Annotated in this window: 33 protein-coding genes and 1 pseudogene; 9 read left to right on the forward strand and 25 right to left on the reverse strand. The window is 40.4% G+C overall.

Annotated elements, in window-relative coordinates:
* Positions 1 to 500 precede the first annotated feature (500 nt).
* Positions 501 to 872, reverse strand: a complete 372-nt coding sequence (locus H6A61_RS08580; RefSeq protein WP_204392872.1) for a helix-turn-helix domain-containing protein — start codon at positions 870 to 872, stop codon at positions 501 to 503.
* Positions 873 to 1,130: 258 nt separating this feature from the next.
* Positions 1,131 to 2,357, reverse strand: coding sequence for a M16 family metallopeptidase (locus H6A61_RS08585; protein WP_204392874.1), 1,227 nt, complete (start codon positions 2,355 to 2,357; stop codon positions 1,131 to 1,133).
* 202 nt (positions 2,358 to 2,559) lie between these two features.
* Between H6A61_RS08585 and H6A61_RS08590 the strand changes: the two genes are divergently transcribed.
* Positions 2,560 to 3,093 carry a TIGR00730 family Rossman fold protein gene (locus H6A61_RS08590; protein ID WP_204392876.1) on the forward strand — a complete coding sequence of 178 codons (534 nt, stop codon included), beginning with the start codon at positions 2,560 to 2,562 and terminating at the stop codon, positions 3,091 to 3,093.
* A gap of 68 nt (positions 3,094 to 3,161) precedes the next feature.
* Positions 3,162 to 4,082, forward strand: a complete 921-nt coding sequence (locus H6A61_RS08595) for a carbohydrate kinase family protein (RefSeq protein WP_204392878.1) — start codon at positions 3,162 to 3,164, stop codon at positions 4,080 to 4,082.
* On the opposite strand, the gene mnmA is transcribed toward H6A61_RS08595, so the two are convergent.
* From mnmA to polA, 5 genes are all read right to left on the reverse strand, one after another.
* The gene (mnmA, locus tag H6A61_RS08600) at positions 4,054 to 5,184 is read right to left on the reverse strand and encodes a tRNA 2-thiouridine(34) synthase MnmA (RefSeq protein ID WP_204392880.1); all 1,131 of its coding nucleotides are present in this window, start codon (positions 5,182 to 5,184) and stop codon (positions 4,054 to 4,056) included. The genes H6A61_RS08595 and mnmA overlap by 29 nt on opposite strands.
* Before the next feature lie 119 nt (positions 5,185 to 5,303).
* The gene (locus H6A61_RS08605) at positions 5,304 to 6,218 is read right to left on the reverse strand and encodes a ketopantoate reductase family protein (RefSeq protein WP_204392882.1); all 915 of its coding nucleotides are present in this window, start codon (positions 6,216 to 6,218) and stop codon (positions 5,304 to 5,306) included.
* A gap of 12 nt (positions 6,219 to 6,230) precedes the next feature.
* The gene (gene ychF, locus H6A61_RS08610; RefSeq protein ID WP_204392884.1) at positions 6,231 to 7,334 is read right to left on the reverse strand and encodes a redox-regulated ATPase YchF; all 1,104 of its coding nucleotides are present in this window, start codon (positions 7,332 to 7,334) and stop codon (positions 6,231 to 6,233) included.
* A 168-nt stretch (positions 7,335 to 7,502) separates the two neighbouring features.
* Positions 7,503 to 7,889, reverse strand: a complete 387-nt coding sequence (locus H6A61_RS08615) for a DUF3836 domain-containing protein (RefSeq protein WP_204392886.1) — start codon at positions 7,887 to 7,889, stop codon at positions 7,503 to 7,505.
* A gap of 152 nt (positions 7,890 to 8,041) precedes the next feature.
* On the reverse strand, positions 8,042 to 10,825 hold the full coding sequence (gene polA, locus H6A61_RS08620; RefSeq protein WP_204392888.1) for a DNA polymerase I: 2,784 nt from the start codon (positions 10,823 to 10,825) through the stop codon (positions 8,042 to 8,044).
* Between the two features lie 94 nt (positions 10,826 to 10,919).
* On the opposite strand from polA, the gene H6A61_RS08625 reads away from it, so the two are divergent.
* Positions 10,920 to 11,894 carry a polyprenyl synthetase family protein gene (locus tag H6A61_RS08625; protein ID WP_204392890.1) on the forward strand — a complete coding sequence of 325 codons (975 nt, stop codon included), beginning with the start codon at positions 10,920 to 10,922 and terminating at the stop codon, positions 11,892 to 11,894.
* A gap of 40 nt (positions 11,895 to 11,934) precedes the next feature.
* Here H6A61_RS08625 and deoC read toward each other — a convergent pair whose 3' ends face one another.
* The 8 genes from deoC to H6A61_RS08665 form a co-directional block, all read right to left on the reverse strand.
* On the reverse strand, positions 11,935 to 12,825 hold the full coding sequence (gene deoC / locus H6A61_RS08630; protein WP_239469162.1) for a deoxyribose-phosphate aldolase: 891 nt from the start codon (positions 12,823 to 12,825) through the stop codon (positions 11,935 to 11,937).
* 71 nt (positions 12,826 to 12,896) lie between these two features.
* Entirely contained in the window at positions 12,897 to 13,217 is a 321-nt protein-coding gene (locus H6A61_RS08635; RefSeq protein WP_154044736.1) for a nucleotide pyrophosphohydrolase, read from the reverse strand.
* A gap of 101 nt (positions 13,218 to 13,318) precedes the next feature.
* Positions 13,319 to 13,771 carry a D-aminoacyl-tRNA deacylase gene (dtd, locus tag H6A61_RS08640; protein WP_204392894.1) on the reverse strand — a complete coding sequence of 151 codons (453 nt, stop codon included), beginning with the start codon at positions 13,769 to 13,771 and terminating at the stop codon, positions 13,319 to 13,321.
* A gap of 12 nt (positions 13,772 to 13,783) precedes the next feature.
* Positions 13,784 to 15,610 (reverse strand): excinuclease ABC subunit UvrC, encoded by a 1,827-nt coding sequence (gene uvrC / locus H6A61_RS08645; protein WP_204392896.1) that lies wholly within the window; start codon positions 15,608 to 15,610, stop codon positions 13,784 to 13,786.
* 17 nt (positions 15,611 to 15,627) lie between these two features.
* The gene (locus H6A61_RS08650; protein ID WP_204392898.1) at positions 15,628 to 16,152 is read right to left on the reverse strand and encodes an adenine phosphoribosyltransferase; all 525 of its coding nucleotides are present in this window, start codon (positions 16,150 to 16,152) and stop codon (positions 15,628 to 15,630) included.
* 130 nt (positions 16,153 to 16,282) lie between these two features.
* Positions 16,283 to 18,154 carry a tRNA uridine-5-carboxymethylaminomethyl(34) synthesis enzyme MnmG gene (mnmG, locus tag H6A61_RS08655; protein WP_204392900.1) on the reverse strand — a complete coding sequence of 624 codons (1,872 nt, stop codon included), beginning with the start codon at positions 18,152 to 18,154 and terminating at the stop codon, positions 16,283 to 16,285.
* 120 nt (positions 18,155 to 18,274) lie between these two features.
* Positions 18,275 to 18,697, reverse strand: a complete 423-nt coding sequence (ybeY, locus tag H6A61_RS08660; protein WP_204392902.1) for an rRNA maturation RNase YbeY — start codon at positions 18,695 to 18,697, stop codon at positions 18,275 to 18,277.
* A 22-nt stretch (positions 18,698 to 18,719) separates the two neighbouring features.
* On the reverse strand, positions 18,720 to 19,952 hold the full coding sequence (locus tag H6A61_RS08665) for a nucleoside recognition domain-containing protein (protein ID WP_154044730.1): 1,233 nt from the start codon (positions 19,950 to 19,952) through the stop codon (positions 18,720 to 18,722).
* Positions 19,953 to 20,166: 214 nt separating this feature from the next.
* Between H6A61_RS08665 and H6A61_RS08670 the strand changes: the two genes are divergently transcribed.
* Complete coding sequence (locus H6A61_RS08670) at positions 20,167 to 21,228, forward strand: DUF3810 domain-containing protein (RefSeq protein ID WP_204392904.1); 1,062 nt, start codon at positions 20,167 to 20,169, stop codon at positions 21,226 to 21,228.
* Positions 21,229 to 21,414: 186 nt separating this feature from the next.
* Here the strand turns inward: H6A61_RS08670 and H6A61_RS08675 are convergent, their stop codons facing one another.
* From H6A61_RS08675 to H6A61_RS08685, 3 genes are all read right to left on the reverse strand, one after another.
* Entirely contained in the window at positions 21,415 to 22,719 is a 1,305-nt protein-coding gene (locus H6A61_RS08675) for a TolC family protein (RefSeq protein WP_204392906.1), read from the reverse strand.
* Between the two features lie 182 nt (positions 22,720 to 22,901).
* Positions 22,902 to 26,018 carry an efflux RND transporter permease subunit gene (locus tag H6A61_RS08680; RefSeq protein ID WP_239469161.1) on the reverse strand — a complete coding sequence of 1,039 codons (3,117 nt, stop codon included), beginning with the start codon at positions 26,016 to 26,018 and terminating at the stop codon, positions 22,902 to 22,904.
* Between the two features lie 20 nt (positions 26,019 to 26,038).
* The gene (locus H6A61_RS08685; RefSeq protein ID WP_204392908.1) at positions 26,039 to 27,112 is read right to left on the reverse strand and encodes an efflux RND transporter periplasmic adaptor subunit; all 1,074 of its coding nucleotides are present in this window, start codon (positions 27,110 to 27,112) and stop codon (positions 26,039 to 26,041) included.
* Between the two features lie 171 nt (positions 27,113 to 27,283).
* Here H6A61_RS08685 and H6A61_RS08690 point away from each other — a divergent pair, with 171 nt between their 5' ends.
* Positions 27,284 to 28,198 carry a helix-turn-helix domain-containing protein gene (locus H6A61_RS08690; RefSeq protein ID WP_204392910.1) on the forward strand — a complete coding sequence of 305 codons (915 nt, stop codon included), beginning with the start codon at positions 27,284 to 27,286 and terminating at the stop codon, positions 28,196 to 28,198.
* A gap of 64 nt (positions 28,199 to 28,262) precedes the next feature.
* Here the strand turns inward: H6A61_RS08690 and H6A61_RS15945 are convergent, their stop codons facing one another.
* From H6A61_RS15945 to H6A61_RS08720, 7 genes and pseudogenes are all read right to left on the reverse strand, one after another.
* Entirely contained in the window at positions 28,263 to 29,372 is a 1,110-nt protein-coding gene (locus H6A61_RS15945; protein WP_262897247.1) for a glycoside hydrolase family 53 protein, read from the reverse strand.
* A pseudogene (locus H6A61_RS08695) lies at positions 29,349 to 31,781 on the reverse strand (glycoside hydrolase family 2 TIM barrel-domain containing protein); the annotation flags it as partial. The gene H6A61_RS15945 and the pseudogene H6A61_RS08695, both read right to left, overlap by 24 nt.
* 79 nt (positions 31,782 to 31,860) lie before the next feature.
* Entirely contained in the window at positions 31,861 to 32,940 is a 1,080-nt protein-coding gene (locus H6A61_RS08700; RefSeq protein ID WP_204392913.1) for a glycoside hydrolase family 53 protein, read from the reverse strand.
* A 13-nt stretch (positions 32,941 to 32,953) separates the two neighbouring features.
* Entirely contained in the window at positions 32,954 to 34,714 is a 1,761-nt protein-coding gene (locus H6A61_RS08705; protein ID WP_204392915.1) for a DUF5114 domain-containing protein, read from the reverse strand.
* Positions 34,715 to 34,735: 21 nt separating this feature from the next.
* Positions 34,736 to 36,313: a RagB/SusD family nutrient uptake outer membrane protein gene (locus H6A61_RS08710; RefSeq protein WP_204392916.1), complete on the reverse strand. Its 1,578-nt coding sequence runs from the start codon at positions 36,311 to 36,313 to the stop codon at positions 34,736 to 34,738.
* An 18-nt stretch (positions 36,314 to 36,331) separates the two neighbouring features.
* Positions 36,332 to 39,292, reverse strand: coding sequence for a SusC/RagA family TonB-linked outer membrane protein (locus H6A61_RS08715; RefSeq protein WP_204392918.1), 2,961 nt, complete (start codon positions 39,290 to 39,292; stop codon positions 36,332 to 36,334).
* Between the two features lie 150 nt (positions 39,293 to 39,442).
* Positions 39,443 to 43,327 carry a hybrid sensor histidine kinase/response regulator transcription factor gene (locus H6A61_RS08720; protein ID WP_204392919.1) on the reverse strand — a complete coding sequence of 1,295 codons (3,885 nt, stop codon included), beginning with the start codon at positions 43,325 to 43,327 and terminating at the stop codon, positions 39,443 to 39,445.
* A gap of 223 nt (positions 43,328 to 43,550) precedes the next feature.
* Between H6A61_RS08720 and H6A61_RS08725 the strand changes: the two genes are divergently transcribed.
* The 4 genes from H6A61_RS08725 to H6A61_RS08740 all read left to right on the forward strand — a co-directional run.
* Positions 43,551 to 44,084, forward strand: coding sequence for a hypothetical protein (locus H6A61_RS08725; RefSeq protein ID WP_204392921.1), 534 nt, complete (start codon positions 43,551 to 43,553; stop codon positions 44,082 to 44,084).
* A 149-nt stretch (positions 44,085 to 44,233) separates the two neighbouring features.
* On the forward strand, positions 44,234 to 45,676 hold the full coding sequence (locus tag H6A61_RS08730) for a glycosyl hydrolase family 28 protein (protein ID WP_204392923.1): 1,443 nt from the start codon (positions 44,234 to 44,236) through the stop codon (positions 45,674 to 45,676).
* Between the two features lie 93 nt (positions 45,677 to 45,769).
* Positions 45,770 to 48,505 (forward strand): heparinase II/III domain-containing protein, encoded by a 2,736-nt coding sequence (locus H6A61_RS08735; protein WP_204392924.1) that lies wholly within the window; start codon positions 45,770 to 45,772, stop codon positions 48,503 to 48,505.
* 10 nt (positions 48,506 to 48,515) lie between these two features.
* Positions 48,516 to 49,807, forward strand: a 1,292-nt coding sequence (locus H6A61_RS08740; protein WP_430746800.1) for a ligand-binding sensor domain-containing protein, incomplete at its 3' end; no start/stop codon positions are given.

Genomic DNA, 49,807 nt, shown 5'->3' on the forward strand with positions numbered 1-49,807 from the left:
CCGCTCATGAGTAGAGCAGCCACGAGATAAGTCCATTTTCTCATACTGTTTCCTTTTTTAGGTTAATTAATAAGGTTATTAGTTTAAAGTTTTATCTTTAAGTTCGTTTTCTAGCAATAGGCAAAGTTGCGGGGGAACTTTGTATCTTAAATTAATTTTTTATTGTTTTTGGTCTTTCTCGCTTTTTATCATCGTGTTTCCCAAAATTATTAAATAATAATACAAATTGTTTGTCTATTAGTAAAATTTTATTGATTGATGTTTCATAACATATTTTCGTTGCAATAAATAATTAATTTAAATATTTTAGTATAAAAGTGTAATTTTTACGCTATATATTCAGATCTTTTTGTTTATGTGTTTTATGCAAGTATAGTTAAATGGTATTCCTTATTATGTCGAATTTTATGATTTGTATAATAATAAATATTAAAGAGTTGATGTAGCATGATGTCTTTAATATCATTATTTCTTTCTTGTTAGTATTAATAACAGTTTATTTATTTTTCGATGTTTTCCTTTCTCCATTTTGTAGGAGATGTACCTGTAACGACTCTGAATTGCTTACAGAAGTGTGCCTGGTCAGTATAGCCTGTCATTGAAGCTATTTGTCCGAGTGATGTATGAGGATTTTCCATGATAAGTCGTTGTGCTTCGGCAATCCTCATCTTGTGAATCCATGTATTGAAGTTTGTCTGATAAGTATCGTTGATATAGTTTGATATATAAGTACGGTTTATCCCCAATACTTTACCCAGTTTCTCTACTCCTATGTCGTGCATAAGGTATTCTTTATTTCTGACCCATTGATCTACAAGATTCTTTATTTTTTCCGAATCTTTCGCCTTGCGTACTTTGTTAACCTCACCCATAAATCTTTGATTTCGCTTTGTTTTCCCTTTGTTAAATTACTCCAAAATTAGTTTTTACTTTACTCTTTTACAAACGCGCTTTTGTCGATTTGTTACTATCCGGTCGTATCTGTGTACTATTGTGTAAAAATTTGCGACTATGTGGTAAAAACTTTTTTGAGGCGTGTTTTTCCGGTGCGAAAATTAATGATTTATTAACAAGAAAAAACCACCGAAAACCGTGATTTTGGGTGGTTTGTAATTTAAAGTGATATTTTTTTATTCATAAATCAGCGTAGATAGGCGTTCTTCGCTGAATATTTCATTGGATATTTCGAGAAGTTCTTTCGAAGTGATGCTTTCTATTCGCTTATAGACTTCTTCTTTTTCTTCGTAGCGGTTATAGTGAAGGAAGCATTTTCCCATGTCGAGGGCACAGTTCTCAAAATTGTCTGATGCCACTCCCAACTGTCCTATAATCTGCTTCTTTGCTGCCGAGAGTTGGCTCTCTTTCATCAGATTGTCTCTCAGTTTCTTGAGTTCCTTCCTTGTCAGCTCTATACAGCGGTCTCTGTCTTCCTGATCGCAACCGAAGTATATGCTGAACACTCCGGTGTCGGTGTATGATGTGAGGTTCGATTCTACGTTATATACAAGGGCGTTTTTCTCTCTGAGTACTACATTCAGACGGCTGTTCATTCCCGGACCGCCAAGTATATTGTTAAGCAGATAGAGGCCTGTCCGCCTGTTGTTATGTGCATCGTAGGCTCTTGTGCCTATCATGACGTGCGACTGATGGGTGTCTCGGCTCATAATGAGGTCGCGTGGAACGTAAGGCAGGGGAGAGGTACGTTCGCCTACAGGAGATGTATATGGTGTGATGTCGCGGGTAAGTTTTCCGATTGTATCTGTAACTTTCCTGAACGGGATATTTCCCAAGATGAAAAATACCATGTTGCCGGTCTTGTATCTGTTGCCTGTAAAGCGTAGTGCGTCTTCCGGCCCGAATCCTCTGAGGAGCTCCGGTTTTCCGAGAATATTTCTTCCCAGCGGATGGTCGGGAAATATCAGTTCCTCGAAATCGTCGAATATAAGTTCGGCAGGGCTGTCTTCGTAACTCTGTATTTCGTCTATTATGACTTCCACTTCTTTCTCAATTTGGTTCTCCGGAAATGTGCTGTGGAATACGATGTCTGTAAGAAGTTCGGCGGCACGCATGAAATGCTGTCGCAGGAAAGCACTATAGACAACTGTCTCTTCCTTGTTGGTATAGGCATTGAGGTCGCCCCCTACGTTTTCCATACGGTTGAGTATGTGCCATGCGCGGCGGTGTGTGGTGCCCTTGAACAGGAGATGTTCCACAAAGTGAGCTATTCCTTGTTCGTTGTCTTTTTCATCGCGTGTGCCTGCGTTTATGGCGTATCCGCAATAGACTACGTCGGTTGGGCTAGGACAGTGTATTATCCTCAGTCCGTTAGCAAGTGTATATGTAGATATTGTGTTCATTTTTAAGTTATTGTATGGTGCAAATTTAAGAAAGGTTTTTGTTATAAAAAAACGTGGGCACGTTTAAGGTAAAATGGACGCACGTTTTGATCAAAATGGACGCACGTTTAAGGTGAAATGGACGCACGTTTAAAAAAAATGTATCGGGCATGCGAAAAGTGTCGTTTTTTATCTCCATATTTGTAAATAAAATTCATCTGAAATGGAACATATAGCAGTATTCTGTTCTGCATCGCAGGACATTGATAATATCTATGCCGAAAAGGCACGCGAGCTTGGTGCCTGGATGGGTGATAACAGTAAAACTCTGGTTTATGGCGGTACAAGTTCGGGACTGATGGAGGAGATTGCCGCCGAAGCTAAGGCACACGGAGCTATGGTGATGGGAGTGGTGCCTACCATAGTGGAGGAACGCGGGAAGACCAGTGACCTTTGCGACGTGGTTTTCCGTACTGACAATCTGAGTGAAAGGAAAGACGTGATGTTGCGCGAGTCGGATGTGTCGATAGCATTGCCCGGAGGAGTTGGAACATTGGACGAGGTGTTCAGCGCAATGGCATCGGCTACTATAGGATACCACAGAAAGCAGGTGATTTTCTACAATATAAACGGATTCTGGGACGGAGTCATTGCATTCCTTGATGGACTGGAGAGGCAGCACTTTGCGCACTCGCCGCTGAAGAACTTTTATAAGGTGGCAAATTCGTTCGAAGAACTTGTGGAATTGATAAAATAAGATACTAGGGGACTTCGTCAACTAGTCTCTAGTCAACTAGTAACTATTTAACTTGTAAACTAAAAAAGATGCGAAAGATTATAGGTATAGGAGAGACGATACTAGATATACTTTTCAGAGACGGACAGCCACAGGCAGCTGTGCCGGGAGGTTCGGTGTATAACGGTATTGTGTCGTTGGGAAGAATGGGCATGGACGTAACGTTCATCAGCGAGACAGGTAACGACAGGGTAGGACAGATTATCCTTGAGAATATGCGTGAAAACGGTGTGAAAACTGACAGTGTGAATGTTTTTCCAGACGGGAAATCGCCCGTATCTCTGGCTTTCCTGAATGAAAGGAACGATGCGGAATATATTTTCTATAAGGATTATCCTAAGTTGAGGCTGGATGTAACGATGCCGGAAATAGGTAAGGACGATATACTTATGATAGGTTCGTATTATGCTATATCGCCTTTGCTTCGTGACAAGATTAAGGAAGTAATGGACAAGGCCAAGGATAATGGTGCCATAATATATTATGACGTGAATTTCAGAAGTAATCATCTGTCGGAGGCTATTAAGCTTATGCCTACAGTGCTTGAGAACTTTGAGTATGCGGATATTCTGCGCGGCTCTACTGAGGACTTCCAGAACTTGTTCAAAATAAATGATCCGGATAAGGTTTATAAGAATAACGTTGGTTTCTATTGCAAGAACTTTATCTGTACTGATGCCGATAAGGATATACACCTCTATACGGGTAATTTCAGGAAGGAATACGGAATTGAGCCAGTTGAAACGGTAAGTACCGTAGGTGCTGGCGATAATTTTAATGCCGGAGTGGTATATGGGCTTATAAAGAACAATATCGGGAAAGATGATTTGTCCGGTCTTTCTGAAAGCGATTGGGACAAGATAATACGCTGCGGCATTGACTTCAGTGCTGAAGTGTGCCGCAGTGTACATAATTCTGTTTCTAAAGAGTTTGCTGCGTCATACCGCTGACAATCTTCTTCACTTCGTTCTGGAAGGCAATGAAACCGCCTCCCAGAACGCGGTTGCCGTCGTAGAACACGGCAGACTGTCCCGGTGTGATGGCCGATGCCTCGACGCTGAAATGCACCATCAAGCGTCCGTCCTCCAATAGGGTAGCGGTGCATGGAATAGGCTTGCTTCTGTAGCGTATTCTTACCGATAGTTCTGGACATGTAAGAATCTCGTTTATGTCGGCAGCGTTGATATCCTCCACCAGCATGTATTCAGTCTTTAGCTGCTCGGTGTCGCCCAGCATTACAGTATTCTTTGCAGGGTTTATTTTCAGTACGTAGGCAGGTTTTCCCAGTGCTATTTCCAGGCCTTTGCGCTGTCCTATGGTGTAATAGGCAAAACCTTTGTGCTGACCTAATTTCAGCCCCTTGCTGTCAACAAACCACCCCGGACCTATCTTCTCGTCAATGTCAGGACAATGTTCTTTCAGGAAGTCTCTGTAGTCCTTGTCGATAAAGCATATTTCCATGCTTTCTCCTCCCTTGGCCTTGGCTTCGAAGCCTTTCGATGCAAGGTATTCCCTTACTTCTACCTTAGTCATTCCACCTAGCGGGAACATCATTCTGCGGAGTATCTCCTGAGGGAGTTTCCAAAGGAAATACGACTGGTCTTTTGTACTGTCATCGCCCGTGAGTATATATCTGTTGCCGTTTCTTTCCTCCATACGGCAGTAATGACCTGTTGCTATGTAGGCACAATTGGTCTTGTCAGCCCATTCGCACAATATCCTTTCCTTGAAAAGCGGATTGCACATAACGCATGGGTTAGGGGTGCGGCCACGCATGTATTCATCGATGAAATACTTCACTATCACCTGCCTGAATTCCTCGCGAACGTCTGCCACATGATGTTCTATACCCAGCTTGGCTGCCAGTGCTCTTGCTTCGAGCACAAAGTTAGGCTCTTCCTGGCCTGGGGTGGTGAACTGCGACGCTATGTCCCATGTGCGCATGGTTACGCCCACTACTTCATATCCTTTTTCCTGAAGCATGATGCACGTGGCAGAACTGTCTATTCCGCCGCTCATGCCTACCAGTACTCTCTTTTCTCTGTCTTTCATTCTTAGTGTCGTTTTTTTAAGTTGACGAGGTTTCAGTTACGAGTTGACAAGGTTCTCCATCCGGATGGTAACCTTGTCAACTCGTTAACTTGTTAACTTGTCAACTTGTCAACTCATAACTATTTTATGAACTTTTTTGCAACCTTATGATATGTATCGAGGTTTACTCCAAGCTTTTCGCCAAGGTCTATCATATCGAACAGCATTCCCTGTATCTCGGACTGATGTCCTCTGGCAATATCCTTCTGCATTGATGCCGTGCTGTGAGGATCGAGCTTGTCTATAACCTTCAGATTATATTCTACAGGGTCTTCAGGGAATACTACTCCAAGGCGACGGCCTATCTCAGCACTTTCGGTTGACAGGCCTTTAAAGGTGTCGCGCACTTCGCCTTCGTGCTGTACTTCGCCCATCGGCACATCGTGATATGCTCCTGTACAGGCCATGGCAGAAATGAATGCCCATTTGATGAATGTATCACGGTTTATATCGTCGGACACATCTACCTTAATACCGCATTTACGCAGCGTATCAGCTATTTCTTCCAGTCTTTCATGGGAAACACCCTGCTCCGGACGTGCCCCGAATACGAGGCGGAAAATCGTTCCCATCTGGGTTATTTCGCCTTCGCCGGATACGAAACCTACTATGTAGATACATCCGTCAAGAACTTTCACCGATGGGGCAAGACGACCTATTCTAGGACCTGTGCCATAGACATTAAGTATCGGAATAACCAGTGTGTCGGGTGTTGAGGCGCGCTCGAGTACATCTTTTATGGAATCGATGGAATATCCTTTCACGCATACAAAAATAACGTCAGCCTTGTCGTTGTATTCTTCAGATGTACAGGCTTTTACGCTCAGAAAATGTTCTCCTTTAAGATCGGATTTCAGGTGCAGTCCTTTGTCTCGGATTGCCTCTAGGTGTGCGCCGCGTGCTATGCAGGTGACGTCCTCACCGTTTAATGCCAAAAAACCGGCGATGCTGCCTCCAACGCCGCCGGTTCCTATGATTAGATATTTCTTTTGCATATATAATTGAGATTATACATTGAATCTGAAGTGCATGATGTCGCCGTCCTGAACTATATAGTCCTTACCTTCGACATTCATCTTGCCTGCTTCTTTTACAGCTGCTTCAGAACCGTATTTGATGTAATCGTCGTATTTGATTACTTCGGCACGGATAAAGCCTTTTTCGAAGTCAGTGTGGATTACGCCGGCGCATTGTGGAGCCTTCCAGCCTTTGCGGTATGTCCATGCTCTTACTTCCTGTACTCCGGCTGTGAGGAATGTCTCAAGGTCAAGCAGCTTGTAGGCAGCCTTGATGAGTCGTGTAACGCCTGATTCTTCCAGACCTACTTCCTGAAGGAACATCTGGCGGTCTTCGTATGTCTCAAGTTCGGCAATGTCTGCTTCTGTCTTTGCCGCGACGATAAGGATTTCCGCGTTTTCGTCTTTTACGGCTTCACGAACCTGTTCGACGTATTTGTTTCCGTTTACAGCGCTTGCTTCATCCACATTGCATACATAAAGTACAGGTTTGCTGGTGATGAGGAACAGTTCTCTTGCTATCTTCTGTTCGTCTTTTGTCTCGAACTGTACTGTACGTGCCGATTTTCCCTGTTCAAGGGCTTCCTTGTACTGTACAAGTACCTCGTATGTCTGTTTTGCAACCTTGTCGCCACCTGTCTGTGCCTGTTTCTGCACTTTCTGTATGCGGCTTTCAATAGTTTCAAGGTCTTTCAACTGAAGTTCGGTATCGATAATCTCCTTGTCGCGTACAGGGTCAACGCTTCCGTCAACGTGAGTTACGTTATCATCGTCGAAGCAACGCAAAACGTGGATGATTGCATCTGTTTCGCGGATATTTGCAAGGAATTTGTTACCAAGACCTTCGCCCTTGCTAGCTCCTTTTACCAGACCGGCGATATCAACGATTTCTACTGTTGTAGGAACGATTCGGTTAGGATTTATAAGTTCTGCCAGTTTGTTAAGACGTTCGTCAGGTACAGTGATTACACCTACGTTAGGTTCGATTGTACAGAATGGGAAATTGGCTGCCTGAGCCTTTGCATTAGATAAGCAATTGAAAAGTGTCGATTTGCCTACGTTAGGTAGGCCGACAATACCACATTGTAGAGCCATAAATATATTTAAGTTTTTTATTTTTAGATCTAAAACTCTGCAAAGGTACTTATTTCTAATAATATAACCAAAGAATGGTAGTCATATAGCAAAAAAAGGAGGTATCTTCCAAAGATACCTCCTAAAATTTAGAGAGATTTATGTTTACTGATTTTATCTGCTTGTTTTTTATTTATCCATTGTAACTGTCATGTCAGGAATAAGGATGAATGTACCCTTCTTGCTGTTCCATTTGTAGTATTCTGTTGTAACGCTCTTGTTGTCATAAGTATAACAGATTTTCAAGTCGTTTACCCAACTGTTGCTTTCAGCATTCCATTTCTGTGACAAATTTTCAGTCATCTGGTTATTTTCATCATATTTATAGTTGTACTTCATGTATTTAGTTAGCAGATTGTTATCCATCTTATAGACTGTTTCTGCAACTTTCACTCCGTCAACTTCTTCTGCGTTGTAAATCAGGTTGTTATTCAACTTTGCAGCTGAAATAGTAGCATTAGCGATAAAAACTGTTACAATTACTAACAAGGTTTTGATAAAATTCATAGCTTTCATATTTTTATTGTTTTAGGTTTAACTTACATTTTGTTCTTGATTGCGGTGCAAATATAGATGTTATTTTGATATGTTGTATAGTTTATCCCTAAAAAATAGCTATAAATTAGCAAAATGTTAGTTATTTAACTTTTATTTACAATTTAGATGAATTAGTGCGCTTCAAGCCAATTTTGACCCCAACCACAGTCTGCAAGCAAAGGTACTTTCATTTTGTAAGCAGCCTCCATTTCGGATATCACAATTTGCTGCACTTTTTCCTTTTCTTCTCTCAACACGCTGAAATTGAGTTCGTCGTGTACCTGTAGTATCATTTTAGACTTGATGCCTTCGTCCATGAAGCGTTTGTATATTCTTATCATGGCTACTTTGATAATATCGGCTGCACTACCCTGAATAGGGGCGTTAATTGCATTTCGTTCGGCATACCCTCTAACAACGGCATTTCTTGAGTTTATGTCAGGAAGATACCTTTTGCGCTTGAAAATTGTCTCAATGTAACCTTTGTCCCTTGCAGAACGTATGCTTTCGTCCATATAGGCTTTTACTTTCGGATAGTTTTCGAAATATCCGTCAATAAGTTCCTTGGCTTCTTTGCGATCTACATTCAGACGTTCCGCAAGCCCGAAGACAGAAATACCGTATATAATTCCGAAGTTCGCAGTCTTAGCCTTGCTTCTTTGCTCTCTGGTCACTTCGTCTATATTTATCTTATATATTTTGGCTGCGGTTGCCGCATGAATATCCTGCTCCTCTCTGAATGCTTCAATCATATTGTCGTCTTCACTCAGGTGTGCCATTATTCTAAGCTCTATCTGAGAATAGTCGGCAGAAAAGAATTCGCATCCGTCATCTGGGATAAATGCTTTTCTGATTTCTTTTCCGTCATCGTCTCTGACAGGAATGTTCTGCAGGTTAGGATTGCTTGAGCTTAATCGTCCTGTAGCAGTTACTGTTTGGTTGAAAGATGTATGTATCCTTCCTGTCTTCGGGTTGATAAGTTCAGGCAGTGCATCTACATATGTACTGAGCAGTTTTTTCAATCCTCTGTAGTCAAGAATTTTTTCTACTATCTGATGTTTGCCTTTCAGACTTTCCAGAACCTCTTCCGATGTTACGTATTGTCCTGTCTTGGTTTTCTTGGCTTTTTCTACAATCTTAAGTCTGTCGAAAAGAACTTCGCCTACCTGTTTAGGGGAAGATACATTGAATTCCATTCCTGCTAGCTTGTAGATTTCTTCTTCTATTTCGCGCATTCTTATGGTGAAATGTCTGGAAGTTTCTTTCAGGGCCTCGGTATCAATTCTCACTCCGTTTCTTTCGATGTATGCAAGCACAGGAACAAGTGGCATCTCTATTTCTTCAAACAGTTCTTTCACACCGTTAGTCTCAAGTTCCTTTTCAAGAATGTTTTTAAGTTTGAGCGTTACGTCTGCATCCTCGCATGCATATTTATATATATCGGTAGGGGAGAGGTCGCGCATGTTCCGTTGGTTCTTTCCTTTTGCACCTATCAGCTCTTCTATCTTTATGGTGTCATATTTAAGATATACTTCAGCCAGGTAGTCCATGCCATGATGCAGTTCTGGCTGCAACACGTAATGAGCAATCATGGTGTCGAACATCTGTCCTTTAATGCTGACTCCATAATTGCCAAGGACAATCATATCATATTTTATATTTTGTCCTACCTTTATGGATTTTTCATTTTCGAATACAGGTTTGAACTTATCGACGATTTTTTGAGCTTCTTCCCTGTCTTGCGGAACAGGAACATAAAAAGCCTGGTTTTCTTTGTAACTGAAGCTCATTCCTACCAGTTCTGCGCTCATTGCGTCGGTGCCTGTAGTCTCAGTATCTAGACTGATAATTTCCTTTGTAAGGATTATTCTTAAAAAATCGTTTATTTTATCCTCTGTATCAATGAGTTGATAGTCATAATCGGTGTCTTCAAGCCTTTTGAGACTTGAATTTTTCTGTTCTTCCGTATTGTCGTCGGCAAAAAATCCAAAGAGATCGCCTTGGAGTGCCTGTTTTTCGGGTGCCGGTTTTGCTGCCGGCTTTTTGTCGGATTTGAATACCCTTTCCAATAGGGTACGGAATTCCAGCTCCTCGAAAATGCTTCTGAGTTTTTCCTCATCCGGAGTTTCACGTTTCAGCGAATCCATGTCAAGTTCGATAGGAACGTCAGTTTTTATAGTGGCGAGGAACTTAGAGAATTTTATCTTTTCGACATTCGATTCTACCTTTGTCTTTATAGCCCCTTTCAACTGGTCTGTATGTTCAAGCAGGTTTTCTATGCTTCCGAATTCCGAGATAAGTTTCTGGGCGGTTTTCTCGCCAACGCCAGGACACCCCGGTATATTGTCTGACGAGTCACCCATAAGTCCAAGCATATCGATTACCTGACTGGTAGATTCTATATTGAATTTTGCTTTTACTTCTTCGATACCCATTATGTCGAATTCCTTGTCGCCATACTTAGGTCTGTACATGAATACGTTCTCGCTTACCAGCTGACCGTAGTCTTTATCGGGAGTCATCATATAAGTTGTGATACCTCTTTTGCCGGCCTCGGTGGCAAGTGTGCCGATAACGTCGTCAGCTTCGTATCCCGGAACTTCCAGTATAGGAATCTTGTAAGCTCTGATTATATCCTTTATAATAGGAACTGACAATCGTATTGCTTCAGGAGTTTCTTCTCTCTGTGCTTTGTATTCCTTGTATGCTTCGTGTCTGAATGTCGGACCTGATGGGTCGAAAGCTACACCGATATGGGTAGGCGATTCTTTTTTCAATACATCTTCAAGTGTATTTACAAAACCCAGGATAGCCGATGTGTTGAAACCTTTCGAGTTTATTCTGGGACTTTTGATTAATGCGTAATATGCACGGTAGATTAATGCGTAGGCATCGAGTAGAAAAAGTTTATCCATATAGTGTGAATTAATAATGAAATTTCATGTAAAAGTACAAAAAAATACCGTATTCCCCGTTTTATTATTACTTTTGTACGCTAATTTATTCCCGATGAACACAGTAGATATAATAAAACAACCTATTACAAATGAGTTGGAGGCTTTCAGAGAGCTATTCGTTTCGTCATTAAAGAGTGATAATCCGCTTCTTGACAATGTGCTTGCATATATCAAGAATAGGAGTGGCAAGATGATGAGACCGATATTGGTTATGCTTGTTGCCAAAGCTTATGGCGTTATAGATGATTCGGTAAGGCATGTAGCTCTGTCGCTTGAATTGCTTCATACGGCAAGTCTTGTTCATGATGATGTGGTGGATGAGAGTAGTGAACGTAGGGGACAGCAGTCTGTAAATGCTGTTTATAATAACAAACTTTCGGTTCTGGTTGGCGATTATATCCTGGCTACTTGTTTGAAACATGCCTCATTGACCAAAAACATCAAGCTGGTTGAACTGGTGTCCGATCTTGGTCAGGATCTTTCTTTGGGTGAAGTGATACAGTTGGCCAATCTTTCGAACAAGGAATTCTCAGAAGAAGATTATTTCAATGTAATACGCAGAAAAACTGCAGCGTTGTTTGCTGCTGCTGCAGAGTGTGGAGCAGTTGCTGTAGGAGCATCGGAAAAAGAGGTTGAATGTGCAGCATCATTTGGAGAGATGCTTGGTATTGCATTTCAGATAAAGGATGATATCTTTGATTATTTTGAAGATGAAAACATAGGAAAGCCTACCGGAAACGATATGGTTGAAGGTAAACTTACCCTGCCTGCAATATATGTCCTGAATAAGATGAATGATGAATCCTTGAATGCTTTGGCCTTGCGCATAAGAGGAATGAATGCCACCAAAGACGAAATCCTGTCGTTTGTTGAGACGGTTAAAAAAGAGGGTGGGATAGAGTATGCCGATAAGGTTATGCGTGACTATAGAAACAAGGCGCTAGACTTATTGCCTGAATATATACCACAGGATATAAGGCTTGCATTGACTGCTTATATTGATTATGTAATTGACAGAAAGAAATAAAAAAAGGACGGGAAACCGTCCTTTTTCGTTTTATGTAGATTTAGAAGAACTTGATGTCTTCACCTGTTATGTCCGAAAGTAAAAGGTTTGCAAGACGACTTGTTCCGAGGCGGAATAGTCCCTCGTTCAGCCATTCTTCTCCAAGTACTTCTTTGGCTATTGTATAATATTTCAAGGCATCTTCCACTGTATTGATACCTCCGGCAGCTTTAAAACCGATCTTTATTCCTGTTTCAAGGAAATATTCCTTTATTGCCTTACACATTATAAAAGCAGCCTCTGGAGTTGCTCCTATGCTTTCCTTTCCGGTAGAAGTCTTGATGAAGTCAGCGCCTGCATACATCGCCAGGATAGAAGCTTTCTTTATGTTTGAAGCGCTTCCCAGTACTCCTGTCTCAAGTATTACTTTCAGTGGCTTTTCTCCACAAACGGCTTTCAGCTCCTCTATTTCGTCGCACATTCCCTCGTAATCTCCGCTAAGGAATTTGCCTACCGGCATAACGATATCTATCTCGTCGGCGCCTGCGTGTATAGCCATGGCTGTTTCGGCTACTTTGACTTCGGTGAATGTCTGTGATGACGGGAAGCCTCCTGAAACACATGCTATCTTGACGTCGTCCGCTTCCAGAGCGTCGTTCACAATTTCTGCCATATTAGGGTAAACACAGACTGCGGCAACGTTTTTCAGGTCAGGATATTTGTCAACAAACTCATTAACCTTCTCTGTGAATTTAAGTATGCTTTCTTCGCTGTCTGTACATTTCAGACTTGTAAGGTCTATGCAATTGAATAAAAATTTCTTTACATCTTTTGTATTGTTCTCATGAAGATATTTATTCAGAATATTATCCGTTGCATAAGTTATTTCATCGTCCTTTATGGCGGTGTTATACTTGTTCAGTGCCTCTGTGTATTTATCACTTGTAGGCATCTCATGTTCATGCTCGTGGTCATGTTCCTGTTCAAAATCGTAGATGTTTTCTTCGTTGTAACTCATAAGCATTATAGTTTTGGATTGTTTTTATGTCTGTCTTTATCTCTTGAAGTTTTCTTTTCGATGTTCTTCTTGAATGCTTCAGTAAGGTTCACGCCTGTCTGGTTTGCCAGGCAGAGCAGTACCCATAATACATCGGCCATTTCGTCTGCCGGATCCTGGTTTTCGCCTTCTTTGAACGACTGGTCGCCGTATTTTCTTGACATCACTCTGGCCAGTTCTCCAACCTCTTCGGTAAGAACCGCCATATTGGTAAGTTCGCTGAAGTATCTTACTCCGTATTCCTTTATCCAGTTGTCAACTGTTTTCTGGGCTTCATCAAGTGTCATATTTTTTGAGTTTTTTGGTTCTTGAGTTTTTGAGTTACTAGTTGACTAGTTGACAAGTTGACGAGGTTACCATCCGGATGGAGAGCCTTGTCAACTAAGATTCATTCCTTATTTTTAGAGTCGATTAAAATAGTAACAGGACCGTTGTTAAGCAGCTCTACTTTCATGTCTGCCCCGAATTCACCTGTGCCAACTTCTTTACCCAATGCCTTGCTTACTTCGCAGCAGAAGTATTCATAGAGTGGGATAGCGGTCTCATGTCCGGCAGCTCTGATGTACGATGGTCTGTTTCCTTTCTTTGTAGAAGCCATAAGAGTGAATTGGCTTACGATTAGAATCTCACCGTTTATGTCCATGATAGATTTGTTCATCACTCCGTTTTCATCGTCGAACACTCTCAGTCCGATAACCTTTTTGCACAGCCAGTCGGCATCTTCTTTAGTGTCGGCTTCCTCTATACCTACAAGTATCATGAAACCTTCCTTTATTGCCGATTTGCACACGCCGTTTATGGTTACCGATGCATGGCTTACTCTCTGTATAACTAGTCTCATATTCTGATAAAATTATTCCTTGTTTAATTCCTCTTTTACGGCCTTTGCAGAGGCTTCTCCTACAACTTTGGATAATTCCTCTATGCTGGTTTCCTTTATTCGTCTGACGCTCTTAAAAGCCTTCAGAAGCGCCGTTTTCTTTTTCTCTCCGATACCCTTGATGTTGTCCAGTGCCGATGCTATCTGGCTCTTGCTTCTCTTGTCGCGATGGAAGGTGATGGCAAATCTGTGCACTTCGTCCTGAATGTTTTCAAGCAGATGGAATAGGGGAGTTCCCTGTTTTATTCCTATGGTCTGCGGTGGAAAACCGGCAAGCACTTCCGATGTCCTGTGGCGGTTGTCTTTTGCTAGTCCCACGATTGGAATATTGAGGTGAAGCTCGTCTTCTATTACCTGTCTTACAACTTCCATCTGTCCTTTTCCACCATCTGTCAGAATAACGTCCGGCAGTTCGCCCTGCTCGTCCAAAATACGTGTATATCTTCGTCTCACCACTTCCTGCATCGAAGCATAATCGTCCGGACCTTCTACTGTTTTTATTATATATTTTCTGTAGTCCTTTTTGCTCGGTTTCGCTTTCTTGAAAACTACGCAAGCTGCTACGGCGTCGGAGCCCTGAATGTTGGAGTTGTCGAAACATTCTATATGTACAGGCATTTTCTCCAGGTGAAGCTGTTCCTGAATCTCCTTCATCAGCCTTACACTCCTCTGCTCCGGATTAAGCTTTTCTGCCTGCTTCAGGCGATCTACTTTATACTGTTTTACGTTCAGAATAGACAGTTCCAAAAGATGTTTTTTGTCGCCTCTTTGTGGCACTGTAAATGTCACTCCGTTCATTTCCATATCCAGTTCGAACGGAACAATAATTTCTTTCGATTTGCTCTGGTATCTTTCGCGCATCTCCACAATACCCAGCTGGAGCAGTTCCTCTTTCGTCTCGTTCATCCGCACTTTATATTCGAAAGTGAATGCCTGGTTTATGCATCCGTTCGTGATGTGCAGATAGTTGATATATGCCACTCCCTCGTCAGTTTCTATAGAGAATACATCGATGTTGTGAAGTATTGAACTTACCACCTCGCTCTTCGATCTGTAGCTTTCCACCAGGTCGTATTTCAGCTTTATCTTATGTGCTTCTTCAAACTTAAGTTCGCTTGCCAGCTTCTGCATCTCGTCCATCAGCATGTCGCTTATGATTCGCGTATTACCTTTCAGAATCTCTTTTATTTCTGCTATCTGCTTCATGTATTCTTCGTGGCTTTGAAGTCCTATACATGGCCCTTTGCAGTTCTTGATATGATATTCCAGGCAAACCTTGAATTTCCCTTGCGATATGTTTTCAGGTGTAAGTGCCAGATGACAAGTGCGCAGATTATAGAGTTTCTTTATAAGCTCCAATACTGCCATCATTGAAGGAACGTGGCTGTAAGGACCGAAGTATGTACCTTCTTTTCTGATTATCTTCCGTGTCTTGAAAACACGTGGAAAATGCTCGTTGCTGATGCAGATAGAAGGGTAGCTCTTGTCGTCTTTAAGCAGGACGTTGTATCGTGGCTTATATTTTTTGATCAGGTTATTTTCCAGCAATAATGCATCCTCCTCTGAGTTTACCACGATGTATTTTATATCCGCAATCTTGCTTACCAGAATCCTTGTCTTTGCCGATTGGTGCTCCTTTGCAAAATACGAATATACGCGTCTTTTCAAGTTCTTTGCCTTACCCACATAAATGATAGTACCTTCGGTGTTCAGGTATTGATAAATCCCTGGACTGTCCGGCAGGTTCAAGACAATTCCCCTAAGATAATCGCTGGTTTTAAGTTCCTCTTTCGAATCCATTATTGCTGAAAAAATATTTAGAGTTCAAGTATCGTTGTGACGTCAACATCTGAAGGGAAAGCCTTTCTTCCGTTAAGGTCTTTCAGCTCTATAACGAAGTTGATATATGTTTCTTTTGCTCCGGCTTTCTTAACCAGTCTGTGTGTAGCTGCCATAGTTCCGCCTGTGGCAAGAAGGTCGTCGTGAAGTAATACCACATCGTCTTCGCTGATGGCATCCTTATGAAGTTGGATAGTGTCAGTTCCGTATTCCTTTTCGTAAGTCTCTTCAATTACTTCTGCCGGAAGTTTTCCTGGCTTGCGGGCCATGATAAAACCGGCTCCAAGTCTTGCAGCCAAAGCACCGCCAAGGATAAATCCTCTTGACTCGATTCCTACGACTTTAGTGATGCCTTTGTCCTTATACATTTCATACAGCTCGTCTATCAGACCGCTAAGGCACTCGCTGTTTTTGAATAGGGTGGTAACGTCATAGAACAGAATTCCCGGCTTTGGGAAGTCTGGAATCTCACGGAGGTTCTTTCTTAAAGTTTCTTTGTTCATTGGTTTTGATTTTATTTGTTCAAGCCTTAAAGTTTTACGTTAACCATACTTTAAACTTTAATGCGTTTTCCTTTATTTACAGTGATTTGCGGGTAATCCTTAAACAAATTGTTTCACGTGAAACATCGTTTTATCGTCCCATGAGAACAAGTAGCACATTGATGTCGCTAGGAGATATACCCGGTATTCGGCTTGCCTGTGCCAGTGTTTCAGGATCTATCTTCTTTAGCTTTTGTCTTGCCTCGGTTGACAGTGACTGGAGGGTGTCATAGTCGAATTTGCCTTTTATCTTGATTGACTCCAGACGGTGTATCTTGTCGGCTATCATTCTCTCGCGGTCGATGTATCCTTTGTATTTAATCTGTACTTCGGCCGCCTCTATAATTTCTTCCTTGCGGTCTTCTATTCTGTCGAGAACAGCCTTGAATGCCGGAACAAGAGGAGCTATGTTTTCTATCGTAATTTGCGGACGGCTTATCAGGTCTATTAGCTTACATCCGTGAACCAGTCTTGCAGTTCCTAATGCTTCCAGACCATCGTTTATCTTGTCGGCCTTGATAGAGTAGGTTTTGGTGAATTCCACTATCTTCTCTATTTCTTCACGCTTCTTGCAGAGGATGTCGTATCTGTCCTGTTTTGCAAGTCCGAGCTTGTATGCCTTTTCTGTAAGTCTGAAGTCGGCATCATCCTGTCTCAGCAAGATTCTGTATTCTGCTCTTGAAGTAAACATACGGTAAGGTTCGTCCACACCTTTTGTCACAAGGTCGTCTATCAGAACGCCTATATAAGCTTCGTCTCTTCCCAATACGAAAGGCTCTCCGCCATGACAGTTGATATGAGCATTGATACCTGCAATGATACCCTGACCGCCTGCTTCCTCGTAACCTGTAGTACCGTTCACCTGACCGGCAAAGAACAGGTTCTTGACGATCTTCGATTCGAGTGTATGCTTGAGTTGGGTAGGGTCGAAGTAGTCGTATTCTATGGCATATCCCGAGCGGTAAAGCACCACATCCTTAAAGCAAGGAATCTTCTTCAAAGCCTCAAGCTGGATGTCCATAGGTAGGGAAGAGGAGAACCCGTTGAGGTAAAGTTCCTGTGTAGTCTCTCCTTCCGGTTCCAGAAAAAGCTGGTGCTGCGGTTTGTCCGGGAAAGTTACGATTTTCGTTTCTATACTCGGGCAGTAGCGAGGACCGATACTCTGGATTTGTCCGTTGTAAAGAGGGGAGTCCGCCAGTCCGTTTCTCAGTGTGGCATGAACCTCTTCGTTAGTAAAACAAGTCCAGCACTGAAGTTGTTTAAGTTCTCTTGGCTTACTTATGAATGAAAATCTGTGGAAATCGTTCTCGCCGTCCTGAGGCTCCATGAGGTCGAAGTGTACGCTTCTTGCGTCAATTCTTACCGGTGTACCTGTTTTCATTCTTCCGGCAGTGATGCCATGTCTGGTTATAGACTCAGTAAGATGATAAGAAGCAGGTTCTGCGCAACGTCCTCCGGCGAGCATCTTGCGTCCTATGTGCATAAGCCCGTTGAGGAATGTGCCTGCTGTGAGAACAATACATTTTGCATAGAATGTCACGCCCCAGCAAGTTATCAACCCTTTAACTTCCCCATTTTCGATTATAAGTTCTTCCACAGTATCCTGCCATATATGCAGGTTAGGAATGTTCTCGAGAACCTCTCTCCATGCCCATATGAATTTGCCTCTGTCGCACTGCGCGCGAGGGCTCCACATGGCAGGACCTTTTGAGCGGTTCAGCATTCGGAACTGTATGGCAGTCTTGTCTGTCACTAATCCCATGTATCCGCCCAACGCGTCAATCTCTCTTACTATCTGTCCCTTTGCAATACCACCTACCGCAGGGTTGCAGCTCATCTGTGCAATCTTGTTCATGTCCATTGTTATCAGACATGTCTTGGATCCAAGATTGGCTGCTGCCGCAGCAGCTTCACAACCTGCATGACCGGCACCGATTACAATAACGTCGTACTTAAATTCCATTGAATTATGATGTTTATTACTGGTTGCAAAATTAGTGAAAATTATCGTTGTTTTTCCCCCTTGCAAATATCATTTAACAAAGTAGGGCGAGAAATTCCCGCCCCACTACTTTTGTTCTAATTATTTCATTTCCTTAAGCATATCCAGTGCCTTGTTCTCTGCCGCTTCCATTATCTCTCTTCCTCCCGGTCCCTTGTCGTTTATTCCGCACAGGTGCAGGATTCCGTGGATAATCACTCGGTGCAGTTCCGTATCGTATTCCGCTCCGAACTGTTCGGCATTCGTTCTTACAGTGTCAAGGCTTATGAACAGGTCGCCTGATATTCGCTTGCCTTCACAATAGTCGAATGTGATGATGTCAGTGTAATAATCATGTTGCAGATACTGTCTGTTTACTTCCAGAATCTTTTCGTCCGAGCAGAAGATGTAGGCAATCTCTCCCACGCGCAAACCGTACGAGGCGGCTACGGCTTTTATCCATTCTGTAGTTTCTCTCTTTTTGATGTCGGGCATTTCAACCCCGTCTGTCTGATAAGTAATCATACGTTATATAAGTTTTAGTTTTTTATCCGAAGAAAAGATAGCATATAAATATGGCTGAAATTATTCCTGCCAAGTCAGCCAATAGTCCGCAAGGAACAGCATGTCTTGTCTTGCTTATTCCTACACTTCCGAAGTAAACGGCGAGGATATAGAAAGTGGTATCTGTAGAGCCTTGGAAGATACAAGCCATACGTCCTACGAACGAATCTGCACCGTATGTTGTCATTGCATCAACCATCAGTCCGCGTGCCCCGCTTCCGCTCAATGGCTTCATAATTGCTGTAGGCAGTGCCGCTACAAACTCGCTGTCTATTCCGCACCAGCCAACCAATGTGGCTACTCCGTTGATGATATAATCCATGCTTCCCGAAGCGCGGAACACCCCTATCGCTACCAGTATCGCTACCAGATATGGTATGATTCTTACAGCTGTGGTGAATCCTTCTTTCGCACCGTCAACAAATGCATCGTAAACATTGACCTTCTTGCGTATCCCGGCAAGTATAAAGCCGATAATAATCAGGAACAGGAATACATTTGCAGTCGTGGTGGAATATATGTCAATCATCTCTCTTGAAAGCGTGGTGAAAAAATATATTATACCTGCTATGAACAGGCTGGCTCCACCCAGAAACAGTAGTATAGTCCTGTTCAGAAGATTGATTTTCTGATAAACGCTTACTGCGATAATTCCTGCCAAGGTTGAAAAGAACGTAGCAAGCAGTATCGGTACGAATACATCTGTAGGCTGTGCGGCTCCAAGTTGCGCTCTGTAAACCATTATGCTTATTGGAATAATGGTAAGTCCGGAGGTATTCAGTACAAGGAACATTATCATCGGATTGCTGGCAGTATCCTTTTTTGTGTTCAGTTCCTGAAGTCCTTCCATAGCTTTCAGTCCTAACGGAGTGGCGGCATTGTCCAGTCCCAGCATATTGGCTGCAAGGTTCATGAATATACTTCCTGTCACAGGATGTCCTTTCGGTATATCGGGAAACAGCTTTGTGAACAGCGGACTCAGTACTCTTGAGAACATATTAATTACTCCCCCCAGTTCCCCTATTTTCATAATTCCAAGCCATAAAGACAACACCCCTGTCAGTCCCAGTGAGATGTCGAACGCTGTCTTAGCCGAGTCAAAAGTCGAATTGATGATAGCCGGAAAAACGCCTGTGTCGCCCATAAAGACCAGTCTTACTGCTGCCACTACGAATGCGATAAGGAAAAATGCTATCCAGATGTAGTTCAATACCATAAATCGTTTATCGTTTTTTGGTTATAAATCAGTTAGAAAAATCTTTTACAAAAATAAGTATTTTAATCAGAAAAAGATAATTTTGCCGTCACTTAAACTTAATAATTAAAAAGTTGACAAGGCTTCAGTTACAAGTTGACAAGGTTCTATATCCGGATGGCAACCTCGTTAACTTGTCAACTCGTCAACTTCTAACCTAAAAACTCAAAAATATATGTTCAAGTTTAAATATTTCCGTTGGACCCTGCTCCTGCTGCTCTTTCTGTTTGTAATTCTCTCGTCGCTGAATGTCGGTGTCGCAGAGTTTTATTCACGTAGTATTTATCCGTCATTGTCATATGTGCTTTCTGCATTATCATCCGTTGTGCCGTTTTCTCTTGATGAGATAGGTGTCTTACTGATGATAATGTCAGTCGTAGTATTTCCGTTTGTATGGCGGATATGCAGAAAACTGAAATGGAAAACGGTTCTATTGCGTGAGGCAGAAATGCTTTTATGGATATACGTGTGGTTTTATATCGGTTGGGGAATAAATTATTATCGTGAAAGTTTTTTCACAAGGGCCGGTGTCTCTCCTGCTAAATACGATGAACAGCGTTTTAAAGATTTTCTGTATTCATATACCGACAGTCTGAACAGTTACTGTTGCAATATTGATACCGTATCTGCGGAGCATGTTCATGAAGAGATAAAATTATCTTACAAAAAAGTATCTGATGTCTATGGGCTCACCACTCCCCGTTCGTTTCAGCATCCAAAGGCACTACTTTTCAATTCCCTTTATTCCGGTTCCGGTGTTCTCGGATTTATGGGACCGTTCTTTGCCGAGTCGCATATCAATATGCAGATTACTCCGTTGGAGTATCCTTTCACATATGCTCACGAACTTTCCCATCTTTTGGGAATAAGCAGCGAGGCGGAAGCAAATCTTTGGGCATATCAGACCTGTCTTCTTTCTTCCGATGCTGAGATTAAGTACAGTGGTTATTTCGGTCTCTTTCCATATGTGCTGATGAATGCGCGAGGTCTGTTGAATGAAGAGGATTATAAAAACTGGATTTCCGGTGTCCGGCCGGAAGTGATAAAACAGTATAAGGAGAAGCGCATGCATTGGTCCTCTCTCTATAGTCCGTTGCTTGGCGAAATTCAGTCGGCAATGTATGAAATCTATCTGAAGGGTAACAGAATTTCGTCCGGACAGAAAAATTATGCCGAGGTTATCGGTCTTTTGTTGTCGTTGCCCGATGAAGGTATAAAAATGCTTGCTGAGAATTGAAAAAATCGGGTATCTGTACGTGATGACTCTGATTTTTTAATTCTCGCAAGCCTGTCAATAACTGTATTATATACTATTTTATAGCATTCTGTTAATAAAATATTCGTAATACAGCACTATGTGTAACATAAGTATAAAGATTGTTTGTGTGTGGCTGTCTTTTTGATATTATTTATTTGAAAATAATTATTGATAATCCGGAGAGAAATTCTGATTTAGCCTTCCGGTTGCCCTTAAATACTCGGTTTCATAAATTTTATACTGTGTTTGTGCTTCGATGAGATTGCTTTTTGCCTGTTTCCACTGCGACTGTGCATCGAGCAAGTCAGTAAGCAGTGCCATCGAAACATTGTATTTGTTATTGGTTACTCTCAAATTCTCCTCCGCCTGTTTAAGTCCAACTTCTGCCGTCCTGATAAGTTGGTAACCGTCGTAAACATTTTTCAGAGCGCTTTGAGCTTCCAAAGTCATAAGCCGTGAGTTCCTGCTTAATTCCAGTTCTGCATTCTTGAAATCAAGCTTTGCTTTTTTTACTTTCTTCAGATTTGCACCCCACTCGAATATCGGAATATTCACAGACAGCATTACAGCCCCTAACCCGTCGCGGAATTCCTGTGAGTACGGCACCATGGTTCCGTTGCCTGCGTCAACCATACTGTTAAGCTTGATATTGCCGTAATATGTATATCCTGCTACAAGTCCTATTGTTGGCAGCATGTTTGCGCGCGACATCTGTATCTGCTTTTGAGTGGCATCCATCTGATGTTTGAGCAGATTGAGCTCCGGTCGTCCGTTAATATCCGCTGTCAGAAGTCCAGGCTCATTAACGTGTATCGTCGTGTCAGTAAGCTCAAGTTCTGCATTTGAGTCAATGCCGGTGATTCTGCATAGCGACATGCGGCATAAGTCCTCTCCGTTCTTTGCCTTCTGTATCTGGTATAAAATGTCACTCCTGCTTGCCTCTATCCTCAGAAGCTCATTCTCTGTGCTTAGCCCTGCCCCAACAGCGGTTTTCACTTGAGAATACAGCGAATCCATCTGTTCTTTATAACTGTCCAGCATTTTTACCTTTTGTCTGACGGCAATAAGTGTCCAGTAAGCATTGTCGGCTTCTACCAGCACGTCCATCATTGTCATCCTTTTCTGTTCGGCTGCTATAGACTCTCCCAGTTTTGAGAGTTTCTTTCCTGTCATTATCTTTCCTCCTGCGTATAGTGGTTGAGTAAGGGTTATTCCTGCCATATACATTCCCCGCATTCTGAGATCCATACCCATCATGTCCATATCCGGAAATACGTATGTTCCGGTGCCTGAAGCCTCGATTTTCGGAAGGAAAGCCGAAGTTGCTATTTTATTGTCCAGTTGCGACTGCTGGTATTTATGTTCTGCCTGTTGCAGGGATTCGCTTTGTGATAAAGCCATTTCCCGGCATGAAACCAGGCTTAGCTTTATTGTTTCCTGAGCTTTTACGTTTATATTCTGGATAAACATAAAAACAGTTGTTGTAAATAATATTTGAAAAAACCTGTATCTCATATATGTGTGAGTTTTTGAGTTTGAAAGTTTATTAGTTACAAGTTGACGAGTTGACAAGTCAACGAGGTTGCCATCCGGATATAGAATCTTGTCAACTTGTAACTGAAGCCTTGTTACCTGCTATAAGACCTTGTTACCTATATTTTTCTGATATTGAAAAGTACCGTATAGAAGATAGGCAACAATATCAATGTGATAAGTGTACCTACTGCCAGTCCTCCCATTATGGTGATTGCCATTGAGCTGTACATCGGGTCGGTAATGAGAGGTATCATGCCTACTATTGTAGTGAGTGATGCCATCAATACCGGGCGGACTCTGGAGACGGTAGCTTCGATTACTGCTGTATATGGTATTTTCTTTTCTTCTGTCTGCAGTCTGTTAATTTCGTCCACAAGTACAATCGCATTCTTGACCATCATACCTATCAGCCCCATCATACCTATAATTGCCATAAATGTCATAGGCTGGTTTGTTATTAATAATGAAGGAACGATACCGCAAAATACGAACGGGAAACATATCAGAATGAGTATAACCTTTTTCCAGCTGTTGAACAGCAAAAGAAGAATGGCAAGGATAATGAAGATAGTAATAGGTACATATTTCATTAGGTTGTTGATGGCTTCTCCCTGTACTTCTCCTTCGCCTACCCATCTCATGCTGTATCCTGCCGGTAAGTCAATGCCTTCAATCTCCTCTTTTATTGATTCCACTACTTTTGCCGGTGTGGCTTCGTCAATTTCTGAGTTTGGGTCACATTCTGCCTCAATAACCCTTTGTCCGTTTAGGCGCATAACGATATCTTCATCCCATTCCATAGTTATTCCTTCAGCGACACGGCTTAGGGGTGTGGCACGGAAAATCTTGTCCTGCAACTCACTCATTCCTTTCCCTCCTGCAATGGCTGAGTTCAGTTCGTCATTGGACATATGAAAGTTCATCATGCTCCATACAGGAATATCGTTCAAATCGTCTATACGGCTTCCGTCTTCGTTTCTTACAAGCATGTTTACCACGATAGTCTTGTCTTTATCATTTATTGCTCCTACTGGCATTCCGTCTGTGGCAGCCATAAGGGCATTGGCAATATCACTTCTTCCTACTCCTGAACGCAGTGCATCCTGTTGTAAATATTTTGTGGCGTACGATTTACCGTATGGCTTCCAGTTGTTTTGTACGGAATACGGGTCAACGTACTCGCATTTTCTCATTATATCCTCTGCCTTGCAGCTCAATTCTTTCAGTACGGCAGGGTCCGGTCCGGCAAATTCTACCTCTACAGTGTGTGACGTAGAGATTGAGAAATTATACTTCCTGCAGCGTATGTATGCGTCAGGATATTTTTCTCTTAATTCACGTCTTATATCGGGTATCTGTTTCACTACCGTATTATAGTCTTTGCAGTCGATAATCAGCTCGCCGTAGCAGTCACCTCCGGATGTCATCGGTCTGACAAGACAATAATGTGCAGGTGCGCTTCCCTGACTGACAGCAATTCTTTCTATATCCTTGCGTTCGGACAATAGATTGCTCATCTCCAGAAGTTTGTTCCGTACCACATTCGGACTGGTGGCAGAAGGGAAAAAGCATTCCACTACATATTGTTTATAGTCGAAATCAGGGAAAAACAAATTCTTGACTTTGCTCATTCCTACAAAACACAATATCAGTATTGCAAATGCAACTCCTATGGCCGTTTTTTTATAGTCTATAAGTCGTGATATAGTGCCACGTACAAACTTGTGTACAGGTGAATTCATTACTGTTTTATTACCATTTTCGGCAGTATGTTCCCTTGCCGGTAACCATGTTTTTGCACATACAGGTACTTGCACAAGAGCCAGTATCCAGCTTGCCAGAAGACTTACACATAATACCAGGAACAGATCGCCTGAATACTCTCCTGCCGAATCAGGCGACAGATAGACACACAGGAATGTGGACGCAGCAATAATTGTGGCACCAAGCAGCGGCATAGCTGTGTTCTGCCCTATTCTGTAGAGGTAGTTCTTTGGCGCAAATCCGCGTTTCTTATCTATAAGGATACCGTCCATTATAACCACGGCATTGTCCACAAGCATACCCATAGCCACGATGAATGCTCCCAATGATATTCGTTGCAGCGTGGTTCCGCATACCAACAGTATAGGGAAAGATACGGCAACCGTAAGTATCAGACCAAATCCGATAATAAGACCACTACGGAATCCCATAGTGAATATCAGTACCAGTATTACTATGGCTACTGATTCTACCAGATTCCACATAAATGAAGAAATGGCATCCTCCACCTTATCAGGTTGGAAAAATATCTTCTCTGTGTTCATTCCAGCCGGGATATTCTTCATGACCTCATTAAGCCGTTTGTCAACTGCCTTACCTACGTCAGGTACTATGGCCGACGATTCCATTGCTATACAGATTGCGAGCGCCGGTTTGCCGTTGACGAAGAAACCGTTCCTTTGAGGCTCGGAGTATGTCCTTTCTATTTTGGCTATATCTCCTAATCTTAAAGTTTTACCGTCTGTGGTCTGTATCAGAAGATTCTTGATGTCGTTTTCATCCTTGCTTTCGGAATCCACATAAATAGGAATAAGTTCGTTTCCACTCTGATATTTTCCGGCATTTACTGTCTTGAAAGCTCCTTGCAAAGTGGACATGATTTGTGTAGGTATAACTCCGTTTCTTGAAATCTGTTCCTTTGAAAGAGTGATATTTATTACCTCGTCACGGTTTCCTACAATATTTATTCGCTTCACGCCTTTTACGCCGGACAGTTCACGCTTTATCATTTGGGCATATTTGTACATTTCAGGATAATCATATCCGTCGGCGGTAAATGCGTAGAAGATACCGTAAACGTCCATCATGTCGTCTATCACTATAGGGTCATAACATCCCTGTGGAAGTCTGGAGGATGCATCGTTCACCTTGCGGCGCAGCAGGTCGAAATGCTGTTCCAGATTTTTGGTAAGGACGGTCATTTGGAATTCCACCGTAAACATTGCCATTCCGTTTCTGCATTCGGTCTTTATCTTGTTTACATCAGGCAGTGCCCGCAATTCCTCTTCCATCATCAGAGCCACTTTAAGCTCCGTTTCGTGTGCGCTCGCTCCAGGATATGGTACTATAACCATAGCCTGTTTTGCTGAGACTGCCGGGTCTTCAAGTTTAGGCATCTGGACGAAAGAAAGTATTCCGGCAATTATTATAGCTGTTACGAACGACCAGAATTGCATTGGCCGTTTCATAAAGTATTCTGTAATTCTTATCATATCAGTCCTCCGACATTACTTTTTTCAGGTTGTTCTATGACTGTTACTTTCTCTCCTTCCTGTAGTGAGTTTACACCTGCACGTATTATCTTTTCCGTACCACTCAGTCCTTTTATTACTGTAATCTGCTCTCCTGAAAAGTTATTGTCAATGGTTATCACTCTTTTTTCTATTGTAGAATCCTCTTTCAGTACCCATACACATGAGTTGTCACTGCTTTTGAATATTGAACAGGCAGGAATCTTAAATCCATCCTTACTGTCATTACCTTCATTTATAGTCAGACGCACCTCAATGTTCATTCCGGGGGTAATCTGTTTTTTGGGCTTCTCTCTGAATTTCAGATTTAACTGATATAACTGGTTTCCGTCGGCTTTCGGTGACAGACTTAAAAAATCCATAGGATATGTCTGTGATTCTTTTTCCGATGCAACCACACAGTCATAACTTGTCACATTATTGATAACCTTATATATACTTGACGGCAAATCCGTTTTTACTTCCAAATGCGATACGTCGAGGAAAGTAAATATTGCTGTACCGGCATCGACCATTTCTGCCGGTGAGAAATTTACCGACTGTATATATCCGTTTTCCGGTGCATACAGTCTGGTATATTCCAGTTTGTTTTTGTTTACCTGCAATTGCACTCCAAGTTGTCTGAGTCCGGCAGATGCCTTTTCATAATCATTTGCAGAAACACTTTTCTGTTCAAACAGCTTTCTGGTTCTTGCTACTTCGTCTTTCAGCTGATCATATTGTATCTGCAGTGCCTCTACCCCGAGTTTATAATCTTCGTCATCAAGTTCGGCTAGCAACTCTCCTTTTTTTACGTACTTACCTTCTTCTACGTGAATGCGTTTTATCTGTCCGGCTGTCTTAAATCCAAGGCTGATTTCGTGTGCTTCACGTACTATTCCTGAATAACTTTTTGTAATGGTTTTACATGATGGTGTAGGACTTGTCACCTCCACGCTATGAACAGGTAAAGATGTTTTTTTCTGTTCACCGCATGAACAAAGCAGACATAGCAGTAATGCCGGCAGACATAGTAATTTTTTCCTTTTCATTCTCAATATGCTTTTTATGTTTATAATATGCTCTTTTATGATGCAAAATTGAGTATTTATTTATATTATTGTATTATCAAAAAGAATAGCAAATTGGTCTAAAGGATTGATATAATATGTATAACTGTTTATTTTATATATATTTGTTCTTCCAAAGGTATAATATGATTTATGATGAAAGAAGAGAACGTTATTTTGAACCTGAATTTGAGTGATCTGTCGAAACAGCCCGGAGCACAGCACATTGACAACAAACTGATACTGATAGATAACTTTGATTATTCGGAAAATGAGAAACACGTCAGAGGATTGTCTTTTGTAAACTACCCTATGAAATTATCTTTTACAATAGCTATTCTTATAGTGTCGGGAGGTATCAATGTCAAAATCAATCTGGAGGATTTCGAAGCGCGTGAAGGTGATGCCATTACGGTCTTTAAAGGAAATATAGGCGAATTCTGTAGTATGCTACCGGATACACGCATGGCTGTAATAGCTTTTTCCGATGATTTTTTCAATGTGGTGAAAAATATTGACACGGCACTTTACATACAACAGCATATTTATACCAATCCGGTGTTGCATCTTGACAGAGGTTTCATTGATGAGGCTTTGGATATATACAAAAGGATGAAATCGAAACTGGCTGAGACCGATAATTTATTTCGCGAAGGTGCTTTGCACGGCTACACCCAGGTATTGATGTATAACTCCTATAATTATTTCACCAAAATGAAAAATAACGTGGAAGATACTTCAGAGTACAATAGAAATCAGGAGATTTACAAACGCTTTATGCAAGCTGTACAGAAGAATTATATGCAGGAGCGCAGTATAACATATTATGCCGATTTATTATGTATCTCTCCGAAGTACCTTTCACAGGTAATAAAGAATGTTACCGGAAGGCTTGCCGGTGAGTGGATAAGAGACTATGTGATACTTGAGGCTAAAGCGTTGCTGAAAAGCAATAAATATACGGTACAGCAAGTATGTGATATGCTGAATTTTGCCAATCAGTCTTTCTTTGGAAAGTATTTTAAGAGGAAAACAGGTATGTCTCCAAAGGCTTATATGAAGAGTTAAAAATAACGGACAGAATTGTTTTTACGCAATCCTGTCCGTTTCATTATTTTCTGTTCTATATATGTTATGGCATGAATGCATCCATTATTTCTGTTGGTCTGCCATCCTCTGTAAATGCGCCGAGACGGTATTTGTTAGGTTTGCATTCAGGTTCCCAATAGAATACACCTTTGCAAATGCCATCAGTGCTTTCAATACATTTTGTGATTAACTTTCTCAGCAGTTTGTAACCTTTATTCAGTGTTTCCTTGTTGGCTAAGTTGCCATTATCGTCCGCACATTCCATTCCGGTCTCTACTATCATCACATCACAATTATATCTCTCGTTTACGAGTCTTATATTCTCAATACAATCGTTTATGGTCTTTTCCGGAGTATATTCCGGTTTTTCCATCATTGTCCAGTAAGGATAGATAGACATTCCTATCATGTCCCATTTGCCACCGTTTGCCTTCAGTTCATCGAAGAACCAGCGATACAGTTCTTTGTCATATCCATTGTCGAGATGCACAATAACTGTAGAACCCGGAAAAACTGATTTTACAGCGTCATATCCAGAGTTAATAAGCTCTGCCAGGTTTTTCCAGTTCATTCTGAATTTTACAGCAGTTGATTTGCTTCCCGACTCTTTTACATCACATTCGCGGATATCATATGAAGCACCGCTTGTTTCCGGATTCTCATCCCAAAGCATACCCGGACGTATTTCGTTGCCTACCTGTACCCATTTAGGAGTGATTCCTTCTGCTTTCAACGCTTCAAGAACATCTTTAGTATGGTCTGCCATTGCTGTCTTCAGCTTGTCAAAGCTGAGATTTTTCCATGCCGCAGGCTTATGCTGTTGTCCCGGGTCTGCCCACCAGTCACTGTAATGGAAATCTACCATCAGTTCCATTCCGTTTGCCTTGGCGCGGCGTGCCAGCTTAAGCATGTCTTCCTTGCTGCTCCAACCCTCTTTAGGATTAACCCATACACGAAGACGGATAGCATTAAGACCAAGTTCTTTCATCAGTGAGGTGCATTCCTTTTCTTCTCCTTTTTTATTATAGAACTTGTGTCCTTGCGATTCCATTTCTGTGACCCAGCTGATGTCTGCACCCTTATAGAAAGGCTCATAATCTTCTTTTTCTGTCGAATATTCCGTTACAGGTATTTCAAACTCTCCGGTCTTCAATCCTTTGGCCGACGCGCGAAGACGAATCTTGCCGGGTTTCTCTCCAGCCTGTAGTATTACTGTCAGCATTCCGTTGAATGCATGCATCTCAGGTTTGTGGAACAAGTCAAGGCATGTTGGGTCACCATTGGCTGAGGCTCTGTACTTTCCGGCACCATCAACACGTAAGTTAACCAGACGTCCGTCTGTAGGACAGAGATTACCGTCCTTGTCTTCAATACGAAGAGTTACATAAGCCAAATCTTTACTATCGGCTTTAAGACTTGTGTAGTCTGAAACAAGTTTTATACGGTAAGGTTTTCCTGCGGTATGTAAGGATTTTTCAGCGGCTTTACTACCGTCGCTGTTGTAAGCAATGACTTTTAATTCTCCCGGCTGATATTTCACATTATGCCACATCAGACGGTAGCGGTTTACTACTGTAGAGTCGTTCTTTGTTCTTATTCCCTGGCTTACTCCGTTTACGAACAGTTCAGCCGAAGGATAGTTTGTATATACGAATACAGGCACATCCTTTCCTTCATGTCCTTCCCAGTTCCAGTGTGGCAGTATATGCAGAGTTTCAGCATCCTTGTTCCATACACTTCTGTAGAGATAATATCTGTCTTTAGGAATAGATGCAAGGTCAATTATACCGAACATAGAGCTATGGTTAGGCCATGCATCTGTGTCGTAAGGACTTGGTTCGCCAAGATAGTCGAATCCGGTCCATACGAACTGTCCTATAGTCCATTCATTGTCTTCTGCAAGTGCGAAATCTATATCAGGAATGTTTGACCATGAACAGTATTCAAGGTCGTATGAAGAAGACTGGTGGTCATCGTATTTGGCGTCTGCCTTACTTTCAGCCGGAAACTTATATACTCCTCTTGAACTTACAGTTGAAGATGTTTCAGAGCCTAAGACTATGTTTTGAGGCAGTCTTTCATAAGCTTCTTCGTAACGGTGGGCACGATAGTTGAATCCCGGGATATCAAGCATAGCGGCAAATCCATTGTTCAGTACACAGCTCACCTGGTCCATACCGCATGTAACAGGTCGTGTAGGGTCTTCCCTATGACAAATATCCTGCAGGAATTTTGCTACTTTATAACCCTCAGGACTACACTGTGTAGGCACTTCATTACCGATACTCCACATCACGACACATGCATTGTTACGATACTGTCTGAGCATGTTTACCATATCTTTTTCTGCCCATTCGTTGAAGAAGCGATGATAACCGTTGTCGCATTTTGCAATGTCCCATTCATCAAAAGGCTCAATCATCATCATAAAGCCCATTTCATCGCATAGCTTTACAAGTTCCGGAGCAGGCATATTGTGCGCGGTTCTGATAGCATCGCATCCCATTTCTTTCAGCAGTTTCAACTGATGACGCAGAGCAGATACATTTACAGCTGCTCCAAGCGGACCTAAGTCATGGTGATTGCATACTCCCTGAAACTTACGGTGTTTTCCGTTAAGGAAGAAACCCTTGTCGGCAATATATTCTATTGTTCGTATTCCAAATGTTGTGGAATATCTGTCCTGTAGAGTCCCGTCTGCGTAAATCTCTGAAACAGCCTTATAGAGATTCGGCTCTTCAGGTGACCATAACAATGGATTGTTCACAACAAAATTCTGTGTGAACGGCTGTCCGTGATTTATAAATCCCTGGTTGTTCTTGACGGCAACAACCTTGCCTTCAGGGGAATATATTCTGGTGATTACTGTCAGTTTCTTTTTATCAGCATTTTTAATCTCTGTGCGAAGATTTACGGAAGCGTAATCCTTTCCTACATGAGGTGTAGTAATCTGTGTACCCCATACCGGGACATGTATCTTTTCTGTAGTAATAACATGTACATTTCTGTAAAGTCCGGCACCAGGATACCATCTTGAAGACTGAGGCCTGTTTTCAAGGCGTACGGCAAGAGTGTTGTTTTTACCATCCTTGTTTATAAAGTTTGTAACGTCGCAGTGGAATGAGTTATATCCCAGAGGCCAGAAACATGCTTCCTGTCCGTTGACATATACACGAGCCTCACTCATTGCTCCATCGAATACGAGTGTAGTCTGTTTGTCATTGTCAACATTGAATGTGGTCCTATACCATCCCACACCTACATATGGCAGTCCTCCTGTACGTCCGGTTTTTACAGAAGCCTGTGTCTCAAAGTTCTGAGTGATAGCCACATTCTGCAAGTCATTGTTTCTGTCGAACGGACCGAATATAGCCCAGTCATGAGGAACTGTTACATTTTCCCATTTGCTGTCATTATAGTCAGATTTCTCTGCACCGGATGCTTCGCCTTTAAAGAATCTCCACCCTTTTTCGATGGTTTCAATGTTTCTTTGTGCATAAGTATTTCCGGAGAATATTGATACGAGAAAAAGTAATGCAGTGATTAATCTTGTCAGTTTCATTAAATAAAAGGTTTATTTGGTTATAAAACAGGGTATATGTACGGTAATAACATATACCCTGCAAAAATATTATATATGTTTATCTTTTAAAAGCATTCAATGAACTCATAGGGTAACCTTCATCATTGAACATGCCTTTCTGGTAACCTTCCCATCCGGCATAGCATTGTGGTTCCCATGCGAACACTCCCAGGCATCCTTCAATTGCTTTAGCTTTCGTGATAAAATCTGTATAGAATGCTTCTGCTTCTTCGTAGTTCCATGGAATACCTATTTCACACATCATTACTTTGGTGTTGTATTTTTCAACAAGCGCTCTCATATTGGCTATGCAGTCATCATTCATCTTTTTCCAATCTTTTTTAGCCTCATTATCTCCATCCGGTTCCGGATAAAGTGACATTCCAATAATATCCCAGTTAGCGCCATTTTCTTTTAATCCATCGAAAATCCAGTTATATCTGTTGGGATTATTACCTTCATCAATATGTATAATAACTTGTGCGTCTGGATATATTTCTTTTACAGCATTATATCCGCTTTTTACAAGTTCTGCAAAGTTTGCTGTATTTCCGTTTGATGCTTTTCCATCGTTCCAAAGCATACCAGTACGTGTTTCATTTCCAACTTGTACCCATTCTACATCAATTCCTTTATCTTTAAGTGCAGATAATACGTCTTTTGTATGTTCTGATACCGCATTTTTAAGTTCGTCAAAACTATAATTTTGCCATGCTGCCGGCTTTGTCTGATTTCCCGGATCAGCCCACGTATCACTATAGTGGAAGTCAATCATCAGTCTGTATCCTAGATTATGAGCTCTCCATGCTTTGATGATTACATCTTCTTTTGAGCACCATCCTTCTTCAGGGTCAACCCAGACACGCAGTCTTATGGCATTCATTCCGAGTTCACGAAGCAGTTCCATACATTCACGTTCTCTACCTTTTGAATCGTAGAATTTTCTGCCTGATGCTTCCATTTCTGTAAGCCAGCTTACGTCTGCTCCTCTTGCAAATCCGGTCATGTCATAACCACCTGTAGGATCATCTGTTCCTTCTGTTTCAGGAAATGTAGGTTTTTCATCATTGTTACATGATGTTGTCATGGCTCCGCATACTATTGCCAACGCCATGAATAAGTATTTAAGTTTTTTCATGATTTTATTCAGTTTATTCGGTTATTTCTTTATAACTCCATGTCATTGTATTTAAATCTACTGTTATTGAAATATTCAGTGTAACATTCCAATCATAACCATAAATCCAAAGGGCACCGGCACCTATAGATAATTCTTGTCCGTTAGGGTTGCTTTCACTCCATGTACTTCCGTATAAGGAATATGTGCTTTCATCTACGAACATGAAATCGAAATTATATAATCCATTGAATATACCTTTATAAACTCCTTCTGACTCTTTGGATAATGTTATTATTTTTTCAGTGATGGTAGAGTTTGTCTTATCATACTTGTACATGGTTATTTCTTCTGGAAAATCTTCTTGATTATCTGTATAGCTCCATGTCCCTTCACTTAAATTTACTGTAATGGTTACGTTTACCGTATTACCGCCATTAAACCACATATCCCATTTTTCTTCAGATGATGAGAGTTTAGTGTTGTCGTTGGGGTCACAACCATACCATACGGAGTTTGTTCTATCAATAATCTGGAAATCAAGTTTATCACCTGAATATGTACCAATATAGATACCTTTGTCTTTATTTACCAGATTTAATGTAGTTAGAGCTACTTCACTGCCATCATCATTGTAATGTACTACATCAAGAGTCTGAGAATACGATGACGGTATGTCTGTTCCTCCAGCTTCAACATATACTTTTCTGTCGTTCGGATTTATTAAATCCAGTTTTATAGTACATTCTCCAGCCTCTGGTATTGTTATAGAAATATTTCCTGCGTTGTCAGCAAGTACAAGATTATTGTTTTCATTTGCAAATGCAACGTTTACAGGAATGCCTGCGCCGTCGTTTGTTCCGGTCTCTACATTCCATTGATCACCGTTTCCGGAGATTGTAATGGTCTTTTCTCCTGCCTCAGTAGCGGTGAATGATGCTATCCATAAATTGTTTTCCTTGTCCAAAGTCAGGTTGATAGGGTTTTCACCTAGTCCTGATATAGCTAGAGAAGATATATAAAGTGCATCCCAAGTAGCTTCCTTTGTATTGACATTTACGTAGTAGCAACCAGTACTTCCCGGGAACCACATATTTTGTCTGTTGTTTCCTGCGTCACTTGTTATGTGGAAAGCTCCTTCATCACCAGCTGTTCCCCACATCAGTCCGTTTCCTTCCTTAAGGAAGTAATGATACCATCCGTATGGAGTAAACATGAAACCACTGTATATTCCATTAGCCTCTGGAGAATATAAGATTACACCTGTTTCTCCCAGGTTAGCATTGTCATTGTTAGACTCAACAACTATTCCCGTGTTCATATCTATAACATACGGTGTAATAGCAACTCTTACCACATTACTATAGGCATAAGGTATGTTTTCGCCTGTTGTGCTTCCGAGGCGGAAGAATACATTATTCGCTTCACCGACCTTTGCTCTAAGTTCGTTTACAATAGAGTTAAGTTCACCACCATTGTAAGCTATAGAGTTAGATGTAGTTTCATTTTTGTAAACCTGTCCGGAGAAATCCTCTGACAGTGAAATCTCCATATAGTTTTTTGCTTTTGCAGCTGTTCCTACAGTTGTGTCGCTTATCTGTACATCCTGTCCTTTCCACGCAAACGATAGAACAATTTTTTGTGACATTTCAGATGTTAGAACGACATTGTCTGTAGTAGCTATGAGTTCACCTGAACCTAAACTTTGGAGATAAATTTTGTCTCCATCCTTCTCGCAAGATATTAATGCAAAGATTGATGCGAGGGTTATAAATATTTTATTTAAAGTTTTCATTTTATCCATTACTGTTTAAGGTTAATACTCTTCATTTTTCAGATTTGGATTGGCTGTCAGTTCTGCCGATGGAATAGGATAGTAATTGTATTTACTGTCAACAGAAGTGCCGTTGCTTGATCCTCCTTTGAACTCCCACATATATTCTGCAGTAGTAAAGCGGTTGAAACGTATAAGGTCTGTACGTCTGCTGCATTCCCAGTAAAGCTCACGGGCACGTTCATCAAGGAAGAACTGGAAATTATTTTCTTTAAGGTCTGTTTCTGTTACGTCCTGACTGTTATTGCCGAAAGCACGTCCTCTCAATTCGTTTACATATCCCACTGCAATAGCTATATTTCCATTTCCCCCACGTGCAGTTGCTTCAGCATACATCAGATACACATCTGCTAATCTGAATAATGGATAGTCTGTATTTACCCCTCCTATATCTGTATTTGAGGCTGCTTCTCCATTGTCGTTCAGATTTGTCCATTTTTCAACAAGCCATCCGGTTGAAGCATCTTCCAGAGAGGTTACTTCTTGTGTCTGTCCGTCTGTGTAGAAACATCCTCTGCTGTCACCATCTTCAAATAGGTCTGAAACAGCCTGACATATTCTCATTGACCCCCATCCTTTAGTCACTCCATAATCTGCAGGATTCTGTGTAGCTGATGTTTGGCTTATAGCCCCGCATACCATATATGTTGATGAACCCCAAGAAATGGTGGTATTTGCATCAACAGGAAGAGTAAAAATTATTTCGTTTGTACGCAGATGGTTGTCTGCATTGAAAAGTTTTTTGTAGTCAGATTCAAGTGAATATCCCTGTCCTATTGCGCTTTGGCATGCAGCTACACATTCGTCGTATCTTGTTTCTCCAATATAAGTTTGAGCATTTAGATATAGCTTCGCAAGCAGTGTATATGCAGCACCTTTTGAAGCACGTCCGTAAGGACATTCGTCTTTGCTCAGAAGGTCGTTTTCTATCGCTTTAAGTTCAGATTCAATGTATCCGAACATATCCTTTGCCATATAGCGTGGAGGAATATAGCTTCCGACAGGATCGTTTTCTGTTACGAAAGGAATATTTCTGAACAAATCCATTGCGTGATAATAGAAAAGGGCACGCATAAAACGTGCTTCTGCACGATAATGAACTATTTCGCTGCGTTCGCTTTCTGAAAAACCACTTATTTTCTCGTCTGTCGCATTACGCAGAAATTCGTTACATAACGCGATATTATAATATATACGGTAATACATGTCGGCGACCCAAGGATTGTTGGCGTCCCATGAAAGGTTGCTTATATCAGTCAGATTATCACCACTGAGCCAAGTATATGCCACTTCATCTGTTCCTACTTCCTGAAGATTGAAATAGCAACGTATGTAGTCTTGTCCGTAATTGCTGGAGAGGTCCAGATTTCCATCTTTACCTTGTCCGGTTGTTACCATTGATACATATATTTTTCCCAACACGCTTTTATAGTTTTGCAGGTTGGTATATACACTTTCCGATGTAATATCTTCATGTGGATACTGGTCAAGGTCGCCTATACAAGATGTCGCAAACATTGCGGCTGTACACACTGACAATATGTAGATATATTTTTTCATGATTCTGTATTTTTATAATTAGAAATTAAGACCGATGTTTAAAGAGAATGTTCTTGGACGAGGATAGAACGTATTGTCCATTCCGTTTGGAACTTCCGGATCTACTCCGCTGTATTTTGTTATGCAGAATACGTTCTGTATCATTGCGCTTACATTCAGATTGCATGTATTGAATATCTTTCCGAAATTGTATCCCAAAGTAAGGTTGTCCATTTTCAGGAATGATGCATTCTCTACATAATAATCTGACAAATGCTGGCGTGTCTGGAAACCTGTTTCAAGATAACTTGCCGACAGGTTGTTGAGCTGTGCTGCGTTGTAGCTCATAGTTTCCATAGCTCCTGTGTTCATTGCCATTCCGTTATATACATAGTTGCCTATGTTTGCTCTAAAACTCATACCTAGGCTCCAGTTTTTCCAATTGAGCGATGTACTCAATCCCATAATATAGTCAGGAGCAGGAGAGTGATAACGGTATAAGTCGTCTGAGTTTATCACACCGTCCTTGTTAAGGTCGGCATATGCACCTTCGATAGGCTTTCCGGTCTTTTCATCGTAAAGCTGTTTGTAAACGTAGAACATGTAAGGTTCATATCCTTCAGTAAGTGTCTGGAACTGGTAACCGTCTATTGAAGGACCTACAGGAGTATTTGTCACTTCTCCTCCTTCTACGATAGAAAGATTTTTAACCTTCATTTTCTGCCATGTCATATTGAAACTGATATCCCAGCTGAGATCCTTTGTCTTTATAGGAGTGGCATTCAGTGAGAACTCAATACCCTGGCTGTCAACATTACCTACGTTTGTAGTGATAGTCTTGTCGAATGTAGAACCAGCAGCTGCCGGAACTGTGGCGATAAGGTCTTTTGTCTGACGGGTATAATAATCGAAACTACCTGTGATACGGTCTTCAAGGAATCCGAAATCGAAACCATAGTTCCATGAAGTTGTAGTTTCCCATTTCAAGTCTGACACATATGCTTCAGGACGATAGGTATAAATGTATTCATTACCCATGATGGCCTGAGCGCCATCCTGGCTCTGTGTATATATAGGCAGATAATTGTAGTTTCCTATACCATCCTGCTGTCCAGTAACACCATAGCTGGCACGCAGTTTCAATGTACTGAGTACATTCTGGTTTTTCATAAATTCTTCTTCAGAAATTCTCCATCCCAAAGCTACAGAAGGGAATGTACCCCATCTTTGTTCTTTGGCAAAACGTGAAGTGGCATCACGGCGTACAGTAGCTGTGAGCATGTATTTTGAGCCGAATGAATAATTCAAACGTCCATAGTATGACAGAAGTACGTGTCTCTCGTCTGTAGCTTTATATGATGTCTGTATTTCACCTGCCGCATTCATGCTTGCCGAAGCCGGATTTACGGATTTCCAGTACTGATAGTCATAACCTATTGTCGCATCGAAACTGCTGTTCAGTGACTCTACCATCTTGTTGTAGTTGGCATAGATTGTAAGAAGTCTGTTCTCATTTTTTTGAGGGCCGTATGGATAGTAGTAACCGCCTGTAGTATAATATTGGGCAGCTTCAGGATTTACATAGTCTGAACCTTCGCCTTGTGCATAGTCGTAACCTAATGTAGCATGGAGTTTCAATTCCGGAAGGAAATGCATACGATAGTCAACATCGAAGTTACCGATGAAACGTATAACCTTACTGTGCGCATCGCGCTGTTCCAATAAACCGAGAGGATTCAATACGCCACCTGTTACAGGCTTACCGTCGCTTGCAAGTCCTTCGGTATATCCTCCGAATTTGTCATTTCCTGAATATACAGGTATGGTAGGATTCATTGTAGAGGCTCCCCATATTGCACTTGTATTTGCAAACTGGTTTTTGTTCATTGAAGCCTTTGCATTGATGTTGAATTTCAGATGGTCGTCAAAGAATGACGGTGACAATGACAAGCTGCCTGTTACCCTGTTTGCGTTGTCGGTCTTGAGCAGACCGTCCTGATTGTAATATCCTACAGAAACACGTATCGGAAGATTAGGAAGCACCTTACCTGATAGGCTAAGGTTATTATCAGTGCCAAAGGCATTGTGATAAATATAGTCGTTCCAGTCAGTCCTTTCAGTACCTAACAATGCCTGTTGTGCTGCCGATCCCTGAGTCTTTACTACATTCACAAATTCATCGTAGCTAAGCATATCAGCCATGCGCGTGCGTGTCTGTATTGAGTTAGTTGTACTGAATGTTACTTTCAATTTGTCCGAAGCACCTTTCTTGGTAGTTATAATGATAACACCGTTTGATGCACGAGAACCGTAGATTGCCGTAGAAGAAGCATCCTTAAGGATTGTCATGCTCTCGATGTCGTTTGGATTGATGAGGCTTAGGAAATTACCGTCATTACCGCTGATACCTCCCTGTTCCAAAGGTACACCATCGAGTACGATAAGCGGGTCGTTGCTGGCATTAAGTGAAGCACCTCCACGTACACGTATTGTGCTACCTGCAGTTGGCGAACCACTGTTTGACATAATCTGTACACCGGAAATCTTACCGTTGATAAGCTGTTCTGGAGAACTTACCAGACCTGTGTTGAAGTCTTCGCTTGAAACGTTTGTTACCGAACCTGTAAGGTCGCTCTTCCTTTGAGTTCCATATCCGATAACAACTACATCGCTAAGCATTTGTGTGTCCGGTACAAGTTTTATGTTTATGGTATTCTGGTTGGAGTCCATAACCTGTGTATTATATCCAATATATGAAAACTGGATATTGCTTCCTTTGGGAACTTCAAGTGTGAATTTTCCGTCGAAGTCTGTAATTGTACCGATTGTTGTGCCTACCGCAAGGACACTTGCCCCTATAAGCGGCTCGTTGTTTTCGTCTAAAACTGTACCTGTGATAATTACGTTTCCTGCTTGTTGCGCGAGGACTGCGAAAGTATTTCCGGTCCATATTACCGAGAGTAACAATACTTTCAGAAGAATTTTAATGTTGCCTTTCATATTACGTATTAATTTTTTGTTATCGCAAAAGTAAGGAACATGTTATTAGTTAAGGGAAAAATATTGGACATATGAAGACAGAAATAGGACAAAAAGCACAAATGTCCTATTTCTTGTCCTTTTTCTTGTCCTTTTTATTGCTTATGTTGTTTATTCTGTCTGTCCGTTACCGGCTGAGTATTGTTTTGGCGTTTTGCCGAATATACTTTGGAAACTTTTTGAGAAGTACGAAGGATTTGAATATCCTACCATGTACATAACTTCAGCCACAGAGAACTTCTTTTGCTGTAATAGCATTGCCGCTTTTTTCATCCTTATGGATTTTATATATTCCACTGGTGAAAAGCCTGTCAGTTGCTTTATTTTCCTGTATATTTGTTTGCTTCCTGTCCCTGACAGTTCGGAGAGGGCGTTTACGTTAAGATCGCTGTCGGCTATGTGGTCTTCTATTATTTTTGTTATGTTGATAAGGAACTTTTCATCGGCCGAAGCACTGTTTTCCACCTGTTTGGGTGAGCCTATTTTTTCTATTCTGGCCTGTGCCTCAAATGTCTCTTTCTTATGTATCAGCAACTCTACTTTTCCTGTCAGTATTTCAGCGTCGAAAGGTTTTTGTATGAATGCGTCTATTTGTAGCTTTATACTGTTTCTTATAGTCTCCGAGTCGTCTTTTGCCGAGAGCATTATTATAGGTATGGTGGCTGTAGGCATGTTTTTCTTCAATATTTTACACATCTCCAGCCCGTTCATTACCGGCATCATATAATCGGTTATAATAAGGTCCGGTTTGTTTATGTCCAGTATTTCCAATGCTTGCTTTCCGTTTTGTGCATATGTACATTTATATTTGTCGGACAATATATTTTTAATCAGATTGTAAACATCTTTGTTGTCATCTACTATCAGGATTGTTGGCAAATTCTGTTTGTCTGTCGCATCGTTTTCTTCGCATATTGTTTCATTGTCCGTATTTAATGCCTTGTCAATCGGGAAAGTCAGCGAGAAAACTGTCTTCTCGTTGTTGGAGAATACATTTACCGTTCCATTGTGCAGTTCCGTATATGTTTTTACAAGATATAGTCCTATGCCTGTTCCTTCATAGTGTTTTTTTGTAGCCGACGACTGGAAGAATCTCTGGAAAATGTATGCCTGTTCGCTTTCAGGAATACCTATTCCGTTGTCTGAAACTTTTATAATAACTTCTCCTTTTTCGTCATTATAGGTTATTTCTACAGATATTTCTCCTCCTATTGGAGTATATTTCATGGCATTCGACAACAAGTTCCCTATTATCGATTCCAGTTTTATTACATCCATGTCAACAAACAGTTTATCCACATTCGCGGAAAAATTCCATATATGATTTCCTTCCGTTTCTGCGTCTTTCTGTTTTTCATATATCTCATGTATTGAAGATATAAGCTCTATTCTTGAGGTTATAAGTATATGCTCATTATCTTCCACTCTGTTCATTTCTATCAGTTTGTGGATTTTGGCGTTCAGGTTTACTGCATTCTTATATACAATGTTCAGCATTTCTTTCTGTTTCGGATCTTTTGTTTCCAGCAGCAGTTTGCTGACAGGTGTAACAATCATTCCTACCGGATTTTTCAGGTCATGCGAAAGGTTCGACATAAATCTTATCTTTTGTCGTGTCTGTTCCAGGATTTTCTTTTTCTCAAGTTTTTCAATGTGAAGCCTGTTTTTTACCACGAAGAAATTTATTATCCAGCATACCAGTCCTATTGCAAGCAATATATACAATACTTTAGCCTCTATTGACAGATATATAGGAGGCAATATTTTTATATTGGCTATTTTGTATTTGATATCGCTGTTTTCCATATGCTTTACATACAATTCAAAATTTCCGTAAGGCATATTGTTATATACAATTATGTTTGAATTGTTGTTTACGTAATGCCATTCCGAGTCAATTCCAGACATCATGTACATGAAACCGTTTCTTTGTGAAGTGTTGTACTGAAAGTCCGAGAACTCAAATTTAAGGTTATTCTCCTTGTAGTTGAAAGTAAAACTTCGACTGGTTGTAATGCCTTTTGATATATGGTCATTGTTTACCGACAATGCTGTGAGGTATATCCTGCCGGCATTTCCTGTGTCGTTTATTATTTCCGGCTCGCAGTATCCTATACCGTCATAACTGCCCATATAGACTTTTCTATTATCTTTATCATAATACAAGCTGCTGAATATTTTTCCGTTGATATTTATCTTTTTCACATCAAGCGTTTCCTTGTTTACATAAAACAGCCCTTTAGCGGATGAAATCCATATGTTGCCGTCTATTTCTGCAAGATGAAGTACATTGTTTTCCTTCCACTCTGTTCCTGTTTTTGATATGATTCCGGAATTAGGGTCAATTCTGGAAATACTTTTGTTTGTGCTAATCCATATCATCCCTTTCGAGTCGCATATAAGGAATTCCGGGTATTCGTCATTCTCTGTACATACAGAATAATTATAAATTTTTCCGTTTTCGGAGTCTATTTTCTGTACTTCTTTTGTGTTATACATTACCACCCATGCATTACCTCTCTTGTCTGTTACGGTTTGTTTTACGAACATGCTTTTCAGACCGTTGGCTGTTGTATAGTTTTTGTCAGCTATACATATTCCGGAACTGCATTTACGCAATTTGTTTTTATTCACAACAAATATACCTCCAAGACAACTGCTAATCCATAGATTGTTGTCGTTGTCTTCTGAAATGTAATAAGCCCAGTTTGAGTTGTGTGTGTATGTGGAATCCATTATGGAATAGTGTACAAACTTGCCGAATTTGTCGTCATACCGTTCTATACTGCCGTCAGTAGCAATCCACAGGTCATTTGATTTATCCTCGAATATATGCCGTATTCTGTTGTGCGACAGTTCCGAGTTTTTCTCTCCAACTTTAAACCATCTGCTTTTCTCTATATTGTTTGTTCCTTCCGTCTGTAATAATCCGTCAGTACCTCCAAACCAGTATCTTCCCTTGCTGTCCTTAAGAATGGTATAAAACATATTACCGTCATTGGTATTGCTTAATTCCCAAACCGGAATGAATGTATATTTATTGCTATTGTCTGTATATGATATACCGTTATCTGTACCGAGCCAGATATTTTGTGCTTTGTCTGTAGTTATGCACCATATAATGTTGTTTGATATAGACTGGCTGTTCCTTGAGTCGTGGATATAGTGCTTTTGTGTCTGTCCATCGGAAGAATATACGTACAGTCCGTTGTCGGTACCTATCAGCAGGTTCTTTTCGGAATCGTAACTCAGAGATTTTATTGAATTTCCGGTAAAATACGGTATTAGTATTGTAGTTCCGTTATTAATGTCATGACGGAACAGATTTCCTTCTGTACCTATCCAGATTATTCCTTTTTCTTTATTTTCTAACAGAACGTTTACGAAGATGTTTTTCCATGTCCTGTCTGTTGGGATATTTATAGAAGTTATGTTGTTGGAGTTGTCTATTTTGCATAATCCGTTGTAAGTGCCTACATACATATTTCCGTCTGCGGCTTTTATTATGGAATATATGGTTTTATGTGGTAATTTGTCTGTAGGAAATTCATATGTCGTCTTTGTTTCTATGTTATAACGGAACAGTCCGTCCAGGGTTCCTATCCATAGCTCATTTCCGGAGAGTGTGAAACATCTGATGTCTTTAATCTTCTCTTGTCTGTGGTCATAGTACGTCCCTTTGGGGGTATTGTATGAAAAAAGTCCGTTATCTGTTCCTATAAATATTGAGTCAGAATGTATAAGTCCACAATATATTCTGGTTTCATATTTTTCTTTTTCTGTATTATGCTGAAAGAATGAATATCCATCATAGCTGAAAAGTCCTTTATTTGTTCCTGCCCATATCATTCCCAAAGAATCCTGCATTATGCATCCAAAGACTGAGGCGTTTGTGTTTGTATGCATTCTGCTGAACTGCATGTATGACACAACTTGTCCTGAGAGTACAGAAAAATATGATATGAATAGGATTATTATGTATATGGTATTTTTCATTTAGTGTATGGATAGTATAGTTGTTTTATACAAAAATAGGGACTTTTCTTAAAAAACCATTTTAATGTATGTTCTTTTTTTATTTATAATCTCTCTTTTTTGCAGTTCGCCACTATATTCTGTACGTTTGCCACTATTCAAGGTAACGTCTGTTTTTCATCATTATATAATCATTAATTTTGTATCAGACAATTGAAAGTTGAACATCTAATTTTATACGATTATGAAAACAAGATTAATGACATTGGTAGTAATGATGGCTGTTTCAATAAGCAGCTTTAGTGTGATGGCACAGAACGCTCAAGATGCACCTGCACAAAGACGTGCAAAACAGAAACCTACACCAGAGCAGATGATGGACCGACATGTAAAGATGATGGAGAAAAAACTTGTAATGGATGATGCAACTGCTGCAAAGTTCACTCCGCTCTACAAGGAATATCTTCAGGCCATGAAGGATTGCCGTCCAGCTGTGAACAAGGATGTAAAAAAGGCGGAAATGACAGATGCCGAAATAGAAAAAGCTATTCAGGACAGATTTGATGCAAGACAGAAAGCATTGGATGTGCAGAAAAAGTATTTCAAGAAGTTCAAGGAAGTGCTAAATGCAAAACAATTGCAGAAAGTGTTTCAGCAGCCATGTATGGATGGAAAGATGAAACCTGGTATGAGGAACCATAAGATGATTAAACGTGGTGATAATCAGAAATGTATGAAACATGCAAGTTGTGCTAAATGTCCTATGCAGACTAAATAATTCTTTTAGGATATACGTTTTAAAGAATTCCCTGTCATTGTAATTAGAGTGGCAGGGAATTTTTTTTATGTCAGTTTGTGAGTACTTGAAGCAAGTAAAGTTGTTATGACATCCGTATATAATTAGTAGTAACTCTAAATTTAATTTATATGGTAAAACAGTTTTTTATAACATTCTTGGTTTTAGTGGCATTTGTAGATGTCATTAGTTCAAAAGTAGTAACTTATCCTGCAGGTAAAGATGTAGAACTCATAAAAGACTTTACTGTTCGTGTTCGTCAATTGGGGGGTGAATGGCTTCCTATTGATATTTATCCTGTAAAGGTTGATGAAGTACGTGGTACTAAACATCGTATAGAAACTGCTTCGATGGCTTATTTTGATTTTGACGGTACCGTAGAGGTTGAAGTCACTTCAAATAAAGGTAATGTAGAAACTGCACGTGTCCGTCCGCTTTCATATGATATTGATACAAATATATCCGGCAATAAGGTGTTTTTTACACTTGACAAACCTTCAAATCTGTCAGTAGAAGTGAATGGAGATCTTTTTCATAATTTACATCTTTTTGCCAATCCTATTGATATCAATCGTCCTACAGAACGCGAAATAAAACGTGCAGGTAAGAAGAACAGTAATCTTATATACTTTGCTCCCGGTTTACACAAACTTCCTGGAGATACATTGAGAATTCCTTCCGGTAAGACTGTTTATGTTGATGGAGGAGCACGTGTGATAGGTACGTTTATATTGAGAGATGTTAATGATGTAAAGATATTTGGTAGAGGAGAAGTACATCCTAAAGGACGTGGTGCAGGTGTCTCATTGATAAAGGCACGTAATGTTGAAGTTGAAGGCATAGTCGTGACTCAATTACCTGTTGGAGAGAGTGATAGCGTAAAAATAACCAACGTTAAGGGCATAACGTCATACGGATGGGGTGATGGGTTTAACGTTTTCTCAAGTAGTAATGTGAAATATGACCGTATTTTCGCACGTACAAGCGATGACTGTACAACCGTTTATGCTACCCGTTTGGGGCATAAAGGAAGCAGTCGAAACATTCTTATGGAAAATTCCACTCTATGGGCTGATGTAGCACACCCTATTAATATTGGTCTTCACGGAAATGCGGAAAGGCCTGACACTATTGAGAATATAACTTATAGAAATATTGATGTCTTAGATCAAAAAGAGCCACAGCTTGATTGTCAAGGTGTTTTTGCTATAGTAGCGGGAGATGATAATCTTGTACGTAATGTTACTTTTGATAATATCAGAGTGGAAGATATCAGGCAAGGAAGGCTATTTGATATACGTGTTGCGTTGATAGAAAAATATTGTGCAGTGCCTGGACGAGCTATTGAAGATATATATTTTAAGGATATCTTTTATAATGGCAAAAATGCTGAAGTTTCAATTATTCTAGGTTATAATGAAGAACGTAAAGTAAAAAACATTACTTTTGATAATCTCGTAATAAACGGAAAAAAGATTTATGACGATATGCCTGACAAACCAAAATGGTATAAAACAGGAGATATGGGACGTATATTTATAGGGGAGCATGTAGAAAATGTAGTGTTCAAATAAACTATATCTGAAAAAATATGACTTTGGTTTAGGTGTCTTTCTTCATATATTCGTATTATATAAATAAGCGAATATAATTAATTTAGTAATACAATGAAAAAACAATTTCTGTCATTAGTCTTTAGTCTGATTGTATGCCTGATTTCATCTGCTAAGACTGTTACCAATGAAACACTAAACACAGATCATCCAAGATATCTGACAACGGAGAAAGAAAAGAAAGAAACTCTGGATCTGATAAAAAAAGAAAAATGGGCAAAGGATGTATTTGATGGGTTGACATCAAGAGTAGAGAAATATTCTTCTAAAGGTCCTGAATGGCTTACTTCCAGACTCCAGATGTATTGGAAATCTCATGCTACTGATGTATATATCAGAGGAGAATATTATGATCATGCCGGAGGTGAGAAGGCTCCTGCACCTACAGTTATGTACACAGGTGCACGTAGTCATGCCACTATTTATCGCCGTCCAAAGCTAGAGGATATAACACCGTATCACGAGGACACAAAAGGAATGTATTTGGCTAATACATCATTGAATGGTGAACCTTTGGAATGGGTTTCTATAAGTAAAACCGGTAGAATGATAGAAAGCATAAACAGCGAAATAATGGGAATAGCTCGTGACGCGGCTTTCCTCTGGTGGCTTACAGGTAAAGAGGAATATGCTTCTATGGCTGCATCAGTATTTGATACTTACATGACAGGTATATATTATCGCAATGTTCCGATAGACCTAAACAATGGACATCAGCAGACTCTTGTAGGAATGTCGTCTTTCGAGGTTATACATGAGGATATTATTAAGTCTTTAGTTCCGCTTTATGATTTTCTTTATAAGTATCTTAGAGAAAAAAAGCCTGAAAAAATGGATATATATGCTTCTGCATTCAAGAAATGGGCGGACAATATTATTGCTAACGGTGTTCCTCACAACAACTGGAACCTTATGCAGGCACGTTTCGTGATGGATATTGCACTGATTCTTGAAAATAATGCCCTCTATGCTGATGGAAAAGGACGTGAATATTATATAGATTATATCATAAACCAGTCATCCATACGCCAGTGGTCGCTCAAGCGGTTGGCTGAATATGGCTACGACAGCAATACCGGTATATGGGCGGAATGTCCCGGCTACAGTAGTGTTGTAGTGGGCGATTATGCACAGTTTGTGAATCTTTTTGACCGTAATCTTGGATATGATTTGACAAAGGATATTCCTGTGATTAGCAAGGCTGTGTCCGCCATGCCCCAATACCTCTTCCCTAATATGATGCAGGTGGGTTTTGGCGATACACATCCTTCGTATCTACGTACTGATATATTCAAATATATGATAGCCAATGCCCAACAGCATGGCAAGAAAGATGAAGAAGAACATTTCACACGCATGCTGAAACTCTTTGATCCGAATGCAGAGAAAGTATCTGCCGGACAAGGTAAAATGCCGATTGCCGTAACATCCTTCTTTTCTGATAAACCGTTGAAAATTAATCCTAAAACAGAGGCCGGAAAGATTGACGATTATGTTACTCCGTCGTTCTATGCGCCTAATGTAAGTTGGTTGGTACAGCGTAACGGAATGGATAAGGAAAACAGCTTAATGATTTCGTTGAATGGAAGCGATGGGAATCACATGCATGCCAATGGTATAGGTATGGAGCTGTATGGAAAAGGGTTACCTTTGGCACCTGATGCCGGAATAGGTACAATGGGATATTCAGGTCTTGATTATCTGGAATATTACAGCCAGTTTCCTTCGCATAACACAGTATGCGTGGATGGTATTTCATCGTACCCTGTAATGAAGAGCAATCATGCGTTTAAGGTAAGGAATTTGTATCCGGAATCAGGAGTAAAAGTACCATATCAGCCTGTCAGCTATAGTGAAGTATATTTCCGTGAGCCTGAGTCATATTCCGACCAGACACGTCTGAACGGTATTGTAAATACGTCTGACTCTACAGGCTATTATGTAGATATTTTCCGTAGTCGCAAAGTGGAAGGAGGCGACAAGATGCATGATTATTTCTATCACAACATGGGACAGGTTATGACTCTTAAAGCTGCCGATGGTACAGATTTGAATTTACAACCTACTCAGGAACTTGCTTTTGCTGGAGCACATTTATATGCTTATTCATATATCTATGACAAAAAAAGTGCTCAGACAGATAAGAATATTAAAGCTGAATATACCATAAACATGCCTGATAAGAATGATATAACCATGAATATGTGGATGAAAGGCGAGAAAGACAGAGAAGTCTTTTCTGCACTAAGTCCTATGACTGAGGGTATTAGCCGTATAAGAGGAATGCCTTACGATATCAAGAAACAGCCTACACTTACATTCGTAGCACGCCAGAAAGGCGAAGCATGGACACGTCCTTTTGTCAGTATATTCGAGCCAGTAACAAAGTCTTCTCCTTCAGCAATAAGTTCAGTTGAGTATCCATTGGTGATATCTGATGGTCAATCAAATAGTAATATTGCTGTAGTGGTGAATCTTAAAGATGGAAGAAAGGATTTGATTTTATCGTCTGACACAAATGCTTATCTTTGCAAATCAGAGAATGTTGAGACAAAATCCACTTATAGTGTATGTCGTTCAAAAGAAGGGATGCCTGTTCTCATCTTTTTAGGTAACGGTACATGTTATAAATGTAAAGGTATTGAAATTAAGTCAACTACTCCTTCTGATATACTTGTCTATTATGAACATCAGAAATGGAAATGTAAGTCGTCTTCTGATGCTGTAATTATTATTGAAGGTACCAGATATGAGATTAGTGCTGGAAAGGATGAAATTATATTGAAATAAAATTTTTATTATGTTAAGGTCATATATTGCAATATTGTTAATGTTTTTGTGCTCCAATATAATTGGGGCACAAAGTGTTTCTAAGTATGTGTTCCGTCCAATCGGAATTTCACAAGGATTACCTGATAACTATGTTAAAACGGTTTTTGGTTTGCCAGATGGAAGACTTGGTGTACGTACGACAATTTTGCTTAGTTTGTATGACGGATATAATTTTAAGAATCATTCTTTATTGATGGGAGAGGTGTATCCACTCAATAGAATACCATTGCTTCCAACCCAATATATAGATAATTTTAATAGGTTATGGATAAAAGAAAGTAATAAATTACAGGTGTTTGATTTGAATACAGAATCTTTTCTTTCTCCAACCGATATTTTTAATTCTTTAGGTGTAAATGTACCTATATCAGACTTTTTTATTGATGCCGAAGGCACAATGTGGATTATTGATAATGAAAATTCGTTGTCATATTATGATTATAAAGCTAAATGTTTTCATAAGGTTTATGCTAGCAGTGATTTTTATGAAAAAAATGGACCTTTGATGGATTTGGAAACAAACAATGGATTAACTTGGATTGTTTATGCCAATGGAATAGTTCGTTGTTATGATATGCTTCAAGATAAAATTGTACGTCACGAGAATTTTTTAGGTGGTAAGATTGATTCTAATGATAATGTAAAAATCAAATTCCTTGAGAATGGAGATTTTTGGTTGTTATATAGTAAAGGTTTATCATATTATAATAACTCTACTAAGATTTGGTCTGATATAGATTTGTCTATATTGGGTAATTATCAGGAGTTGGTTACTATGGATACGGACTTGTCTGGTAATGCATGGATAGCTAGCGTAAGAAAAGGTCTGTTTATTGTGGATAGATTTAGCCATAAGATTGATTCAAAACCTGTTCTTTCATATAATAACAGTAATGAAAATATTCATGGAGTTTATATAGATAAAATTACTAATATAACATGGGTTGGAACATTTAATCGTGGACTTGCATATTTCCATCCTTCAATGGTAAATTTTAAAGTATATAATAGCAATACTGTTAATGATAAATGGATAAACTCAGATTTACGTTGTATGTTGGAATTATCAGACAACACTTTATTGTTTGGTACAGACGATGGTCTTGTTGTTTATGATACTGAGTTAAACTCAGTTTCTAAACCATATAAGATAACCAATGGAATTCTGTGCAAGTCTATGATTCGTGATAAAAACAATAACATTTGGCTGGGAACTTACAAGGATGGTTTATTCTGTATAAATCCTAATGATGTCTATAA

The sequence above is a fragment of the Bacteroides caecigallinarum genome (genome assembly GCF_016901995.1).
Taxonomy (GTDB): Bacteria; Bacteroidota; Bacteroidia; order Bacteroidales; family Bacteroidaceae; genus Phocaeicola; species Phocaeicola cellulolyticus.

Excerpts from the sequence above, each read along its gene's own strand:
- H6A61_RS08680 (WP_239469161.1), bottom strand. The coding sequence starts at position 26,018 with ATGAAACGGCCAATGCAATTCTGGTCGTTCGTAACAGCTATAATAATT.
- H6A61_RS08665 (WP_154044730.1), bottom strand. The coding sequence starts at position 19,952 with ATGGTATTGAACTACATCTGGATAGCATTTTTCCTTATCGCATTCGTA.
- H6A61_RS08670 (WP_204392904.1), top strand. The coding sequence starts at position 20,167 with ATGTTCAAGTTTAAATATTTCCGTTGGACCCTGCTCCTGCTGCTCTTT.
- H6A61_RS08690 (WP_204392910.1), top strand. The coding sequence starts at position 27,284 with ATGATGAAAGAAGAGAACGTTATTTTGAACCTGAATTTGAGTGATCTG.
- H6A61_RS08725 (WP_204392921.1), top strand. The coding sequence starts at position 43,551 with ATGAAAACAAGATTAATGACATTGGTAGTAATGATGGCTGTTTCAATA.
- H6A61_RS08595 (WP_204392878.1), top strand. The coding sequence starts at position 3,162 with ATGCGAAAGATTATAGGTATAGGAGAGACGATACTAGATATACTTTTC.
- H6A61_RS08605 (WP_204392882.1), bottom strand. The coding sequence starts at position 6,218 with ATGCAAAAGAAATATCTAATCATAGGAACCGGCGGCGTTGGAGGCAGC.
- H6A61_RS08650 (WP_204392898.1), bottom strand. The coding sequence starts at position 16,152 with ATGAACAAAGAAACTTTAAGAAAGAACCTCCGTGAGATTCCAGACTTC.
- mnmG (WP_204392900.1), bottom strand. The coding sequence starts at position 18,154 with ATGGAATTTAAGTACGACGTTATTGTAATCGGTGCCGGTCATGCAGGT.
- mnmA (WP_204392880.1), bottom strand. The coding sequence starts at position 5,184 with ATGAAAGACAGAGAAAAGAGAGTACTGGTAGGCATGAGCGGCGGAATA.
- H6A61_RS08675 (WP_204392906.1), bottom strand. The coding sequence starts at position 22,719 with ATGTTTATCCAGAATATAAACGTAAAAGCTCAGGAAACAATAAAGCTA.
- H6A61_RS08585 (WP_204392874.1), bottom strand. The coding sequence starts at position 2,357 with ATGAACACAATATCTACATATACACTTGCTAACGGACTGAGGATAATA.
- H6A61_RS08615 (WP_204392886.1), bottom strand. The coding sequence starts at position 7,889 with ATGAAAGCTATGAATTTTATCAAAACCTTGTTAGTAATTGTAACAGTT.
- polA (WP_204392888.1), bottom strand. The coding sequence starts at position 10,825 with ATGGATAAACTTTTTCTACTCGATGCCTACGCATTAATCTACCGTGCA.
- H6A61_RS08730 (WP_204392923.1), top strand. The coding sequence starts at position 44,234 with ATGGTAAAACAGTTTTTTATAACATTCTTGGTTTTAGTGGCATTTGTA.
- H6A61_RS08685 (WP_204392908.1), bottom strand. The coding sequence starts at position 27,112 with ATGAAAAGGAAAAAATTACTATGTCTGCCGGCATTACTGCTATGTCTG.
- H6A61_RS08720 (WP_204392919.1), bottom strand. The coding sequence starts at position 43,327 with ATGAAAAATACCATATACATAATAATCCTATTCATATCATATTTTTCT.
- H6A61_RS08710 (WP_204392916.1), bottom strand. The coding sequence starts at position 36,313 with ATGAAAAAATATATCTACATATTGTCAGTGTGTACAGCCGCAATGTTT.
- dtd (WP_204392894.1), bottom strand. The coding sequence starts at position 13,771 with ATGAGACTAGTTATACAGAGAGTAAGCCATGCATCGGTAACCATAAAC.
- H6A61_RS08700 (WP_204392913.1), bottom strand. The coding sequence starts at position 32,940 with ATGAAAAAACTTAAATACTTATTCATGGCGTTGGCAATAGTATGCGGA.
- uvrC (WP_204392896.1), bottom strand. The coding sequence starts at position 15,610 with ATGGATTCGAAAGAGGAACTTAAAACCAGCGATTATCTTAGGGGAATT.
- H6A61_RS08715 (WP_204392918.1), bottom strand. The coding sequence starts at position 39,292 with ATGAAAGGCAACATTAAAATTCTTCTGAAAGTATTGTTACTCTCGGTA.
- H6A61_RS08705 (WP_204392915.1), bottom strand. The coding sequence starts at position 34,714 with ATGAAAACTTTAAATAAAATATTTATAACCCTCGCATCAATCTTTGCA.
- ychF (WP_204392884.1), bottom strand. The coding sequence starts at position 7,334 with ATGGCTCTACAATGTGGTATTGTCGGCCTACCTAACGTAGGCAAATCG.
- H6A61_RS08635 (WP_154044736.1), bottom strand. The coding sequence starts at position 13,217 with ATGACACTTGATGAAGCCCAGAAAACAGTTGACAACTGGATAAAGGAA.
- deoC (WP_239469162.1), bottom strand. The coding sequence starts at position 12,825 with ATGCCTACAAGTGATAAATACACAGAGGCACTGAACAAGTATAACACC.
- H6A61_RS08625 (WP_204392890.1), top strand. The coding sequence starts at position 10,920 with ATGAACACAGTAGATATAATAAAACAACCTATTACAAATGAGTTGGAG.
- H6A61_RS08580 (WP_204392872.1), bottom strand. The coding sequence starts at position 872 with ATGGGTGAGGTTAACAAAGTACGCAAGGCGAAAGATTCGGAAAAAATA.
- H6A61_RS08735 (WP_204392924.1), top strand. The coding sequence starts at position 45,770 with ATGAAAAAACAATTTCTGTCATTAGTCTTTAGTCTGATTGTATGCCTG.
- ybeY (WP_204392902.1), bottom strand. The coding sequence starts at position 18,697 with ATGATTACTTATCAGACAGACGGGGTTGAAATGCCCGACATCAAAAAG.
- H6A61_RS08590 (WP_204392876.1), top strand. The coding sequence starts at position 2,560 with ATGGAACATATAGCAGTATTCTGTTCTGCATCGCAGGACATTGATAAT.